Origin of the sequence: Legionella longbeachae (assembly GCF_004283175.1) — a bacterium.
Lineage (GTDB): Bacteria > Pseudomonadota > Gammaproteobacteria > Legionellales > Legionellaceae > Legionella > Legionella longbeachae.
In genome coordinates this window covers 115,343-173,013 of record NZ_RXNW01000007.1, presented here as the reverse complement: position 1 = coordinate 173,013, position 57,671 = coordinate 115,343, and the positions used below count along the sequence as shown (strand labels likewise).

The window sequence follows — 57,671 nt, the reverse complement described above, 5'->3', positions numbered from 1 at the left end:
GTAACATCCTTTGGGGAAAATTTCTTAAAAATTCTCGATAAAATCGAAGAGTTAAATGCCCAAATCAAACTGTAGTTTCAAAACTCAAACCATCGTTCAACTCAAAAGTGAATCTAATTGGGATCGTGTGGAATAACCACCAAAAATGTGGTTCTGTCGCGAAAATTTTTTGAACCTGATAGAGTTGGCGAATTTTTCAGGGCAGCTCAAATGGTCAGCTTCAAATGGAAACACTTTAAACAGGATATAATATTGATGCTGGTCAGATGGTATCTTGCCTACGCCCTAAGCTATCGAGATATTGAGAAACTGGCTCTAGAGAGAGGGCTGAAGGTCGATCACTCAACCATTAACCGCTCTCCCGAACTGGAAGAGGCCTTTCGCAGGCGTCACAAGCGTGCAACGGTGAGTTCTTTAAGGATGGATGAAACCTATATCAAAGTAAAAGGACAATGGATGTACCTGTATCGTGCCGTGGACAAAGAAGGCAATACGGTTGATTTCATGCTATCAGAAAAACGAGATGAGCCCGCTGCATGTGTCCTTTTCATCAAAGTCATTGGTTCAAACGGTGTACCAGAGAAGGTAGCCATGGTCAAAAGCGGCGCCAATAAAGCAGGTATTGATACCATCAACCGTACGCTGGCTCTCCTTTTCATGATGGGTGGCGTGTTCCTTCAGATTGATGTGAGGCAAATCAAATACCTCAATGATATCGTGGAGCAGGATCATCGGTTCATCAAGAAAATCACCAAACCCATGAAGGGATTTAAGGCCTTTCATTCAGCAGAATCTACACTGGCGGGCATTGAGCTTCACCATATGCTCCGAAAGGGACAGCATCTGCAGGCAGGTAGTCAGTCTATCTATCTTTGAACAGTTCTATGGACTTGCGGCATAATTTTATCCTGCGGTTCCCCCGTCCTGAATATGAAAAAAATTTCGCGACAGAACCAACAAAGCCATGCAATAAGTAAAACATTTTTCGGGTTAGCTATATCTATCTGATGCAACGATTGAATGTTTTAAAACTCGGTTGCTATAAAATCCTCATGAAAAATCCTGGGTTAGGAATCAATGCGGTTCTAAATTGCTTCACTTCATTCGCAATGACGGCAGTTTTTTTATACCATCCTTAAAATTTACATAATCACGTGAGCTATTACCATTTTTTTAATAAACTGAATCGCATGATTACCCAATTTCATCCTAAATAACCAGAATATCTAATCAACACTTTACCCAGTAAATCATAAGATTTTGCTAAGTACTTGCTTATCTGCTTGCAGATTCAGCACAGGTAATTTGCAGCAACGATGTAAAATGCTCTTAACTCAAACATTAATTGCAAATTAATGCAATGATGACTAAAATCGCGACACAAAAATAACTTATTTTACAATGAGGTACGAATTTGTATATTTCTTTTAAAGAACCCAAAACACCAAAATACATCCATATCAATCCGCAAACAAACATGGTCCATCTCTTAGTTCCAATTATTTATGAAGGTGACGAGACTAAGAATCTACACCAACCTGAACTCTGGGCTAATTTTTTCAAGAAGGATGCTCTGATTGCATTAGAAGCATATCGGGATGCTCTGCAAGCGGATATCAGCATACTAGAGGACCACAGTAAAGAGCATATCACCAAAAATGATCGCCTTGAGCAGATAAAAATGTACATAAAAACCGTAGAATTCATGGCAGAAGAAGATTATTTCAATGTGCTAGGCTTATTCCTAACCACGCCCTCTAATTTATATTCTGTTATACTATCGCCCTATTACTACCCCAAGGTTCGATTGCCGACGAACAATTTTGTCTTTTTTAGTCAACCAATAACCGGAGATAGAAATACACGCATCTCTACAAAATTAGAGAGGGAGGAACTGCTTCCTCCAGGTGTGGTTGCGCCTTCGAGCCAAGATTCTCTGCTTACTGCTTCTTTCTTGAATAGATCATGGTCATACCGCGAAAATGTGATTCTCATTTTTCTTGCCGTACTCAATATTTATTGCAAAGCCAACAACATAAGCACGCAAAACTTCGGCGATATTATCGGCAACCTAGATCCTACTTTAAGCCAGAGGTTAATGCATGAAGTGCTCCTACCAACACTCAATTATTTTGGATTTATGTTAGACGCTACGTTAAATGATAATTTAGCCGGTGCACTATCAATCGGATTAAGTGCTGGGAATTATGTTGAAGAAATTATTTTTGATTTTTTTAATACCCATCAAGATAAATTTGGACTCTCTCGCCCTTTGAATACTGTGGATCTAGCCGCAGTGCAAAAAAGATTTGAGCAGGCATATCACACCCTCTTCAAATCATCAGAATGTATTCATGACAATTTTATTATTTTAGACAAAGCAGCCTCAGGAGAAAAAGCAAAATACGTCATCCACCAAGGAGCCATTTGCGTAAACATTGCTGAAATCATGTCGTTATTTAAATTTATTGATAGTTATTATACTGACTTTTATGCTCGTATTCTTACTGATTTTAGAGAACATCCTATAGAAATACCTGATACAAACTCCTCCATTAATGATGGTTTCGTGATTGAGCCCGAAAAACGATATGAAGAGTGCTCTGTTGACGAATTTCTAGGCTTACCTAGTAAAGTCAAAGAGCTAATCCATGATCTTCCTCTGTGTAAATTATTACACCATGTGGTACAAGGAAGCCAAGATGAGGCAGAAGATTTATTATCTGCAAACACCAACCAGGCGCAAGTACTTCTACAAACTAAAGGTTTAGTCACCGATTATTCAGGTCGAACCTTCCGCTGCACCGCTTATGAATACGCCTATTGGGCTAAAGACATCTATATGTGCCGCATGTTAGAAACCTACATGGATAAGAACACATCCGCACTTATGCTAGCGCATATAGAAACTATGGAAACCAATGGGCTAGCTTATCAACAACAGGGGCAAACTTTTCAAACGTCTCATTTTGATATGGCGCCACTTATTACCGCACTTCAACAATATAATTCTATGGACAAAAATAGAAAAACGCCCAGTATGCTGCAGAACATCAGAAATGCTCAGCTGGGTGTACCCGCGCATGTAGCCAACGAGTATTGCAGGCTCGACAGATCATTTGTTCCCACTCCTGATTTTCGTGAGGCAACCCTACCGCGACGACTTGTTGTTGCTGCTGGGTGCTACTTACATATTCGTCCTGAAGTAATTGATGAAAATACCTATTGGCTTTCCAGACTCAAGGAGAAGTTTTATATAGAAAGTGATAGAAATATCTATTGGCTTTCCGAGCTCAATAATCTGTATTATACAAATTCGGATGGAAAGGATAAGCCAATAGAACAGGACAACTTTGCTCGATTTGCAGAGGCACTACAGTCTCTTGAAAAGGATAATGAAACTCACAGAGTATTCCTCAGTTCTTATTGGATAAAGAGGCATATAACATATAATGGAGGTAATCATCCTGATTTCAAAGCAGATAAAAATAATCTCTCTTTCTTCTTTGATTCTAAAGAGGTTCATTGTAACGAGGCTCCAATAATACGATCTTCTAGTGTAGATGGTCCTTGGCGAGATCCTTGGCCAGACGTTTCTCATGATTTGCAGGCACTCATCACTCTTGACGAAGTAAGAACCGCTGAAATTCAGCAATTGCGTGCCAATCTTGTCAATCAAGCACAAGAAGCTTGCTCTCCTAGTAAAGGGCTACCCATAACAACAGTGAATGCACCTGAAAAAGGATATGAAGAATGCACCATCGACGCGTTTGCATGCTGGCCAGATAAAATCAAAGACTTCTATCGCGATGTTCCTCTGTTTCAATTCTTACATCTTGTAGCGCAAGGCCATCAAGATGAGGCAGAAAAGTTATTAACCGCAAACCCAAGCCAGACGCAAGTACTTCTTCACGCTCGAGGTTTATTTACCGATTATTCGGGCCGAACCTTCAAGTGTAGTGCTTATGAATATGCCTATTGGGCCAAAGACATCTATATGTACCGTATGTTACAAAGCCACATGGATAAGAACACTGAAGCACTCAAGGGCATACGCATTAATCACTTGAAAAATAAAGGATTAATTTATCAACAACAGGGACAAACTTTTCAAACGTCTCATTTTGATATGACGCCACTTCTTACAGCACTTCGTGAATATGACACTTTAGTCAAAAATGGACAGACTTCCTTGGCATTAAAAAAGATCAGAAATGCCCAGCTGAATCTCCCCGCGCACGTGGCCAACGAATATTGCAGACACGATAGATCCTTTGCTCCCACCCCTAATTTTTGTGAGCAATACCTACCGCGAGAATTTACTGTTGATCACCTTGGGCGCCACCTTCATTTCTTGTCTAAATTCCCATCTTCGCAGCTTAAGGCGTATGAAAACAGCTACATCTTTGTCCAAAACGAGAAGGGTGAGAAGATGTATTTTATTCCCTACGGCTGCAATAAGTGGAATTGTTATGAAATAACGTTTGTAAATCTTGGTATCTTGCAAGATTGGCTACTCGCTCTTAAAAAGAAGAATGAAACTAAAGTATATCTTGATGTTTGTTCGCTGAAAAATATTCTCGGGGCTAACACGGATACTTGGCCTCATATAAGGTATCCTCAAAGTAAATCCTTTTTCTTCTACGATTCAGCATATCAAGGTCATTCATTGGCAATCATAGTAATCAGGGGGTCCAATGGTGCTCGCTTACTCCCCAATTGGGAGTCGTGGGATTATTCGAGGGCAATATCTTGCGACTTGGAAGCACTCACTGCGCTGGATAAAGTAAGAACTGCCGAATTTCAAAAATTGGATGATAATCTAGTTAATGAAGCTCATGAAAATGACCGGTCGGATGAGCAGTTAATAAAGCCACCTAAAGATAATTTAAGTTTTTTTCGTCCCATGAGTAACGATCGTAAACTCACCCCCACCATCAAGGAGCAAGTTCCTGAATACAATTAATCTGTTGCCAAATTAAATTTAGGATTCATGTGGGGTTCTTCCACAGGCCCCATATATGCGCGTTACTCCAGTCTAAAGAAGGCGCTGTTTGAGTATTATAAACTCTTAAAAAGCATTCATGTCCTGAATTTAATTGATAATATGGCTCTAAGAAAAGCTATAAGGACAGCAAGAAATCGAACAGAAGCCTATCATCAATTACAGGGACTCATTAGAAAAATATACCGTAGTGTTGAAAATAGTTGCTAATCGCATTAGTGCTCATGCTGTAAGGCTTGTTGCAAATTAGCATTATTTTGAACATGGTATACGAACAGATGCTTGCAGCTGGTGAAAGTCAAAATATTATTGATAAATTTGCAAGAATATCTCCCATTGCCTGGGCACACATTGCCTTTACTGGCAAATACAATTTTAAAAAGAGTAATGGTGAGATTGATATAAAATCTATGGTAAATGCCCTTGTAAAGCATTTAAAAGAATATTTTTGGAAGGAGGATTAATTCAAAATTAACATTTTTGGTGGTTATTCCAAACGACCCCTAATTAATCTCAAAAATTCAGGGCTCAATATGAATTAAATATACACACAGCACTCTACTATGACGTTCTGCTGCTTATCCATAAAGTCTAATAATAGCGGAAGTGTACAGAAATCCCGCGTACATGCCGCGGGACAAAGAAAGCAGTAAATAAATCAAGGTAATTGATTAATTTACAAATAATTAATGTTTTTGGATGTTCAAATCTTGCGTGCTGGTTTTTTCAGGAATAGCATTCACATTTGATATATTTTCACTGCCACTTGGTGTACTTTGAGTTGTTGATTCTTTGGCATGAACTGATGTTGGAGTAGATTTTTTAGCTTTCTTTTTTTCAGATTTTGTGTCATTTGCTTTGCTCACTTTAGCAGCCTTAGTATCTTTTTTGGCAGTAGCTGTTGTGGTGGTATCTGAAGCAACTTTTTTGGTGGATGGTGCTGATTTTTTTGCAGCGACAACTTTTTTAGTAGTGCTCTTAGATGCAGTAGCTGCCTTTTTAGTGCCTTTTTCTATGGTAGAAGATGCTTCTCTCATCATTTGTTGTTGATTTTGATCAAAATTACGGGAAATATTAAACCAATGATTTTCTAATATATTGAAAGTAGTTCTCATATAATCAAGTATCATTTGACTGTTTTGAGAAAATAGTTCGATTTGCTTTTCAAAATATTCCTCTGGTTTTTTTACACTTAATAAATCGAGAGGTTTCATATAAGATAAATTTTGCATCATTTTAACATTGAGTTCCATTAGCTTTTGAACTGGAGCATCAAAATTATTAAACATTTTTTGATCAAAAAATTGATTTTTCATAGCATCTCCGTATGTTGCATTGCACAATTCAAGATTAGTTATTCTCTTTATATTTGTCAAATAAAATTAATTTTTGTTTAAATCTGAATATCTTTATCTAAACCCTTTCTGCCTAGTGTGGAACAATTACCCCCCTATCTACATGTTGCGCTTTATACGTGTCATCCAGAGCTATAAGAATCTAATAGTACTTCACATAAATTCATACATTACATTCACACATAAAGTATGGAACGTTGGAAATCAGAAGGGATTGTTTACCAACAGAAGTGTTCCTATAATATATTCATTAGGCTGTGTTGACAATTGGCACCGAATGCTAAACTGAGAGAGCCTCACGCAACATCCATGAGATAGTTGCGTGAGGCTCTCTCAGGAACAAGTCGCGGCAAGTAGGCGGTGGGGAAGAATGGTCAACACGCCTTAATGCAAACACCTAGCGTGAGATGCTAGGTGTTTGCACATCGTTTAATAAGAAGGTCTCTACAAGATTTTTTAGTGAACCACGATATAATGCCAAAGTTTGCTTGTTTTTTCCTTGCTTTAGAAAAATAAACTGTTGTGAGTTAATCCAAAATGGGCTCCACGCTAGTGTTCCTTTAGGCGTTATTCTTGTGGTTTTGCCTGATTCAAGATCAAGTGTCCATAATGCTGGTGGCGGTCCTTCCCAGTTTCTTTCATGAACCTCCTCATCCATATCTACATCCATAAGGAGTGTTTTTCCATCAGGAGAAACCTGGATTCGAGATGCACTGCTCATGCTCCCGTGAGGAATAAGGGTATCTAGAGGCCATTTTTTTAGGAGCTTGCCTTCAAGGTTCATCCAATAAATTGTCTCAAGGTCATGAGTAAAAAAAGAATTTCCATCTTGAGCCCAGACAGGAGTATATTTATTTTGGGTATTATTTAACAGGAGATAACCACTGCTATCCTTATTGATGAGAGCCAGATACCAATTATTATTAATAAAGGTATTGAATATTAATTTTTTACTATCGGGAGACCACACAGGATTAAAGTTATTTTTAGAGGGTATATGTTGTAACTGTGCCACTTTACCTGATTTCAATTCTACTATTGCCAGGTAACGATTCGTTGATTGATGGTCAGCTGTATTATAGGCAATGTATTTTCCGTCAGGAGAAATTTCTGGCACATATCCTGCAGTTATTTTTCGCGCCTTACTACCATCTAGATTGGATGTCCAAATAAATCCCGATCGTTCAAAAGCGATCACAGGATTAGCTTGCACAAAAACACAATAAATTAAAGAAAACAAAATCACAAGAGTTTTCATAGTAAGTAAACTCATTCTATAATAATTTTTGGGTATCATATTTTCACCATAGGGTTATCTAGTAGCGTTAGTTGTCTCTGCTCTTTTTCTTCGGGATTGTTATCTGTAGGTTTTAATGGTAATGGTTTTGACCGCCAAAAGAGTGATCTAGAGGCAGCCGAAGTAATAGTATGACTTATACTATCTATTTCTCGTTCAATGAATTGATGCGGCCAATGTTTCGGATGATCATCATTGTAAAAAGTATGATACTGACTTAAATACTCATAGCCTTCTTGTAATGCCTCCATCATCATGACAACAAGTTCATGCTTATTGAGTAAATTTATTTCTTCATTACTTAAATCAATTATTTTTAAACTTTTTAAAATACTTAACTCAACCTCTACCTCATTGATAAATAAGGTCGGAATCAGATGCATCTTTGTCACTGCTCGCAATAATATTTGAGTTTCCATAGCATATGTGTTGCCAATGCGTAAATGTTTTCTGGGTAGCTTTTCAGGTATACCATCTACATAGATAGAAGTTGTATGCTCGTGCAAAAAAAAATAAAGCAGCTTCCACCTTATTTTTAAACAGCTCAACTCGCTTTTGCAGTGGAAAAGGTTTGGTCACTTCAGGTAAATCATATTTTGATTCCATAATAGTCTCTAAATATTTGGTAAATTTCAGAATGAGTTTGTCTCTTTAATTCAATGTAAGATTAATTTGATTGTCTCAAAATTACCAGTCTTGGTATATTTAACAGTTGTCAATCAGGTACGGAGTTTATCCTCAAGAGTGGAGTGAGCACGATTCATGCTCGAGCTGGTTAGGTCTTCTAAAAGTGAGTTGTCTATTTGATTAAATTGATTGAGTAACTGATTACAATAATTTAATGCATGCTCACTAGTACATCTTAAATGAGGCTCTGAATGCATCATTGACTGAACAAGATTTACAATTGCTTGTTCGTGAACGGTGAAGTGAGATTTATGAACTAAGATGTTTGCTTTTCCATTCTCAAATGAGACTGTATATATTTCGGGAAATAAATACATGCTCACAAGACCCATGGCATACAAATCTTTGCAGAAATGATCGCCAAAACAATGAGGGTCGCTATACGCTGCAGTCCATCCAAATGATTTAGTTGATGCTTTTTTATGAGAGGTTCCAAAATCAATAAGCTTCATCGATTCGTTGTTTAAATTTAAAATAAAATTTTGGCACTTAACATCTCCATGGATGCGATAGTGTTGGTGTAAGGTATTGAGATCAGTTAAGCCAGAACTTAAACAGCGCAATCTTTTTTCCATGGGTATTTGTAATAACTCATTGGCATGATAATGATCTAAACTGAGTTCACGTTGCCATTCAGAAACAATATGTGCTTTTCCTTTTTGGAAAAAATAAAATGCTTCTCTTCCTAATAAACGATGATATTTAACTTCACGAATTGCCGCTTTTTGGGCTTTGTCATGATCGGATTCGTTTAATTTTTTAACTCCATAAAGAGGCTCTCCGGAATCGACAAATGGGTAACCTTTTTTGACTTTGCCAAATCCACCACTTTCATAGGAATCACTATGTTCTGTAAAGAGGGAGTGTTTATTATCTAATAGAAACTCAGAGCGTGGTACATTTGTGATTTTCGTGCTTTTTTTGCTTACTACAGATTCAAAAACCAGGGGTAACCTCTCTGCGACTCTTTGCAATGCTTTTGCAAATGACTGATGATCTAACATCCCACTTGCGCTAAGCCTGGATAGTACTCCATAAAATCGACGCAAATTTGCATTCGATAAAGAAAAAAGAATACCTAATTCTTTTTGATTCACATCAAAATTGTTTTCTTCGAATAATGCAAAGAAATTAAAAACGATTGTATTCCTGTTTTCCTGCTTTATTGCCATTAATTTAAAGCATGAAGTCAAAGTATCTTGGTCTAACACATCTGCTTTTTTTAAATAACTAATGGCTTTATAGAATGGGTAACTATCAAGCTCCATATTGATAAGATTTTGAATTATTTCCTGATTATCCTTTAATAAGGATTTATCCGATAAAATTTCTAATATTTGTCCTAATGAAAAAACATCATGGATACAAACATACTCAAATGTCTGGTTGTCCAGCAGGTCATTTTTCAAGAGTAATTTTAAAACCGAATTTTTCGCTATAAAAAAAGTAAGATCTTGTTTTATGAGTAATATCACATGTTCCATTTTTAAATGGAGTTCTTTAGCGCCAAGTAAGATTGATAGAGTTTCAATGAGAAAATGAATCTGGTTATTAGCGCTAATTTGTTGAACTAACTCTTCATTGAGGGTAATTTTTGCATGATTCAATAATACAATTAGACTATCAATTGAATACAGGGACTCGCGGCGCAAAAAATGTTTTAAGCATTCATCGTTAAAAAATTCAGCTTTATCGAGCTCCTGAAATAAGTTGGCAACAGAGGCTAATTCATTAGCTTTGCTTGTAAGTAAGTTGAGTGCAGTGGATGTTAGGTGATTTTTACTCTCTAGGAATCTTAAAGAGCTCTCAATGAGTTTATAATAATGTGGTTTTTGTGAAGCGAGTATTAGTACTGAGGAAAGGATTTCTCGATTTAAACGAATTCGTTGTGATTGCAAGCCACAAAATAAGCGATGCAAAAGCGACCTGCCTTCAAATGAAAGATCGTAAATAATTGAAAAATTGTTTTCATGAATCATTCCTGCGCTATTTAAAACCACGTAAATATCAAATAAGTAATGCTCATCAAGTTTTATTCTTATGGACTGCATGAGTTTTAATTGACTATCTATAGCTGTAGTTTCTGGAATTTTTTGAAGTAGATTTAAAATATCCACTGAAGTTAATTCGTAATCATCTCGTTTCTTGGCAAATTGTTTTAAGTATTGTCTTAGTTTTTGGCCCCGTTTGTGATCACCATAAATTAATTTACGTGTATACCATGTTTGATCATATTCGTTTAATAGTTGCCGAAGGTCATATAACTTCATTCTGACTCCCTTTTAGAATGATTTTCAAAGACATAGTGTTCAAATAGTGTCACCTGGAATGAAAAACAGGAATAAGGTATTTTATGAAAGCTGATAAATAGAGTTTCTGAGCTTTTCAACTGTTTGATCTGATTTAGTTTGCGAAAATAAACCTAATCTGCCGGTGATTTTATAATTAATACCTAATGCAAATAAATATCCGATTCCTAACAAACTAATTGCAGTAATTATTTCAGCAACTATCCATCTTGAATCACGATGTTTTTGTAACATTTTTCTAGATGAGTCTATTTTTATTAAACATTTTGTTCGATAAAGTTTAAACAATGTGGGATCCGGATTTTTAGCAAGTGCTTCTGTGTATTCTTTCAATTTATTTGCTAAATATTCTGCTTTTTTACCTTCTTGGCCAAACCCTCTTTGGATTAACTCGTTACCTTTTTTAGAAAGTCTCGAGATCAATGTAACAATTGTTTGAATTTGTTTTTCTATTGATTTTTCATAATGTCTAAGCTCAATTTTAGATGCGTGTCGAATTTTCTTTATTTGATATTTTTGGAGGTTTACTTTTAAGAAAGACTGTTTCGCTTTTTCCACACTCCAGCGCTCTGTAATATCTTCTTTTAAAAGACCATTGAGACATTCTCTTATTTGATCTTCATCTTTTTTGAAAAGAGCTATCTGCGGATCTGAAAACAAATTATTATTTTGGGTTTTCTTTTTAATTTCAATCCAAGGAGACTTGTGATCTAAATAATAATTTTTATAATCATCACCCCATAAATAGCTTAAAATTCGCCCTACGGCGTAAGCATCTGATTTTTGAGTATAGCTTGGAGTACTCAAATAGAGCTCAGGAGGCCTATAAGCGGCGGTACCTACTCTTCGTCTTTCGATACGGTTGCCTATTATTGCATTTCCATAATCAATAATCGTTACTTTAGAGGGGGGATTAATGCTTGTATTTCCCTCCATATCAATAGAAATGGAAGACGATCTACTTAAATCAATTATCATATTACCTGGTTTTAAATCACGATGAATCAAATTCTTATCAATTACTTGTTCTTTCACTGCATCAAGAATCGCAAAAGTAATTTCCAGACGTTTTTCTACAGTGAGTATGGGGATAAAATCCGCATACTTCTTTCGTTTATTAGGATTAAGTATTGTTTCTAGAGGAATACCTTTTGCCAGCTTCATTACTAGCAAACTTTTTTTCCCGTTATTATGAACAAACACCGGTGGTTTAGGACCTAAATGTCCAACATGGACCAGATTATTATATTCTTGAAGCACTGAATGACTTCGATCATACTCATGGTGCTTTTCTATCTTGACTATTCGATTTTTACCCGTTTTTAAAATTGGATAATTGGCTTCAAACTTTATTGTTCCTAATATGGGATAAACTACAGCATACCCACCCTGACCTAAAGGCTCATTGCTTAAATCAAATATCTCGAACCGCTCTCCTTCCTTGAGCTTACTTCGTTTCCTTCTTAATAGTGATTTACTAAAACAAAAAATATATTCAATACCTTGAGTTGTAGTATATTGATACTCTTGGTTTTTAAGCCACATATTATCCAGATGTTTATTTTTTAGAAACTCTTGGAGGGCATTCCTTTCAGCTTCACCCAGATTCGTTCCATGTATTTGAGTGGGATCAAGATTGATTTTTATCGACATCTATTTTGAAAATATATTTAATCAATATGTTTTATTGTATATCAATATACATGAACCGTTAACTTGTTTAGTAAGAAATGTATTATTTTTCTTAAAAAAGAAATAGCATATTTCTCATCACTTCGGGTAGGATGAATGGGCTTTATTGATTATTTTTTTCAAGGAGAGTACTGTGGGCAAACTAACTGTTGAAGGAATGGCTGCTGTCGAAAAAAACAAAAGAGAACGTGCAGAGGCTTTAACACTCTTAACTTCAAAAAACTTTAACCCAAAAGATGAGGAACAACTAGCCTCGATCAGAAAATACATTAATAACTTTGAATACAATGCCAATCTAATATATCTTTATCAAGGAATGAGTACAGGGCTCACAGCATGGGGGGGGTCTTGGCTTTTAGGCCTTCTTTTACCTGTCCCTGAATTTGCGAAATATTTTCTAAGTATGTTTCTCTATTGTGGCGCAGCTGGTTATATTCTCCAAAATTTCAGTCTTGAAGATTTTCACAATCAGCTCGACGAAATGAAAACCATTTATAATTGGTGCTTAAAAAGCGGGCAACATAAATACGATGGTACGGACAATAGTCAAGCTCTCTCTAATCCCGATATTCAACGATTAATTAAATTAATTGCTCCTTTATGTACCACAGAATTTATGCTGGCATGGAAACCGGTATCAGAAGCCGAGCAACCTAAAAGCACCATTTGGAATAGCATTTCATCGGTATATTCATTTTTTACAGCACCCACACCTAGTGTAGATCAAAATCGTCTTCTAGATTTACAAGCCAGTGTAGAAAGAAGAGAACTGGATGTAGGTGTTTTTAAAGGTGTTGAAAGTGCAATTCGTTATTTTGCAACTGACCCTCATTTTAGAGAACTTCTAACATCTAAAGTGAAACAGCCAGTAGAACAAATTAAAGGAATGCTTCCTTCTGTCTTGACTTTGAATTACTCCAAATCTGACTGATAAATACATCATGAAGCGAAGGGTCATCTAACTTTCGCTTCATATGCAACATATTTTGTTCGCAACAAACATCCTAGTAGAGGTATTCGTCATATTCTTCAGACTTTGAGAGCCTTCCTGTTACGTTACAGTAGAGTCCTTTTTGCAAAAGACCAATTGATTTTGTACTGCCAGTAATTAATGGAATTTTATTCTTTAATTTTGCAATCACTATCAATCCCAGATTTATTTGTTTAAATAATACGATTAACTCACACTGGAATCATTGACTATTTTATTCAATTGAAGATATTTTGGATAATAGGCAGACCAGACGAACATTAAAAAAATGTATCATGCATCTTCTGATGCCTTTTATTTAAAGCCGTTTATCCTTATATTGCGTGTCCCAAATTAGATATCTCTCATAGTACTTTGCCTCACTCACATGAAACCCCAACAAAATATTAGGTTACTTCCAATAGATTATCGTTGGAAGTTGTCATTCGTTCTATTAGGAAATACAGACTGATTCCTATAATGATAGCCCCATCAATAACAAGAGCAACAGGACGCATCGAACCATCAAATAACAGCCCAGTTAAAGCCACTGCCCCTGATGAAACAAACAAACGCGTGGACATAATAAATGAAGAACATGTTCCTTTTAGATTGGGTAAGATTTCCAATGATTGAGCAAAAGTAACGCTCATTGGAAAAGCACAGCCTACTGCCATCCAACACATTGCAAATGTAATCAAATGAGGGGATTCTGGATAGTCGAAAGCAAAATAAGTGAAAAGTACAATGGATATTGTACAGCACACCATCCCAAAATTGACTGCTTTTCGACTTCCAATTCGTGCAATCACTTTTTCAGCATAAAAACTTGTAAGTGAAAATATCAATACAATCATTCCTTGCTGCATGGCGAACTGGAAATAGGATAACTTACATGTATTAATATAATAAAATGATGCACTACCTACAAATGTTAAATAAGCCGTAACTAACATATTTGGCATACTGGCATAAATTACAAATTTACCATGGGAGAAAACTGTCCAATAATCTTTAAATAGAGTCAAAATACTTAAAGGCTGCTTCTTGGTTTTAGTTTCCGGCAATTGCCAGATCAAAAAAAGCCAGGAAATCAAAGCAATCATCGCAACGAATGTAAAATTTGCTCTCCAAGTAAAATAATTGATAATAGCACTTCCTAAAATGGGTGCAGCAGCCATAAATATAGTAACGTAAGCGTTAATTTTACCAATGTAATTTGCAGCTACTTCGCCACTATACCGATCGGAGATCATAGCAAAGCCCATAACTAAAGTACTACTAGCACCCAAGCCTTGAATAAAACGCCAAAACATTAATTGGTATATAGAAAATGAAAATACACAACCAACTGCCCCAATCAAGAAGCAGGTTGCTCCAAAAAGCATTAAGCCCCTTCTACCCCAAGATTCTGATAATGGTCCATACAACAATCCAGATAGGCAAAATGCCAAAAAATTAAGGCTTAATGTGCTTTGAACTTGTGCTTCTGTGCTACCGAAATAACTCATAATACTAGGAAAACTGGGTAAGGAAATGTCGATTTCCATACAGCAACCTAATAATGAAATAACAATGAGTGGTACAAGGGGCAGCCGAAATAAACTGGATAACATGATGCTTCTTCTTAAGTGGAATAAATAAGTGATATTAGCTGAATGAAATGTTTACAGCTATGCAATTATATCGGCATTTGTACATTTTTAGAATAGCTATGATCTACTAATGCTTCATTATAATAAAATACATTAACTTAGTGTCTTGCCAACGATAGCCATTTGGAACTAATTTATAATCACCTTATACAATGTTTCAGTTTTAATTATAAGTAAATGACAGAAGCTTAAAGTCAATGGCTGCGCTACTCAGACGGAGCAGTTTTAAATACAAACTGGCTCTTCCTTCACTTGGGCTAATTTGACAAAATACTATCAGTGGCAACCACCTTGGCAGTAGCCACAGAGATCTAAGGGTATTTTTCTACAGAACGACCATTTGATTATTTAGAAAAATTGGGTTCATAATTATCTATCCCAACTCCGTTCAGATGAGTAGGAGTATTATTCTTTGCCTTCTCCATGAAGAAAGATGGTTTCGATTTCGGCTCATGGTTTATCTATTCCAATTCCGTTTAAGCAGAGATGTTCACTTTTTTTCTGTTTTGCAACGAACAATGTTGTAGGATTCAGTTCATCTATCCCAATGCTTACGCAAGCAGGATTGACTTCATTTTCTTCCTTTATAGCAAATGATTTTTTGAGATTAGATTCATGGTTATCTACCCCGATCCCGTTCATGAAGTTATGATTCTCACTTTTTTCATTCTTTATATGTAGTGTTGGATCTATCCCTACACTTTTTTAGATGGCGTTCAATATCCATTTCTTTATTTGTAGAAGAAAATCTAAATTGCATTTTTATATTATTTTTGAAAAAAGAACTTATTTCTTTCTCAATCCTATTGGTCACTATTTTTTGAAATGGTTTCATAGGAAGCTACTGAGTTTAATTAAATAACCCGTGATAATCACGGGAAAAATTGGTTCAAGTTAGGTATTTAAAATATTTTTTATTATTTTTTGTACGCAAATGGCTGTAGTTGTTTTAATAATTTATAAAATATATAAATTGCGATCACATTGAATTTTATTGTGGCGAAGTGTAGCAAAATATGTGCTATGGCTCAAACATAAATCATGTATTAGCAATTAGAGCGATGAATTGTTAACAGGCCTTCATAGCGATTAAATTTTATGATTTACATTCGATTCAGTTCAAGAAGCTCACTATTGATTTCATGAACTATTATTTTAAAAAAAGGCGATTTATGCCATGAGTCAGCTTATAAATTAATTTGGTGTGGATTGCCAAAGATTTTTTCGGTAAAACTGCTTCTTAGGTAAAATCCGCGTGGTAATGTTTTGATTTTATTGCCATGGCTATCAAATCCATAACATAGGGATCTTCCGTTTGCTGCTTTAGGTCTTACTTGTAAATAATCTCCTGATTTTGCATCAAGAACTTCAAGATTCCCAGTACTGATTTGCAATGTTAAATAATTCCAATCAGCTTCTAGAGCGCGTTCTTGTGCTTCGTTCGGAGACCATAAAAAGCCTTGACCAATCCTTCTTTGTGGATAAGGGATATCAGTATCCCCTTCTATAGGAATCCATAAAACCCTCTTGAGCTTAGAGTAACATTGGGACGTTTTCCATTGTTGTTGATGCACTGTTAGTAAAGGAATAGATGTAATAAAGGTTGATTCAGTAGGTCTTCCTGATTTACCAATAGGAAGAGTTTTAAGTTCTATACCTAAATTTTTAAAATCTGGTAATGATTTATTAGAGGCATTGGCGCCTAGGGCTAATTCAATGACTTGGCCAACCCACCCTTTTCGTCGATTAGAATCTATTGGGATCAATAAATTTAAGCTCAAGCTTAATTGAGCGAAACTAAGGCCAGCAATACTTGAGCAACGTTCAATTAACTCAGATTCAGTTTGTGGTGGTGGGATGTTTTTTAGCAGTGAAATCATTCTGCCCTTCTTTCTCTTTAATCTCAACCGCGATAGGTTCAATGGGTGGTTTTACATTTGCTGCTTTAAATTGAGCCATAATAGCAAACAATACTTTAGACCGTACTTCAAAGCGAGTATGAACTTGGACATTGATAAAATATCGTGCTTCAAACTCAAGCAGCGCCTCATCAATTTTCTTGAGAAAAACCTGAGCAGGTGGATCAGCAACAATTTCCGGGGTTGTTGCCAAAACATCCAGAATAATTTGTTGAATCATTACTGGATCATCTGAACGACTCACTTTTATAGGAAAAACTGTTCTGACAATACTGTCTTGATGTGTCCAGTTCGTAAAGGGTTTGTTAAAGGTTTCTGCATTTGGAATTAACACTTCCATATTATCCCATGAAGAAACCCGCATGGAACGAATACCGATATGAGCAACTCGCCCTTCATGCTCTCCTATAGTGACTAAATCCCCTTCTCTTACTGGTCTTTCAATAAGAAGCATAAGGCCACCTACAATATTGCTGGCAAAATCCCGTAAGCCAAAACCCATACCTACAGCTAACCCTCCAATTATCATTGACATACCGCTAAAATCAAATCCCAGCACATGGAGTGTTACAAAACCACCTAAAAGAACTACAGCATATTGGCTAAAGACAGAAAGGCTGTGACGTATGCCTGCATCTTTTGTATTTTTATAGACCCAGCGATAACAAAATTCCCGAGTCCACTTTGATGCCCACGCAAAAAAGGCAAGCAGCATAAAAAACTCGATTGTGCTGTATACAGTAATATGAATACCAGGAAAATTAACAATCGTATATTGAGCAAATTTCCCTAAATTTATCATTACTATAGAGTCAGAATGCCAACCAAATAATTGAAATAAAACTAAGATACTTATAATAAGCAATATAATTCGCATTATATTATCTATAGGCTTTAAAAAAACCTCGATCCATAGCCATCCATTTCGCAATGAGGAAATCATTAATTCAGAAAATAACTCAAGCGCATCGAATAACAATCCTCGAGCTAGAATGTATCCTACTAATACAATTAAAGCATAAGCCAAATATAAACTCATGCTCCAGGCTAAATTAGTAAAACCGAATAAACCAATTACGGCGGTAGAAAATACGGCGATTGGCATCAAAATAACCAACAGAGAAATAGCATTTCTGACATATCGCTTCTGGCTATTTAATAAAGGACGAAGTAGATAAGGAATTACATCCTTACTTTTCCAGGCAACCAAAGATACTGTTAAAATAAATAACATAAATAATCGGTTAAATATATCCTGGATCAGGATAGACAGAGGGAGTAAGTGACCAATAGTCATTAAAGCGGTTGTCCATCCTCCAAAAAGCAATAACCATTTTAAACGGTAATAGAGTTTAACATCCTTTCCTGAGGAGTCCGTTATTCGCTCTAATAACACTAAACGAGCAATTAAAATTAAAATCTTAAAGGTAAACCAAACTGCAATTAATTTAAATAATAATTGATAATTCGCGAAAGAAATATGCGTAATAGTGAGCAATAACCACAACATGGAAACAACACATAAATAAGGTATATTTCTTTGTACTAAAACCAGTACCCCATCATATAAGTACCCAGTTAAGCGTGAGCGTTCTTTATCCCTACCCAGAGATTTTAAGAAGCGACTTATTAAAAATGAAATAACCCCTATTATCACAAACCCACTCCATAATACAACCACGGATAATGGGCTTAACCATAAATAGCTATCATAAACTTTTAAACTTAATGTTTTTATATATTTGTAAAATAAACCAGGAATCGCAGCTATTTTATTAAGGATAATTGGCCAGCTATTAATGTTATAATCAGCAAGGGTTTGTCTTGAAGACATCAACTTTTTAAGTTGTGCTTGATAGTCTGTTAAACTCTTAAACAAAAGTTGTTTCTGCTTTTTGGATTCATTGATTTCTTGAGTCAAAGTTTTTTGTAATGAATTAATTGATTGTTTCAAATTAAGAGCTGTAACTAGTTTGATTTCGTGCTCAAGAAAAGTATTTATTTGTTGCAACGATTTTTCAATCTTGGAGTATTGATTTAATGCATCTTTATAAATATCAGTAATTAATTGTAAATTTTTTGTATCTGGATTTTTAAGATAAATCATGTCTCCTTTGACTAGTGTTCTTTGAATGTTTAAGGCGTTGATGCGATTTTGAACAACAGCAATATTTTGATTGTTAATCAATAATTTTGCTTCATAATCAGATGAAGATAAAGGGGGTTGTTTGGATCGCTTACTAGGCTGATTGTTAATATTTTCATAAAGATCAAGAAGTTGTCGATTAAGCTTTTCTTTTACAGTTTTTATTTGTACTAATTTTTGTTCAAGAACAAAATTTGAATGCCAAAACTCTAAATTCTTTATTTCTTCAGTAAGAGCAGATTGATAATCATTTGCCAGTTTTAAATTATCAGTAGTTAGCTGTATCGTTTGTTTGTTAATTATAAGTAAATTTTCTACCCTCGCAACCCGTTCAGGAACCGTTGTGTCTTCTTTAACAATAGGTAACTGTTGAAGGAGTTTTAAACGCTGATTCAAGTAATTTTGTTCTTTATTTTCATGTTCAAGAAAACCCTCCAGGCTTTTTATTTTAACATCTATCATTGTCAGTATTGATGACACTTGCTTCATTTTAGCAGCGTATTCTTTTTCATTTTTTAGGGTTATCGGTTGGGTTGTTTCTTGAATTGATGAAATCAAATGGGCTTTTTCTTGAGTTAAGTATTCAATGAACGTTGTAGGATTTTTTACAGGAGCTGATGTAGTTGCCGCATATAATGAACAACCAAAAAACAAAAAGAATAAAATAATGGCAATTTTTTGGCTTGTGGACATTATTTGCAAAACGAGTTGCTTAAAGAAAAAAAACACGTAGCGCATGGAGGAAGGATGTATGTTATTACTTCTCATTGCCAACAAACATCCTACCCCTAAAATTTTATTTAGTTTGCGTAGTTGGAGCAAGTCTTATTCCTAATTCTGTTAGTTGTGCACTTCCCGTAGGTGACGGTGCACTCGTTAAAGGACACGATGCCGTTTGAGTTTTAGGAAAAGCAATTACATCTCTGATAGATGTTGAGTCTGTTAATAACATAGCTAAACGATCGATGCCAAGGGCAATACCTCCATGTGGAGGAGCTCCATATTGTAAAGCATCTAATAAAAAGCCAAACTTTTCCTGAGCTTCTTGTTCATTAATTCCAAGTAACTCAAACACTGCTTTTTGTAACTCTGATTGATGAATTCGTATCGAACCACCACCAATTTCATAACCATTAATCACTATATCATAAGCTTTGGCTAACGTATGGGTTGGGTTGGTACGCAAGTTATTAGGATCTAAATTTTTGGGTGACGTAAAAGGATGATGCATAGGACTTAATTTTTTGCTCTCATAATCCAGTTCAAACATGGGCCAATCAATAATCCATAACAGTTCCCAACTTGCTTTGAGTAAATTTTTGTCATGTCCTAATTTAATTCGCAATGCCCCCATAGACTCATTGACTATATGACTTTTATCAGCACCGAAGAATATAACATCACCTGTTTTGGCTTCAGTACGATGTAAAATAGCGTTAATGGCATCTTCTGAAAGAAATTTCAAAATCGGCGATTGAAGACCGGTCATTCCCTCAGCAAGATTATTTACTTTAATATAAGCAAGTCCCTTGGCCCCATAAATAGAAACAAAACGTCCATAATCATCTAAATCTTTTCTGCTAAGATCGCAACCTCCGGGTAATCTTAGGGCAACAACCCTTGAGTCTATATCATTAGCGGCAACTGAAAATACCTTAAAATCAGATTCTTTTACTAAATCAGCTACATCGACAAGCTCTAAAGGGTTACGCAAGTCAGGTTTATCACTACCAAAGCGCCTCATTGCTTCAGCATAGGACATCCTTTTTAGTTTTTCAGGCAAGTCCACATTTAGGATTTGCTTGAATACCGTTTTCAGTAAACCTTCAATAAGATTTAAAATGCACTCTTCATCAATAAAGGCCATTTCAATGTCAAGCTGAGTAAATTCAGGTTGTCTATCAGCACGCAAATCTTCATCACGAAAACAACGAACAATCTGATAGTACTTGTCAAATCCTGAAATCATTAGTAGTTGTTTAAATAGTTGCGGCGATTGTGGAAGTGCATAAAACTGACCCGGGTGCACTCTTGATGGTACTAAATAATCGCGTGCACCTTCTGGTGTAGCTTTGGTTAACATAGGGGTTTCAATATCAAGAAAATTTTGCTCGTTAAGATAGGTACGGATACAACTATTTAACTGATGACGCACTGTAAGCTTATGTTTCATAGCAGGACGTCGCAAATCAATATAACGGTATTTATAGCGTAAGTCCTCATTAACTATCTGAAAATCATCAGGCAAGAATGGAGGTGTAGGTGATTGGTTTAGAATCTCCAGCAGCGTTCCAACTACTTCAACTTTTCCCGTTGCCATAGTTTCATTAATCATACCAGCTGGCCGTTGACGCACCACACCTGTCACTCGTACCACAAATTCTGAGCGAAGTTTTTCTGCATCTGAAAAAGCTTTTACATTTTCTGGTTCATATACGACTTGCAATAGACCTGAGCTATCGCGAATATCTAAAAATATCACTCCACCATGGTCACGACGGTTATGAACCCAGCCGCATACAATCACTTCTTTCCCTAAACTTAATTCATTAACCTCTAAACAATGGTGTGTACGCATATAAAAAACCGCCTATAAAATATTTATTAACTTGTTGCTAGTAATGCAGCACTTGGTGTGGGCGGCATTACTCCTAAAGAAATTATAAGTTTGAGTGCTTCATCAATACTCATATCCAGTTCCACAACATCTCGCTTGGGAATCATCATCAGAAAGCCCGAAGTTGGATTAGGAGTAGTAGGTATAAATACAGAAATAAGTGTATCTTTTAATTTATCATTAATTTGGCTATTTGATGTCCCCGTTTGGAATGCAATACTCCATAATCCTTTGCGCGGGTATTCAATGAGGACTACTTTACGAAAAGCTTCGCTGTTTGTTGATACTACCGCATTAATTACCTGTTTAACTGTTTTATAAATTGAACGAACCAAAGGGATTTTTGAAAGAATAGATTCTCCCCATGCAACGAGCCTTTGACCAAAATAATTGGTAGCGATTATCCCTGTAATCAGCAATATTAATAATGATAAGATAACTCCCAAACCAGGAATGTGATGTCCTATCAATTGCTCAGGTTGATAGACTTTAGGAATCAAAGCTAAAGTATTATCAAGTAAGTCAATAATAAATCGTAACACGCCAATGGTGATAAGTATGGGTAACCATACTACCAATCCAGCAAGTAAATAGCGTCTTAATGACAGCGTTCTCACTTGGTATCACCATCTTTTGTTGTATTAGATGCAGTCGTATCATTGGCCTGAATAGTGGAAGTAGATTCGTCATTCTTAGCCCCCTCTTCCTTTGATTTACTGCTTTTATTTTTAAAGTCAGTAGCATACCATCCAGTGCCTTTTAACTGAAAACCAGCCGCAGAAACCAACTTAACTACGGTATCCTTATAACAAACGGGACATTGTTTTATTGGATCGTCACTGATTTTTTGCATCAAATCAAAATGGTGATGACAACTTGTACATTGATATTCATAAATTGGCATCTAAAGCAACTCCATTAACTTCATATTACTTAGTTTAACCTAGCATTATAGCTAACTCATAACGAATGAACAATATGTAAACTTTGATAATAATGCATTCTGCCCCTCCTTTCATTGAAATAACTGCCAGTAAAGAACTTAGATTTTTATAAAGATTTTACGGCGATATAAAAATGCGGCTACTAAAAAATTTAACAAGAGAAATGTTAGTGAATAAAACAACCCCGCGTTTTTAGGGCTAAAATTACCAAACAAATATTCTGCAATTGCTACTCGCACTATATCTTGAGTCCCATCTGGCAATGGTAGTAAGAAAAAAGATTGGATTTTTAATAACATCACATGAAAAATAAAGATAAACAACGCATTCATTCCAAGAATTTTAAAAGGCAATGACCATTTGTTATATCCTTTTATGTCAATAATAAAATAACAGAAGCTAAAAATAATAAGTGAAAATCCGCTGCACCATAAAACAAAAGAGCTTGTCCATAAATTTTTATTTATTGGAAAGCTATAATTCCATAACCATGCTAATAGAAGAAAGACCAGGCCTGATGCAACCATTAGAATACACTTCTTTTGTTTTTGGATCTGAGCCAGCAATAAATTTCCTGCAATCAGACCAGACAGAGTTGTAGCAATAGAGGGGATCGTACTTAAAAGTCCTTCTGGATCAAAGTTTCTAAATAATAAATGTTTCGGTGAAAAGAGCAACTGATCGATATAGCCAACCCAATTTCGCGTTATAGTTAGTTGATTCATCCCTGAAACTGGCAAATGAAAACAGGCCAAAAAATACCAATATCCCAACAATATACCCAAAAAAATAAAAATTTGAGCTCTTATTGTTGTATGTAAATAAATAAAAGCACAAATTAAGTAGCAAAGAGCGATGCGTTGCAAAATACCGTAAATTCGTATTGAGGAAATGTCAACATTTTTAGGGAAAACATTGAGGAAAATTCCTAATAAAAACAATATGATTGTACGCTTAAATATGCTGTAATAAATTTCTGTTTTGCTTTCTTCTTTTATATGTCTTTTTAGACTAATAACCGTAGTCATCCCTACTATAAATAAAAAACTAGGGAATACCAAATCCGCCAAAGTACAGCCATTCCATTCTGAATGTAGTAAAATAGGATAAGAAATCCTCGTTCCCAAACTATTTACTAAGACCATAAGCGCCATTGTCAAACCACGAAACACATCTAAAGATAAGATTCGTTCGTTTTGCAACAAATGATTATCCATAAAATAACTTTCTTAAAAAGAAGGCATAATAGCAGGATACTAAATTGTCTTCAAACCTCGCACAGGCACATCCATATGATAAACATAATGCTTAATAATCTGTTCTGCTTGGTCACAAGTTAATGGTTTGCTAATTGCACCCTCCATAAAATAATGCTGACAATCATACTTCACTACATCGGCTTCAAAGCCCGTTAATGCGATAATAGGCACATGATGCTCTGTTTCTCTTTCCTTTTGTCGCAACTGCTTTGCAACTATATAACCAGAAGAATCCTCCAAACCTATATCCATCAATACCAAATCATATTTTCCTGGTTGGAACAATTTCACGGCACTATCTGCTGAATTTGCAATATCCACCTGACAATTTAGAGCAGTTAACAATGCCTTCTCAACATTCTGCGCGATAATATTATCTTCTACCATAAGAATTTTAGGCAAATAGTTTTCTGTTGAAGCATGTTCCATGTGTTGAACATTTTTTATATAATTTTTTGTATGTACTTCAATATCGTTGACAGGCGTTAAATTATTGAAAATTACAATCAAACCAATTAGGTCTTTATTACGGTTATGCATGGGTATGCGAGAGGATTGGAAATAATAATTCTTACCTGCTCCATCCGCAATGGGCTTTTCTTGTACATTATGTTGAGGAATACCTGAAAAAATTACTTTCATATCATCCAGTTTCAACTCCTGTACTCTATCTTTATCCCAATGGCCAAACTTCTCCATCTGTTGATAAGGAGTGCCATCCAAATCTTTAAGAGTATTTAATCCTAATAATTTTATAAAGTTATTATTACATCCTTTCAAATTGCAATCAGTATCTAACCAATAAACAATATTGGGCATTGAATTAATAATTTCCATGTAGTACTGATGAATGGACTCAACATCCTCTTGGGATTTATTTTTTGCGTAGGAAGACATGCAAATACTCCGATAAATTTAATTTGCATGTAAATTATAGTACAGATTAATTAACGTGAATTTGGCAAAAAAACATTTGCGTGCTTTTTAAACATCTTAAACGAAAAAATGCACACCTTTTGTATAAACTCAGACACTAAAATATTAGCTGCTCCCAAAAAAAGAACAATTTTTCTTATAGAGCTAGCCTAGATTATTTTAATTATAAATCATTTTCCAAAATAACCAAAATTCCGACCGCTAAATTACACAAAAATTCGAATGCTTATATGGAAACAAGATAATCATAGTGTCATAGGTCTATGTTTTTGATATGACAGTCACTAATATGGCAATTCAAAATGCTCAGTATGGTTTACGCATTAAAACACGTTGCTCTGGTGAGGATTCAGCAAAACGTTATCAAACCAAAACAGCGAGTATCTCTAATATATCTTATAAAAATGTAACCATGAGCGGCGTACATTACCTTATATATTTTGATCTTGATTACGGCACAACTGGGCATTTTAGTTATGTTAATTTAAGTAGTATTACTTATAACAATGTAGTGGCAACAAACTCAGTACATCCAGCGTCTTTAATTTGCTCTAAAAATAATGGTTGTACTAATCTGGTTTTCAACTCCATTAATTTAGATACTAATGGCAATTGCCAAGGTATTAATGGTGGCAGCTATGACAAGGTAGTCCCGTGCCCTTTTTATTGTGCACAACCCGGCTCTAAGCGTTCTTTACAAAAATGAAGCTCAATAAATTCCAGGCACTGAAGAATCGCAAGATGCTGCCTGCCTAGGATTAGAGCTTTAGAGACGGATGATCACTGCAAAATTTGAATAGATAATAGTTCATCATTTCGCTTTGCTGAAACTCAGAAATAAAGAACACCAGTGATGGTACGCATCACGAGAATGAATTATCATATTGTTCAAATTTCCTGCGTAGTAGGCGAAACGAATTGAATTGAAGCAAATTGAAAATTTGTCTGCACCTACAAAAACAGGAAGTCTACAAAAAATTTAGAATGATACCTTCCATTTTAAAATAGTTATCAATCAATAATCCACTCTATTTGCTTTTTCAAGTCAATTGGTATCTCTGAAAGTTCTTCAAGATCATAATCCATATAGGCATTTTCAGCCGAGCTATTAACTTGATGCTGCAAAATTTTCTTATCCCGTTCTTGGTGTAACCATAAAATTTGAGGAGTAAATATATGAAGAATTCCTTCTACCCACTTGTCAAGTATTTGCCAATATGGATCATTAATTAAAGTCATTTTATAGCGTTTTATCAAGCGAGCAGTATGCTCGGCACCATACCAAATTTCAGATGTTACCCATCGATTTACTGTAAATAGACGAATCGGTTGTCCAAATTGATTCATTCCAATCGCTACCAAATGCGTCATAGGATTATCGATGTATCTATCCCAATCTGTCAAAGGTGCGGGTTTAATGCTTTTAGGAATATGTTTATAACGAAGAAAACAATGAAAATGGCCATGTTCCGTACTTTCGTAATTTTCACGGTGACAATGGTAAAAGTATTGCGCTCCAGTTTTATGATCTATGCGATCACCTTGCGGATAATGACTCATTCGCTCAAAACGCCTTTTATTTTTTAAGGTATAATGAAGAATACTTTTCCCTTTAGTAGAAGTCATCCATTGTTGTGCTTCTAAAATTTGTTGCGCATAGCCTAAATAAGCCTTTTTATGCCATCTGCTAAGTTGAGGTAAATTGAATTCAGAGTGAATAATCATATTTTTACTACATAAGAGAAGACAAAATAACGAAGAGGTAGTAAAAACTACCTCTTTACAGGATAAACTACTGATTAGTCACCAGAGCAACCACCGCAGCCTTTGCAACCCTTACAACCAGTGCAACCTTTGCAACCGGTACAACCTTTACAACCATTGCAAGAGCTAGAAGTAGCTGGAGTAGAAGCATCTGCATAAGCAACAGAAACTACAGGAGCTGCTAATACAGTTAATAGTGCGGCTACCGCCATTGTTGATTTTTTCATGATTTTTACTTCCTTGATAGTTAATGATTTTTTAACCCAATTAGATATTAGCAAATAAATTAGAATTTTGCTTCTCTTTTTAATAAAAATTTTGAGTTATTAATTGAGTTTTTGTCAATTCACACTGCATCCTTAAATCATGTACTCTAAGCATTCAAGATCCAAGGTCTATTAAGAGCCACCCAGGATGAAAGTCTTGCAATTGGCATTACGAATTTGTAGCCACCTCGCTAAAGCGGAGACTCATTTCGATGGAGAGATGGATATAGATTGCCACTTTCACAAAAATGAAGCCATCCTTAAACCAATCCCAGTACTCTTCAGCGAGAACGAACTAGGCAAAGCATAGGTCAATTTCGCACTCTCAGTAATAAAGCGTGATGGTGGAGTGCGGAAATATTAAGGAGTGTTGTCAACTCGCCTTAGTAAACATCCACCCTATTTTACTTAAAAATTTCCTTGAATTAATAGAGTAGATTATAAAATGTGCATCAAGTTTTTATGATAATTCTTTTTTCGAAGTGAATAGAAGAATTTTATCAAGCATCTTGGTAGTCAGAATCCTTTTTAGAAAAATCAGTAAATAAGAAGGAAGAGTGACTGGGTATTTTGCTTTAGGTCTTTTAGATTCTATAGCATGATACAACTTTTTGATTACTGCATCAGGCTGCTTAGTAAAAATTGAAGCAGATTTTTGCTGTTTAAAATCCGCTAACATACGTTCATATTGCTTATTAAAATAACTATGTTGTTTATCTATGTAATTAAAAGAATTATCAACACAATTATCCCTGAAACGGCTCTCTATAGGCCCAGGTTCTATAGTAATGACATCAATCCCTGATGAGTGCAATTCTAATCTTAATGTGTCACTAACGCCTTCTACTGCATATTTTGAAGCATTGTATGAACCACGAAAAGGCATACTAATAATACCTAATATTGAGCTAATATTAATGATACGGCCAGTTCCCTGTTTACGCATAACGGGAATCGCCAGGTTTGTAAGTTCCAATAACCCGAAAACATTTGTTTCAAACTGGGCACGCAATACATCACGAGTAATATCCTCTAATGCCCCTGCTTGACCATAACCCGCATTATTAATCAAAACATCTATTCGCCCTTCAGTTTTGGCTAATACTGTTCCGAATGCGTTTTGAATTGACGATGAATCAGAAACATCCAACTGAACGGCTTCCAATCCAATGTTTAATAATTTTTCGACATCTTCTTTTTTTCTGCATGAGCCAATTACTCTATGTCCTCTTTTTTTTAAAGCAAAGGCCGCATCAAATCCAATTCCACTTGAACATCCAGTAATTAAAATTATTTTTTCCTTCATTTATTGATCCGAAATAGGTCAGAAAATAATTTATAATCGATAATTCTAAATGTAACAATAGGTTTAGTTGTAATTCATTTGTGAACTTTATTTTAAAATAATTAAATTGAAGTTAATAAATATTGCTTAAGTGTAAAACTTAAACAAGGAATCTATTTCTGTTTTAACTTCTAATGATAACCTGTGCCTACATTAAACACGGGGGAAATGACTATGCCTTTTTTTCAAAAAAACTCTCACGCAACTGCAGTGGAAAAAATTAATGCAGCAAAAAAATTGTTAGTGCAAAAGCAACTGGCAGAAGAGCAAACGGATTTCTTCCTTGACATGTTAAATGCTCGAATTAATGATTTTGAAACAGCATTAAAGGAAAAACATGAGTTTTATGAGCGAGAACAAATAATAGAGCAATATAATCGTTTCGCTAAAACCCTATTCAAGTGTTTATCCAAACCTGAGTCTACTCTTTTCTATACAGATAATTATCACAATTCCAAATACCATCCTGTTGGAATTAATGACGTAATAAAAAAAGAACCTATAAAAAACAATATATCAATTGCAACCGCTTTTTTAGGCGCTGCATTAATCCTGGCATCTTTACCTGCCTTTGCATTTAATCCACTTATTGGAGCAATTCTTTTACCTATCGGAATTACCTTATTAGCCCCCGCTTGCCTTTACTTATTAACACCAGAGTTGCTCGATACAACATCTAAAAAGCTTGAAGAGAAAATTATTTTCCAAACTGGCGCAAAATTAATCGATCCTTCTGTAAAATTTGATGAAATGCAAGATATAGATACCTCTGTGTATACTTTGGATACCCCCGTCTGCACCAAGGCAATGTAAAAAGCTCAAGTGAATTTTATAAGATCTCATGGAATTTTCTTAAATTTGAGCTATCATTCAATTTTTGATTTCAGGAGCTTTTTATGAAAGTAGGTCGTGACAGCTTGTCAACAAAATGCGTATTGCAAGTAGATGATAAAACTTATCATTATTTTAGTTTAAAAGAAGCTGAGCATAAACATTTTAAAGGGATTAATCGTCTCCCATACTCTTTAAAAGTTCTTCTGGAAAATCTTCTACGCTTTGAAGATGACAATACTGTTACTACTAAAGATATTAAAGCTATTGCGGAATGGTTACATAAGAAAACATCTCAGCATGAAATTGCATTTAGACCGGCACGTGTACTTATGCAGGATTTTACTGGGGTACCTGCTGTAGTTGACCTGGCTGCCATGCGTGATGCAATCGCGAAACTGGGGGGAAACCCAGATAAAATTTCCCCGCTTTCGCCTGTTGATTTGGTTATTGACCATTCAGTCATGGTAGATAAATTTGGTACCCGGGATGCATTAACTGTCAATACCGAAATTGAACTAAAGCGTAATAAAGAGCGATATGAATTTTTACGTTGGGGGCAAAAAGCTTTTGATAATTTTCAAGTTGTTCCACCCGGAACAGGGATCTGCCATCAAGTAAACCTTGAATACCTGGGCAAAACGGTATGGAGCAGTGATGATAATGGCAATCTATATGCTTATCCAGATACCCTCGTTGGAACCGATTCTCATACTACCATGATTAATGGTCTGGGTATTTTAGGTTGGGGTGTGGGCGGCATCGAAGCAGAAGCAGCAATGTTAGGACAACCTGTATCGATGCTCATACCCGAGGTGATCGGATTTAAGTTATCTGGAAAAATGAACGAAGGGATTACAGCAACTGATCTCGTACTTACTGTAACACAAATGCTTAGGAAAAAAGGTGTTGTTGGCAAGTTTGTTGAGTTTTATGGCCCAGGTTTGAGTGATTTACCACTCGCTGATCGCGCCACTATTTCTAATATGGCTCCTGAATATGGTGCAACATGCGGATTTTTCCCAATAGATAAGGAAACCATTCGTTATCTCGATTTAACAGGACGTGATAAACATACTATCGCTCTAGTTGAAGCTTATGCTAAAGCCCAAGGCATGTGGTATGACAAGGATAGTGAAGATCCCGTGTTTACTGATACTTTAGAATTAGATTTAAGTACTATTGTACCCTCATTAGCAGGCCCTAAAAGACCTCAGGATAAGGTAACTCTTAGCACATTACCCATTGAATTCTCTAAATTCCTTACAGAGGCAGGCAAAGAGAATGAGAAAGATACTTCATTTGCAGTTAAAAATCATGACTTTAAAATGAAACATGGAAATGTCGCCATTGCTGCAATCACCAGTTGTACGAACACATCCAATCCAAGTGTGCTTATGGCTGCTGGTTTAGTCGCTAAAAAAGCGGTTGAAAAAGGACTTACGCGTAAACCTTGGGTTAAATCGTCTTTAGCTCCAGGCTCCAAAGTAGTTACTGATTATCTCAAACAAGCTGGATTACAATCTTATTTGGATCAATTGGGTTTTAATTTAGTAGGCTATGGATGTACGACTTGCATCGGTAATTCAGGCCCGCTTCCTGACGCTATTTCTCATTGTATCAGCGATAATGATTTAGTTGTTTCTGCAGTCTTATCAGGAAATCGTAATTTTGAAGGACGAGTGCATCCTCAAGTTAGGGCAAACTGGTTAGCCTCTCCACCTTTAGTTGTCGTCTATGCATTATGTGGAACAACGACGATTGATCTCAGTAAAGAGCCAGTAGGCAAAGATAATCATGGCAATGATGTCTATTTGAAAGATATTTGGCCCTCAAATGCAGAAATTGCCGCTGAAGTATCAAAAGTTACAGGCAGTATGTTCCGCAAAGAATATGCAGAAGTCTTTCGTGGTGATGAGCATTGGCAAGCAATTAAAACCAGTAGTGGTAAGACTTATGAATGGGATGAGGACTCAACTTACATCCAACACCCACCATTTTTTGATAATTTAAAAACAAAGCCAGAGCCAATTAAACCTATTACAAAAGCTTATGTACTTGCTTTGTTTGGTGACTCAATTACTACTGATCATATCTCTCCCGCTGGTTCAATTAAAGCCAATTCTCCCGCAGGGTTATATTTAAAATCCAAAGGGGTCGAGGAAAAAGAATTTAATTCTTATGGTTCTCGGCGCGGTAACCATGAAGTAATGATGCGGGGTACTTTTGCAAATATTCGAATTCGTAACGAAATGACCCCAGGTCAAGAAGGAGGAATTACACGTTATATTCCATCCGGTGAAGTTATGCCAATTTATGATGCGGCTATGCTTTATCAGCAACACCATCATGATCTCGTTATCATCGCCGGTAAAGAATACGGTACAGGCTCATCAAGAGATTGGGCTGCGAAAGGCACTAACTTACTTGGTGTCAAGGCAGTAATCACCGAAAGTTTTGAACGCATCCATCGCTCTAATTTAATTGGGATGGGAGTTTTACCTTTACAATTTTGCAATGATATGACACGTAAAACTCTGAATCTAAAAGGAGATGAGCGTATTAGTATCGAGGTATCTGATTCATTAAAACCTGGTTCAATTATCCCGGTAACTATAGAGCGTGCGGATGGGCAAGTAGAACAAATTCAAACCTTATGCCGTATCGATACCGCTGATGAATTAGAGTACTATAAGAATGGAGGTATTTTGCAGTACGTCCTTAGAAATTTATGTGCTTGATATTAATTTAGGTTGGATTTTAGCTTAGCAGTAATCTGGTTTTTCTAAAAAGAAACTTTGATAGCGAAATACTCTATAAGTATACATCCCTCCTGTAGATATCCCGTGAGTTAAAAGCGGGATATCGAAAATTCTTAGATAGGCACTTGATTAAAAACCAACCGATAGTAACTCTACATCCAAGTTATTCGCGGTTTAACCTAAACCGCAATCATTAAGGACTAATCATGAATCACCCCAAAAAGGTTTTAAGCGTTTTCTCTTTGGTAATGATTAACGTCATCGCTGTTGATAGCCTGCGCACCCTACCCATCAGTGCAAAACTCGGCTTATCTTTAATATCCTATTACGTTGTTGCCGCATTCGCTTTTTTTATACCTGTTTCCCTTGTAGCAGCAGAATTAGCCACAGCATTTCCCAATACAGGTGGAATCTATGTGTGGGTTCGCGAAGCGTTCGGTAAACGAGCAGCGTTTATCACCATTTGGCTGCAATGGATATATAACGTAGTTTGGTACCCTACTATACTCGCATTTATAGCAGCTACATTATCTTATTTATTCGCTCCTGAATTAGGAAATAACAAACTTTATTTATTAAGCACTGTACTCGTATTATTTTGGTTATTCACCATCCTCAATTGTTTCGGGATGAAAATATCCAGCATCATGAGCACCATTGGAGCAACCGTTGGTACAATATTTCCGATGCTTTTCATTATTGTTCTTGCTGTATTTTGGGGAATGCAAGGCAAGCCAATAGCCGTAGGTTATTCTTCTAATTTGTTACCTAACTTTGAATCATTAGGTAATTTATCACTTTTTGCGGTTGTTCTATTTGGTTTACTCGGCATGGAAATGTCTGCAGTACATGCAGAAGAAGTTAAAAATCCTCAACATGATTACCCCAAAGCATTGTTTTATTCCACAATATTGGTTATTTCTACTCTTTCTTTAGGCTCCTTAGCTATTGTTATGGTCGTTCCTAATGAAAATTTAAGTGTAGTATCCGGACTTATTGATGCTTATGCGGTATTTTTTAAAGCCTATCATATGTCTTGGATGACCTCAGTAATCGCCGTGTTAATTATTTTAGGTGGACTTAGTGGTGTGTCCGCATGGATTATTGGGCCAACTAAAGGATTAATGGTCTCTGCACGTGATGGCTCCTTACCCGCAAGGTTTGCAAAAACAAACAAATATGGCGTTCCAACAAACATCCTCTTGGCTCAAGCCATTATTTTTACCATTTTAAGTACTGCTTTTATTTTGCTGGACTCTATCAATGCAGCCTATTGGATGCTCAGCGATTTATGTGCTCAAATGGCGTTATTAGTTTATATCTTTATGTTTGCAGCAGCTATTAAGCTAAGATACAGCAAACCAAATCAACATCGAGCCTATACTATTCCAGGGGGAAATAAAGTCATGTGGCTTGTATCTGGAATAGGTATTTTATGTTGTCTCGTTGCTATTTTAATTGGCTTTGTACCACCTACTCAAATTCCAGTAGGTAATGTAATCGTTTTTGAATCATTTCTAATTGGTGGATTAATTCTATTTGTATTAATTCCATGGTTTCTGGCTAAAAAGCATTAATGATTAAAATTCATACTCAATTGTTTTGATCTATAACCTGGGTAAATTATCCAGGTTTTAAATGGTGGCGAACGTTAATTTCATGACAAGCCAACTCCATGCTTTAGAATCCAAACGACTTTAATTTTCTGGACCTAGCGACTCCAAAGATATTACTCAAGATTGATAATATACTTAACTGGAGCAACGATATATGACCAAATCCGTGTGGCACTCTCAGGAACACCACAGCATATATGGTACGGATAAAATTTATTTGCGCAGAGCTAGACAGTTCGATTTAGTTTGAATAATTTGTCTCTAGATAAAATGATATCCATTTTTTAAATCTTGTTCCAAATAACATTGAAGACTCTCTTGCCATTTAGGATAAATGCTTAGAAAAGATATATTTTTATCTATCATTAAACATTTCATGATTGAAGATTGTTGCTCGAAAGACAACTTTTCAAAAAATGTAACTATTAATTGATATCTTAGTTGTTGGTATTCTTTTACCTAAAAAATGCTATCATTGCGTCGAAAAAACAGGATATTCTTTACAAGTTCACTAATAAATTGATCAGTAAGCCAGTTATGAATAATGGGGATTAGTTGAAGTAATCGTTTGAAACAATCTCTTTTTAAGAAACATACTATCATCACTTAGATTGGTATTAAACAATGTATAAAATTGATTGCCTAAATAAGTTCCGATATACCAATAATATTTATTTGGAATCCAATGACTGAGCTGTGATAAAATAATTAGTGATAATAAATTTTTTTTAAATCCGGCCCTTGTTCCAGAAAATTAAACCAATATATAACAAACATTGAGCATTTTTGCGATGAAAGCTCTCCTTGTTGGTGAGCGATGTAACAAAGCAAGTCTTTTAAAACAGAGCATTGAAAGCAATTGATTTTTTTCTTTTTGGGTGTTTTTTTGCAATTTTTGAACAATAGATTGGGCCTTGGCCCAACCTGAAAACTACATTGATCACTATTAATCTGGCAAAGACATTAAGCTTGCATTACCACCCGCAGCAGTAGTATCTACGGTATATGTTCGCTCATGGCAAAGCCGAATTAAATAATTAGGTCCACCTGCTTTGGGTCCGGTACCTGATAGTCCCTCTCCTCCAAAAGGTTGTAAGCCTACAACAGCACCTATCATATTACGGTTTACATAACAATTACCCGCATGGACTCTTTGCCTTATATATTCAACAGTTTCGTTAATTCGGCTATGAATTCCTAAAGTTAAACCATAACCGGTTGCATTAATTTGTTCAATAACATGATCCAAATCCTTTTTCTTGAATTGAATTACATGCAACACTGGACCAAATACCTCTTTCTCCAATTCATTTATATTATCTATTGCAATAGCAGTCGGCGGCATAAAATAGCCTGACTCAAGTGATTCATCCAATGGGCATTGATAAATTATTTCAAAGCGTTTTTTCATATTATCAACATGATTGCTTAATGTAGTTAAGGCTGTTTTATCAATAACAGGCCCCACATCAGTGACTAACCAACGCGGATCACCAACTACCAATTCAGCCATTGCGCCTTTTAATAGTGCTATTGTGCGTGGATAAACTTCCTCTTGGACAAACAATACACGCAATGCCGAACATCTTTGGCCCGCGCTACCAAAAGCAGAGTTTACTGCATCAACAACTACTTGTTCTAACAGGGCAGAAGAGTCAACAATCATCGCATTTTGCCCCCCTGTTTCAGCAATTAACGGGATAATTTCACCTCCGCGTGCGGCCAAGGAACGATTAATAAGATGTGCTGTTTCCGTTGAACCTGTAAAGAGAACCGCTTTTATTCTTTTATCTGCCACTAATGCAGCACCAATCGTTTCGCCAGAACCAGGAAGTAATTGTATTACCCCTTCAGGAATTCCCGCTTGAAGCATTAATTTAACGGTATATGCAGCAATTAATGGAGTTTGTTCTGCAGGTTTTGCTATGACACAATTTCCTGTAGCCAGCGCAGCAACAACTTGGCCTGTAAAAATAGCTAAGGGGAAATTCCATGGGCTAATACATAAGACTGTTCCGCGTGGATGAAGGCTTAACTCATTTAATTCACCCGTGTAGCCCGATAAACGTAACGGCTGGGTCAATATCTGTTGTGATTGTGTCGCATAATATCGACAAAAATCAATCGCCTCCCGCACCTCAGCAATGCAGTCATTCATTGTTTTACCTGCCTCAAGACAAGCTAAAGCCATAAGTTCTGTATCATTTTCTTGCAATAAATCAGCAAAACGATTCAGGCATGCAGCTCTATCTCGAGCAGAGGTATTTGACCAGACAGGAAAGGCTTTGGTAGCTTGTGATAAAGCTTGCTCTACATCTTCGAGTGTTGCGTTTTGAACAGCTCCAATGATATTTTCAATTTGCTGTGGTGACCCTATGTGTTGTTTTTCACCCTTAGAGAGGTAGTTTCCTGCCACAATAGGGCCTGAATCCCATTGTTGCAATTTAATTTTTGCCATTTTTTGTTGTAACAAAGTACGTTCGATGCGATCAGAAAAATCAAATCCTTTAGAATTTTTTCTGGAGGGTTGAAATATATCTTCGGGCAAGGGAATATTTTTATTCATTTTATGCAATAAAGACTGTGCTTTTTCAACCGGATCTTCAACTAATGAATTTATGGGTGCTTTATCATCAACAATACGATTTACAAATGAAGAATTAGCACCATTTTCTAATAGTCGCCTTACTAAATAGGGCAATAAATCTTCATGACTTCCTACAGGGGCATAAATACGGCATGGGATTCCATAACGCTCTGCGGGGACGATTTGTTGATACAACTCATTACCCATTCCATGTAAACATTGAAACTCAAAATCTCGATAATCTCCAGTGATATTCAGGATCATAGCAACAGAATAAGCATTATGTGTGGCAAACTGCGGGTAAATTGCATCAGTCATAGTTAGAATTTTTTTTGCGCACGCCTGGAAGGAAACATCGGTAAAAACTTTTCGGGTAAACACAGGGTACTCTGTCAATCCTTGCATTTGAGTCTTTTTAATTTCACTATCCCAATATGCACCTTTGATTAAACGTACCATAATACGTCGCTTCTTTCTTCTTGCGAGTGCAGCAACCCAGTCTAATACATAAAAAGCTCTTTTTTGATAGGATTGTACGGCCAACCCAAATCCATTCCACCCATCTAAACTTTCATCATTAAAAACTCGTTCGATTACATCAAGGGATAGCTCTAAACGTTCAGACTCCTCAGCATCAACTGTTAAAGCAATATCGTATTCCTTTGCTAAACAAGCCAATGCTAATAGCTTAGGTGATAATTCAGCTATAACCCGTTCGTGTTGGCTTTCATTATAACGTGGATGTAATGCAGACAGTTTGATAGAGATTCCTGGGCGTTTATATACATCAGAGTCTTTTGCAACCTGTTTACCTATAGCCTCAATTGCTTTTTTATAGGCTTCAAAATAACGCATCGCATCAGCAGAGGTAAGTGCCGCTTCACCTAACATATCGTAAGAATAACGATAACCTTGAGCCTCTTTCTTTTTAGCTCTTATGAGTGCTTCGTTGATGGTACGCCCCATCACAAATTGCTTGCTCATAATACGCATAGCTTTATCCACTGCTTTTCTGACTACAGCCTCACTACTGCGGTTAACAAGTTTCATTAGTGATTTTGTTAAAGTGGTTTGTGCTTTTTCAGGAGTAAGTATCTTTCCCGTTAACATTAATGCCCAGGTAGTTGCATTTACAAAAAATGAATCACTTTGACCCATGTGAGCTTTCCAGTCCCCGCCAGACAATTTATCTTTAATCAAATTATCAATTGTGGCGCTATCAGGCACCCGAAGTAATGCTTCAGCAAGACACATGAGAGCAATGCCTTCGTCACTTGATAAAGCATATTGGGTCAAAAATGAATCAATACCTGTGCTTTTTTTGCGCTCAGTTCGTACTAATTCAACTAATTTAGTTGCACTGTTTCTAATCGCAATCAATTGCTGTTCACCTAGTGTCGCTTTTTCACAAAGCTCTGTTATCAATGATAACTCGTCAACACGATAGGCCTGATTAATGGCAGCTCGTATTCCTTCGGGTAACTGCATGATCTGCTTTTCCAGCATAGTATTCTCCGAAATCAAACATAGAACTATTCTCTTGCCTCTTTACTCTCTAAAACTTAGAAGAGATAAGGAAAGGTTGGGGTTTGGATAGTTTTAAAAAGAAGAATGAAGTATAGTTTAGTGCCCTACAAAATGGAATGCAATTAAACTATTTTTGCTGTAAAAATTACCTTTTTCATCCTGAAATTAAGATGGAACACTCTAATTCCTGCATAAATATAGACATTTATTTGGACAATTCAATTTAAATTATTACATTTAGATTGAATTTCGACACCACAAAAAGACTTAAGTTTACACCATTAGGTTAATGTTTAATCTAATATGGCTTGTTGCTTTGAATTAACCCTATGAATTGAGTAATCTTTCGCCCTGATGAACAATTAAAGCCCTTCTAATTTTACAATTACATGATTTGTTAATATAATCACCATTTTTTTGAAGAACAGTAACGGTGAACAAGAAAAAGATAGGAGAAGTATGAATACTTTATTGACTCTAATCTCTAGTTTGATTTTAACCAGCAATATTACAACGAGCACTGCTTCGTTTGCTCAGTCTGAAACTGACATCAATACAAAAGTAGAACACTTAAGCCATAAGGCTCCCCAGTTAAATAAAAAAGTGTTAAAACTTGCTTTAACTGCTTATAAAAATGCAAGCAAAAAAGGTAATGTTAAAAAACCTGTATTGACTGTAATTGATTACTCTTTGCCCTCAAATAAGCAAAGGATGTGGATCTTTGATCTTCGTAGAGAACGCCTTCTTTATAATACCTATGTTGCACATGGCAGAAATTCTGGTGTAAATAAAGCAAGTCATTTTTCTAATGTCCCTTCCAGTAAACAATCGAGTTTAGGAACTTACATTACAAAAGATACTTATATTGGTAGCAAAGGATATTCCCTAAATTTACAAGGCTTAGAGAAAGGCATAAACGATAACGCTTTAAGTCGACGAGTAGTGATACATGGTGCATGGTATGTAGAGCCAGACTTTATAAAAAAAGCTGGCCGTGCAGGATTGTCCTGGGGTTGCCCTGCAGTCGCACAAACTCTAGCAAAACCAGTGATTAATACCATCAAAAATGGCTCTGTAATTTTTGCTTATTTTCCTGACAGGAAGTTTTTATCGCGTTCTGGCTACTTGGTAGGATAAATAAAAAAGCCAGGGTTCCCACCCTGGCTTCTGCAGTCATCCGTATAAGAACTAAAAGTTCTTACTGTCATCCTGACAAAACCACATCCGTATGATTACAATTCCTTTTGTTTGACTTACATCCGTATAAGCCATGTATTAAATGTAGCAACTGAAAATAATAAGCGCAAGGCAGTCAAAAGTGAAAATGTCTTATGAGTCAGTTTAAGAAAATAGATTAAATTTAAAAAAATTTTTTTAAAACAATCGGTTAGTTTTATCTTCATCAATCCTCATTTAAAATAACAGCAATTGTCTTTATTTAAATTGAGAAATTTCTTACAAGGAATCAAGTAAAACCCCCAAGCTAATTCTGTAAAAAATAACCTACAAACCTATTTTAAAGAGAAATAATCAACGATATACATGACTAATGCTTGATTCTCTCGGAAGATATGCTAGTTTATTCAGCATCTCGATTTCGCTTTAGAGAAAAATGATGGATAAACAATCGTTAACAACAGTAAAAAAAGACAAGCTCCAAATAATTGACTGGCTTATTGAACATTTTCCTAATGCTTTTTTTAAAAAAAGCAGCCAAATAAAACCCCTAAAGATTGGTATATTTGATGATATCATTGATTTCTATGAGCGGTTGGATTCGCCTCCATTTAGTAAAAAATCGCTTCGTGATGCCTTAAGTTATTACAGCGCCTCCCCTGCTTATTTAAATTGTCAAAAAGAAAATGTTGCACGAGTTGACATTTACGGTAATGAAGTTGACGTGGTAACTCAGGAGCAGGCTAAATATGCCTTCCAACGCTACCAGGAACGGTATAGCAAAAAGAATAATCCAGAAAAATAAGAATAAAGTATAACATCTGATCATCTTAAGTCGAGGGGCGGGGTTTGCATTAGATAAACACCGCTGCCTATCTCAAACCTAAAACAGGATAAATACTGATACTGTCCAATAAGTGTGTTCGATTGGAGTTTTACCGGATTCCTTTTATGATGCACAATTGCCAACAAACCTGATTTTTAATCTAAAATTATAACAAATGAATGCTTAAACAAAGGGATGAATCATGCGTATTAAACGGGCACTTTTTCTTGTTTGGTTTTTCTCTTATGCTTATGCTACTGATCAGACAAACATTGGAGATTGGACGCAAAATTTATTAATAGAAACATTGTCAGCGAGTTATAAAGACACTCCTTCGGAAATTAACGCTGTACAAAAAAATTATCTTCCCTATGCATGGGGCCCAATGCATCAATTTTTACTTGACAAGCGCATTGAAATCAATGAAAAAATGCTAACCTTGCATCCAAAGGCTTTAACTACCCCCCAAATAATGAAAAATAATGATTGTGAAATAGCTCCTTGTTGGCAAGTAATTCAATCGTTTAATATTCCGGAATTATCCCTTAATATTGATTTGTCACTTCAGGTGATTCCGGGAAATATTGTTAAAGACTCTGACTCCCCTTTTCTTGTTCAAAGTCTCTCAATGAGTATACGATATTATTAATCAACAAATAATTACAAAATTTGCAGCACACTATCCTTGTAATGCTAATAAATAATTCACTTTCAAATCAGTGCCCAGTGAAGCTTTTCTTAATAAAGGGTTATAATCCATTCCTTTCATATCAACTAATTTAAATCCAAGCGAGCGGGTTATAGCAAGTAATTCGCTGGGCTTTATAAATTTGTCATAATCATGTGTTTGTTTAGGTAATAAATTTAATAAGTATTCTGCAGCTACAATTGCAGTTAGATAGGCTTTAACAGTTCTACTAATCGTCGATAGAAATAAAAAGCCCTTTGGTTTAAGCAAACGTCTGCAATGTTGCAAAACCAGCTTAGGATTCTGCACATGCTCTAGCATTTCCATGCAAGTAATTACATCAAAGCAAGGATTTTTATATGCTTCAATTGAAGTACAAAAATAGTCAACATTTAAATGGCTGCCTTTTGCATGCTCTTGCGCAACAAGGATTGTATCAATTTCAGCATCAATCCCAGTAACATTCGCTCCTGCATTCGCCATAGTTTCACAAAGAATCCCACCACCACATCCTACATCTAAAACATTTAAATGGGATAGTTGGACATGTTGCTGGATAAAATCAAGGCGTATTCCATTAATATCATGTAAAGTTCTTAACGGGCCTTCAGTATCCCACCATAACTTTGCATGCTGAGCAAACTTATGAATTTCTTCGGGATTCACAGTTGTTTCTCTATTACTCATGGTCTAATAAGTCCAAAGATTTAAAAAAATGAATCACTTGGGGATTCGTAATAAAGCTGACATTATAGGGGTGTTCCGCAATAAGGCCTATAGGTAATTTATCAAGAGCGGCAGTTTTTGCGATTTTACCTAACAAAATCAATTGAATATCCGGTTTAATTAACGCAAGTTCAGCAAATACACTTTGTATAAAAGGAATCCATTTGCGTGCATGATATGGAACTTTCCCTTCACTATAAACTAAGCAGGCATTAAGTAATAAAATACCTTTTTGCATCATTCTACCAAACAATTCATTAGCTGTTTGCACCAACGGGCTTTTGTCGATGAGAGCGATCGTTGCTTGCGACGTATCCTCATCGAGATCCCCGCGGGCCTTTAATAACATTTTGATTATATTACGTAAAGAGGTAGCTTTATTAACCGTTTTACTGAGCCCATTTAAGCTCCATAAACTTCCTACCGAATTGTCCCAAAAAGCATAACCATTTGCCGATTCCTTACGCGGATATGGCGACTCACCAAGTAAAATATATTGAGTTTTTGTAAGAGGCAAACTGAATGCTGCTAATAATCGTTCTTTTCCTGGCAACCAATCTTCGGAATTCATAAGCTGGTGTAGATAGTCTTGATCCATCGATTCTAAAGCATTAACTAAAATCCCTTTCCATTCAGAATGACAACGATTTATAAAAAATTGATATTTCACCTTATTATCCTGTAGCGAGGAATCAAAAATCGCTTCCATAATGCCCCCCTTTTAATTACAATGATGATTTATTAAACACCCTCTATGGAAGTCATGAGTACTACAGCAAAACTACAATGCTCTTTCACTAGTGATGCCATCCATAATCGTAACTGTTACGCCTATTTTCTTCAATTAAAACCACTCCTAAATAACAAAACTGGTGCTTTAGTGCCTGTTTTTGCTAAATTACAATCCTTAATGAGGCAAGAATATAATGACAACTATCCTTACGGCGATTTATATTCATCATGTATATCTTCCCTGGAAGAGTTTATCGATAATAACCCCATTGAAAAGATAAAAATTTTTGATGATTTAGTTCAAGCCATCTACCATAATAACAATCATATTCTTGAAAAACCCTCTGAATGGATAAATGACATAGGCGCAAAAACCCGCCCTCAAATGCCTGCCGTTAATAAAATTAAACAAAAAATAAAAGATACACATAATACTATTAATCAGCGCACACCAAACAACGTTGGCGGTCTTTTTAGCCGTTTGTATTCCTTATTTTCGAAAGATTTTAAACCTCAGTATGAAACTAATCTGCCGACAATTAAAAATTACTCTTATAAGAATGTCCTGGATCCTGTTGAGCATCGTTTTAGTACCCAGGCTCAACGCCATAATGGCAAAACTAGAGTTAGTCCTCTTTTTAAACGCTGGTTACAAATCAATGCTGAAAAATGCAGCCCTACACAGCAGATATGCCATATCTATTTTAATAATCTTGCATTAGATCGAAGTGATCTGAATATAGCTGGTTCTAAAGAAAGAGAGTTAACTCTTGAACTTCACAAACTTGAAAGAAATCCAGGTCTTAAAATTTTGGTGATTACTCTCCCAGCCCATGAAGGTTTAATGGATTCAAACCATTATAAGATAAATAATGATCGACTACCTATTCTTTCTGTATTTGATGAATTTCTTGATGTAGCAAAAGGGAAACACCACAAAAGTGGAATTTCCGATTTTAGAATTAGTAACGAAGCACGAAAACAATTGTTCGGTACTGGTAAAAATGAAGAGATGATTCTTAAGCGTCTTCTTAAAAAAAGCTTTAAAGCACAAGGCTTGGAAAAAAATCATTTTATATCTACTGCTCAAAAACAAGCTATTTGGTTGCATTTTATCAAATATGAGCTAACAAATTATATTATTAACACAATTCAACCTAATAGTTTTAATTTTTCATGTAAAGACGCCATCGACCGCGGAGCCCTCTCTTCATCTTATTATAATTTGATTCGATCTTTTGAATTAAATAAGCCTATAACTCGAGAAGAGTTTGAACGCTCTATAGATGCTGCAGCTGCTAGTATCAAAGGCCGAGGAATGAATTTTCATAGGAAAATTATTTGGAATGCATTAAATGTGTATGTTAATGCAAACTATGCACAGCTACTCGCTAATCGTGAAAAATCATGGTTGATTTACTGGCGTGATATGAATTGTCCTCATAGCCAGGCTGAAGAACTACTTAAAATCAGACTTGATCAAACCAGGGAACAATTTAAGCAACTACCAGAAGGTGAAAAAAATAAGGATACCAAGAGACTAGGCTTGAAATTATTATCCACAACTCTTGAGTTAAATGAACAAAAAGTTAGTGGTAAGCGTCTTTTACTCGAAGCAGTCTCGCGAACCTCGGAATTAGTGCATTTATCATCCAAAAAATCAATGACCGATTACCAAAACTTAGCAAATGAGCTCAAGATAAAACATTCAGCTTTGTATGTACTCGGCGGTATCATGGCATTATTACTAGGTGTAATTTTTTATCTTCCTTCTTTAGGATATTCGCAAAAGATAATTGATCATGGGCTAGCTACTGCAAATACTGGCTTTTTTGCATATAATCGCTCAAAATTAAGCGATCAAATACTCGAGTTTTCCTTAATTGAAGCTCATAATCCTAATGTCGTTTAACTCCAGTTAAGATGCTGAAAATTAGCCTCCGGGTTTTGTATTAAATAATTCCAAAAAAACAAATTTTTTACTTGCTTATTCATTCCTTGTGGTTAAAAATAGAATCTACAGGGAGATTATTAAACACAGGGAGTGGGCATGGCTAGTAATGAAGTAGAACTTCAAGAAAATTTAAAAAACGAATCAAATCTGTCTGATAAAAATAGAGTCCTTGTTGAAAAAACATTAGAGCAAATGAATTTTTCACCTGCAGCTAAACAGTTATTATTGGATCCAAATTGCCCTACAACAGACATAGATAGCTTGCAAAGTATTGCCTTAACCCAAGAGCACTTGACACAAGTTAAAAAAAGCCTGGGGGCGATAGTAGATAGTTTGCAAGATAATCCCAGCCTAATTTCACGTGCTGCTAAATTTTGGGGAGAGATCCCCTTATGGCAAAGAATCCTGGGTGGCGTTGCTATCTCTGGTCCCACGTTTCTAGTAGGTGCTGCTGCACATATTGGTTTTTTAGTAACTATCAGTGGTATAAGTGCCATAGCCTATACTACCAGTGGTATTATTCTTGATGATCATCATTATCACAGTAAAAGCATTGCTCAAAAATTAAAAGAAGGAATTTTTGGTGTGGCCGAAGTGCTTGAATTAACTATTGGCGCATTAGACTCCATTCGCAAAAAACTTGCTATTGAAGTTGAGCGATTTAAAATTGAGAATGATAGGCTTGCCAAAGAAATTACCCACCTGCATGATGAAGTTGAAACATTGAGTATGCAGGTAGAATGCTTTCACAAAACTGAAGCGTTGTTACGAAAGCAAAAAACAGATCTTGAAAATATAGCAATAACATTGAAGCAAGATTTAGAAAAAAATAGCAAGCTCTTTGAAGCGAATCAACTAGAACTTGCTAAAGTGAAAGGATGGCATGAAAAAAGTTTGGAACAACTGTCTGAAAAAGCTTCTGAGTTATCAGAAGTAAGAAAAACTATGGGAACTGAAGTAGAAAAGGCAAAAAAAATCGCATTAACCTTAGAATCAACTGTAAAATTCTTGACCAATACAGGAATTAATGACACCAAGCAACGACAAGTATTTCAAGATAAGCTGGATAAATTTTTATCAGAACAAACTAATAGTTTTGATGAAATTACAGAACGAATGAGCAATGCTGAAAAAGAACTTTCGGAAGTTAAATCTGAATTAAAAGCCAGCAATGAACGATATAAAATATTATTAGATCTCCAAGAAAGACTAATTTATCGTCTGGAACTGCTGGATCGATGTGTAGACTCAAGTATCAATCCGGAGCTACCCCCTCAAACTATACAAACCCCAACTCAAAATCAAGAGCAAGTAAAAACGGGAGGGCTGCTGAGTGTTCTAGGATTTATGGCTAAACCTCTATGGCCAAGTAGCGTACCTAAAATCGACCCGAATAGCGAAAAGAAAGAACCTAATGAAGGAATAAAACTAGCTCAGTCGCTCTAAAATTTAAGGTTTGTTGGCATCTAGCTTTCATCGATTTAATATTGCTTTTTATAGTTAGATTTAAATCAACAAAATAAATTTATAACTCAGAACGGGGACAAATGCCCCGTCGATAAGGTTTTAGCCTAAATCTGATCAAAGACAGGCAACACCTTCCACTTCCGCGATTCCTTCGAACTCGGGATACAAGATAGAAAATTGATACGAGTACGAGTTACTCTCTTATAAAGATATCAAACACATTGTTAACCATCGTAATTTAAGTTATTGTGTATTCTTTAGTTTTAAATCTAAAAGTCATGAAAAGTGCCTATAAAAAGCTCATAACTGGAATAACAAATAGCCAGGAAACAATGGTAGAACAACTCCATCAGTTTTGTGAGATAAATTCCAGCACATCCAATCTACCTGGATTGGCACAAATGAGGGATGCATTGCATACTGCATATAAACCAATTGCAGATACAATCCAAATACATAAATTTTCCCCTATCCCTGTTATTGATATGTCTGGTGATACCCAAGTACAAATCAGCGGTGATGCATTATTTATTAGCAAAAGACCTCATTTAAAGAGGCGTGTATTACTCAGTGGACATATGGATACAGTTTATTCTCCAGAAAGCCAATTCCAGAAATTAACTTATATAAATGATAATTGCATAAATGGGCCTGGTGTAACTGACATGAAAGGAGGACTTATTGTCATGTTGCATGCCTTATCTGCTTTTGAGCAAGATGAGAGTGCAATGAAGCTAGGATGGGATGTAGTCATCAATGCGGACGAAGAGATTGGATCTCCTGCATCAAGTGTACTTTTTGATGAGTTAGCTGCCCACTACCAGGCAGCGTTAGTTTATGAACCAGCAATGACTGAAAAAGGGACTTTGGCTAAAAATCGCAAAGGAAGCGGCAAGATAACTCTTATTGCTACTGGAAAGTCAGCGCATGCAGGCCGAGATTTTTCGGAAGGGCGAAATGCAATTTGTTATTTGTCTGAAGCGGTATGTGCCATTAATGAACTTAATAGAAAACGAGATGGAGTAACCATTAATGTTGGTAAAATTGCAGGCGGCCAAGCCCTTAATGTTGTTCCTGATAAAGCTGTAGCACAACTTGATATCCGCATAAATCATCCAGAAGATGAGTTTTGGATACGAACTGAGTTCGATAAAATCATTCAAAAACTCAAGCGGCCAGATTACTCATTGAGTCTACACGGTGGTTTTGGTAGACCAGTTAAACATATAAATTCTGGCACAAAACGTTTATTCTATCGCATTCAACATATTGGAAAAGAATTAGGCATTTCTATAGATTGGAAAGATAGCGGCGGCTGTTGTGATGGCAACAATCTAGCAAAACACGGAATCCCTGTTTTGGACTCGCTTGGAGTTAGAGGAAGCAAGATACATAGTGAAGAAGAATATATATTATTAGACAGCTTGCCAGAACGTACTGCATTAACTACGTTACTATTACTGGATTTAGCTCAAGGTGGTTTAGAGGATCTAACAAAATGATACTATTTCGAAGCGCTTGTGATAAAGATTTGGATGGAATTCACCATTTGGCTGAAGAAAGCGGAGTTGGAATTACTACGCTTTCTAAAGAAAAGGAAATTTTACACAAACGTTTGCGTTGGGCTACGGACTCTTTCAAAAAAGAGATTCAAGAACCGAATAATGAATATTATTTATTTGTATTGGAAAATGAGAGTGGAGAAATAGTAGGTGTCTCGGGAATTGAATCGCATACTGGACATGATACACCTTTTTATTCCTATAAAATTTCAAAACGTACTCGTGTATGTCGTTCATTGAACATAAGAAGTGATTATGAAGTTTTGAGTCTAGTTAATGATAATCAAGGAAGAAGTGAAATTTGTACTTTATTCTTAGAGCAAAATTACAGAAAGAAACATTATGGCTTATTACTTTCTAAAGCTCGTTTTCTATTTATGGCTCAGCATACCAAGCGCTTTGCTTCTACAGTGATTGCTGACATGCGTGGCATTTCTGATAAAAATGGTATCTCACCTTTTTGGGAAAACGTAGGTAGACATTTTTTTCATATGTCCTATGCTGATGCGGATCGCCTCACTATAGCCACAGACAAACAATTTATAGCAGATTTAATGCCGCGAAATCCTATTTATATAAAATTGCTCTCACCAGAAGCTCAGTCAGTCATTGGTCAACCCCATCCGTCCACTGCAGCGGCAATGAATATATTGCTAAAGGAAGGATTTAGATATAACAAGTACATTGATATTTTTGATGGCGGCCCCACTCTAGAGGTACCCATCTCAGAAATAAAAACTATAGAATTAAGCCGCATTGTAACGATTAAAAATATAAGCGATGAAGTGAGCAGTGCTGATTATTTACTGTCTAATATTCAATTAGATTTTCGTGCAACTATAAATAATGCCCTAGTCAACAACGAAAATAATACTTGTATCATTAGTAAAAAAACTGCTGAATTATTAAAGGTAACATGTGGAAATCAATTGCGCATAGCCCCTTTACAATTTGATTATGAGGAATAGGATGTCTAAAACGCCAATGATGCAAGGCAAAGGTCAATACATCAATGGACAATGGATAAGAGGCAGTGGGACTCGTTTAGACTCTATCAATCCAAGTTATGGAGCTTTGTTTTGGCAAGGAATGAGCGCTACTGAGCAGGAAATTTCCGCTGCTTCTCATGCAGCACACCAAGCATTAATTTCATGGTCTTCCCTTGATTTTGATCAACGGGCAAATTATACCCAAAAATTTGCGCAGCAAGTAGAAAAAAATCGCGATCAATTGGCTTACTTAATTGCCTTGGAAACAGGCAAACCAATATGGGAAGCTCAAACTGAAGTTTCTGCAGTCATAGGAAAAATTAATTTATCAATTCATGCCTATCATGAAAGAACTGGTGAAAAAATAAGCAAAACTCCAGAGGCAACTGCCTGTCTTCGTTTTAAACCCCATGGCGTTGTGGTGGTTTTAGGCGCGTTTAACTTCCCTGCCCATCTTAGTAACGGACATATAATTCCTGCTCTGCTGGCCGGAAATACCATTCTTTATAAACCAAGTGAACTCACACCTGCAGTTGCTGAGTTTATCATGCAATGCTGGCATAATACCGGACTACCTCCTGGCGTCATTAACTGTTTGCAAGGGGATGCGGCATGTGGAAATGCATTACTAACCCAAGACATTCAAGGAGTTTATTTTACAGGAAGTTATCAAACTGGTTTACGGATACATCAACAATTTAGCAATAAACCCGAGGTTATTTTAGCACTTGAAATGGGAGGAAATAATCCTTTAGTGATTGATAAAGTAAATGATTTAACTGCCGCCATCTACCATACTATCTTATCTACATTGATTACTTCCGGACAACGATGTACTTGTGCACGCCGAGTCATTATACCTGATTCAATCCAAGGCGATGAATTTTTAAAGCAGTTTATTCAAACATGCCGTGCGATCAAAATTGGGCCTTTTGATCAACATCCAGAGCCATTTATGGGCTCAATAATTGGGTATAAACAAGCACAGAAATACCTACAAACGCAACAAAAGCTTATTGAATCAGGAGCTAAAGCCTTATTGTCTATGTCATTACTTGCTGAAAATACTGGTTTACTTTCACCTGGTATTATTGATATGACTCATTACCCCAATCCCCCTGATGAGGAATTTTTCGCACCTTTAGTACAAGTCTATCGTTACAGTCATTTTGAACATGCAATAGAACTTGCCAATCAAACACGTTATGGACTAGCAGCAGGATTATTAAGTGATGATGAACATCATTATCAGCAATTTTATCAACAAATTCGAGCGGGATTAATTAATTGGAATAGGCCTACTACAGGAGCACCAAGCAGCCTCCCTTTTGGTGGGGTTGGTTTAAGTGGAAATCATCGCCCCAGTGCTTATTTTGCAGCTGACTATTGCTCTTATCCCATAGCAAGTATGGAACAAACCCATTTAACAAAGCCAGCCCAGATTTTACCTGGCATTGTATTAGAATAAAATTATTGGTTCTCTTCACTTCCTTCATATAGAGAAGAAAAAAAGAACACAGGAAATTAAAAATGAATGCTTATGAATTAAACTTGGACGGCTTGGTTGGCCCTACTCACAATTATGCCGGTCTTTCAATAGGGAATGTCGCTTCTACTTCAAATGCGTTAAGTGTATCCAATCCTCGTGCTGCAGCACTTCAGGGACTACAAAAAATGCGCTTGCTCCACGAAATGGGTTTAAAACAAGGTTTACTGCCACCTCATCAACGCCCAAATCTTGAATTACTTCATCAATTAGGTTTTAGTGGAACGCCAAGTGAACAAATTAATAAGGCGTATAAAGCAGCCCCGGAACTTTTAAGTGCATGTTATTCCGCTTCCAGCATGTGGACAGCTAATGCAGCTACAGTTTCACCAAGCATAGATACCCAAGATAACAAGATTCATTTTACAGTAGCAAACCTTATTGGTAATTTACACCGCCATCATGAAGCTGATTTTTCAAAAAAGATTTTTGAGATTATTTTCTCCGACGCTCACTATTTTCATCATCATCCGATTTTACCACGTTCGTTGATCACTGGAGATGAAGGTGCGGCGAACCACAGTCGTCTTTGCCAAAGCTATGGGAAACCAGGAACTCATCTCTTTGTCTATGGAAAAAAAGCTTTGGGAGTAAATAATATAGGACCAGCAAAATATCCTGCACGACAAACTAAAGAAGCGTCTGAAGCTATAGCGCGCCAGCATCAACTCATGCCACATCAAGTTATCTTTGCTCACCAGAATCCAGATGCAATTGATCTTGGGGTATTTCACAATGATGTGATCTCAGTAGCGAATGAATCAGTTTTTCTTGTCCATGAACAAGCTTTTGTTGAACAACATTCAGTTTTAAATGAATTACGTGAAAAAGCCCTTTATCCAATAACGATTGTTGAAGTTTCACATGATGAACTTAGCATTCGTGATGCCGTTGAAACTTATTTATTTAACTCACAATTAATTAGTTTAGGTGGGCAAAACTCTATGGTGCTCATTGCCCCCTCTGAATGTCAAACAAATCTTCGCGCCCATGCCTGTATTGAAAGAATTCTCTCTGAGAGCAATAACCCCATTAACTCTGTTCATTTTCTTGATCTCAAGCAAAGTATGAGAAATGGCGGAGGCCCAGCTTGTCTTCGATTACGTATTCCTATAAATCAGGAAGAACTTCTAGCCATGCATCAAGGAATTTTAATGAATCATGAACTTTTAAATATTCTTGAAAAATGGGTGATAAAGCACTATCGCACTGAATTATCAGCAAACGATTTAGCTGATCCTAATCTGGTCAATGAGGTCTTTTATGCTTTAGATGAATTAACACAAATCCTACAATTGGGTTCAATCTACCCCTTTCAATTAGAGAAGATACGCTAAAATGTGGCAAACAAAGATGGGGACTTGCATTTATACCTCTCCTTCTGGTTATAAAGTATATCAAAATTTATTTTATCGATGGTTAACTTTAGGTAGTAATGCATTACAAACGGTGATCAACAGACGTGATCCTCATAAACCTGTTTTATATTACCTGCCTGCCCTAACCTTGATGGCCCGCACTTATCCTGGAAGTATCTGTCTTTTGGGACTTGGAGGTGCTGGAATTCCATTGATGTTACACGATAAGCCTTTGGTTGCTGTAGATAATAGTGAAGAAGTTATTGAAATTGCAAAACAGTTTTTTATAGCAGATCACTTAAAACACTTAACTATCGTCCATGAAAATGCTATAGACTACGTACAAAATTGTAAAACAGCTTTTTCGCATTTAATTGTTGATCTGTACAATGCGGATCATTTTCCTTCCGAATGTGCTCATGAAGCATTTTTTAGTTCTTGCAAAAAAATAATTACCGAAAATGGTTTTTTTGCGATTAATTTAGCTAATTTAAATGAGCAATATCCACTTTTTCAGCTGCTTAAAAAACAGTTTAAAAACACCTTAATTATACCCATAAAAAATAGTGCCAATATGGTCATTTATGCAGTTAAAAATGACAGCATGGAATCGTTTATCAATAAAATAGAAAAAACAGCCGCATTTAAACGTATTATTTGGGTCGACTCCTGGGGCTATGTAGGAGATTATAAATAATGTGAATTCGACAGAAAAAATATTTCTTTGTTGGAATAAGCTCAATATAAATTTTTTGCATCGAATTCACATTAAATAATAACATTACCTCATGTTGGGACTGCTAATATTAAGACAATCCTCTACAGTCTTTAATTGCGCTTCTCTTACCTCTTTTACAGCGCTTTTGTAGCGAGAGGCAATAATAACTGCTGGGATAATACCAATAATAGTTGCAGCAAGAGCTGCACAAGCAATTTTAGTTGCAGTTGATAAACAGGGTTGATTTTGTACCTCTTCACGGTAATTTTCATACAACTTTCGTTTTTCATTAACTGGGGAACTTTCTGCTGTTACAATAAATGCTCTGGTTTTCTCCAAGAACATAGCAGGATTATTAAGTAACTTATCAGCTAAAATTGTCTTTCTCAATTCTACAAGTTGTTCAGATTTTTCATGACATCCGTCTTTTTTATAACGATCTATCAATCCTTGAAAATTACTTTTCGCCACCTCCAATGTGTCAAGCTGATGTACAACAGACTTACTTAATATAGCGGGAGCAAAACTTGCATTTCCAATTTGGCCGTTAAACATGACACAGCAATCCGCGCAAGGATCGGCATGATAAATTCGTTGAATCTTATTTTGATTTGTAATACCACTATTATTTAAGTAATCTACAATTTTTTTGTCTGAATAATTCTCAGGTTTAAATGAAAGACCAGGATTATGCACTAATTCCAGGTTATCATTAAAACCCTTATTTCGGCAATGTGCAATAAATTTCTCTATGTTATCCTCTGATAGTCCACCCCAAAAATGATGCATCGCAATCTTTGTGATCGCTCCATTATCATCTCTTTCGATCATTGTAAGTGCCTGACAGTCCGTCAAACCCTTTGTGTATAATCCTGAAATCCCATCATCCTTATTTATAATTACACACGTACAATCAAATTTGGGATCTACATCCATAGACATAGGCACCGACTTAAGACTAAAATCATCTTCCATATTTAAAACCGGATTTTCCGTATTACAAAATGTCAAACCAGGTAATCGTGTTCCATCTTTTTCTTTAATAAACATTGGCATCGCACTCTCCACTTATTATCTTTAATAAAATAAATATCTCATGTGGAGATGATGAGAAGATTAGGGTATCTCATCACAATTTGTATAGCCTTTACGCATATCATTTTATTAACTTATTTTTTCAATTTATTGTTGCGAAAATTAAATAAATAGCACATTCAGCAGACACAAAATTAGCAGCAAACAGAAAAAAACAATCGTTTAGTGATTGATTGATAAAGTTAACGATTTGTCTGCTGCCGTCTACCCTGTTTATTTTATTTCTTCAGGTCAAAAACAACTTTTACTTTTAATTTGTGACAGGTAAATTTTGAATTACGAAAATAGTTGTTAAACATAACATAACAATCCGCACAAGTAGCGGAACGATGAGCTCTTTGATTATTTTCTCCTTCAAATCCTTTTTGGTTATCATGTTCCAGGAAGTTGAACTATCATTTTTAAATCCATCTTGTTGATTAAAAAAAATACGCATAGCACTCTCCACTTATCATCTTATATAAAATAAATATCTCATATAGAAATGATTGCTAGATTAGGTGGACGCATCAAAATTTGTATAACCTTTACGGATATTTTTTTTGCAAGCTAAGTTTTCATGATTTATCGTTAAGAAACTGAAACAAATTACGCACATAAAGAGACGAATTTAAATAGAAACAAATTACAAACACTTGTTTAAAATGAATCAATGTGGCAAACAATTTCCAATGCAGATCTTGACAGGCTCATTGTGAATCATAATAATATTTATTGATTTTTAAGTAATCAATATACTGCAAGGATTGCCGACCCTAGCTGGAAAAATTATGAATAATAAAATAGTTACGTTGGCTCTAATCTCTTCTTCTATTATCTTTTCGTATAACACTAATGCAGCTGATTATCGTATTAACGGCTTATCAGCCAGTACTTCTTTGGGGGTTTTATCAGGTAAAGCTCAGGAATATGTTTATTACCCAAATACAGATAGAAAGTTAAGCCAACTCGATTGGCGTATAAAAAATGCACCAATAATTAATGGAGAAATAAATTATAATTTTGTAGATTGGCTTAGTCTTGTTGGACGAGGGTGGGTTACTCTAGCAAAAAATACTGCATCCATGGATGACTATGACTGGCTTAATCCATATCAAAAAAACTGGACGCATTGGTCACATCATGAAAATACACATCTTAATTATGCTAACGAGTTCGATCTGAGTTTAAGAGCATGGATACTCCAAAAGCAAAATTATAAATTAGGTGTAGCAGCCGGGTATCAAAGGAATTCTTTTAGCTGGCAAGCAAATGGAGGATGTTACCAATATGATAATGGTAAAGATGTTGGTTGTTTTCCGAGTAATGAACCTGGAATTGGATACCAGCAAAAATTTAGTACGCCTTATGTGGGTCTAACTGGCAAATATTCTATCGGTAGTTTTGAATTTAATACATTTTTAAAATTTAGTAATTGGGTTTCCGCCCGGGATCATGATGAGCATTATGCCCGTAATTTAACATTCAATGAATATGGAAATAATCCTAAATATTATGCAGCGATAATTAATTCGGGTTATTTTTTAACAAAAAATACCAAAATTTTTGTTGAAGCATCCTACGCTCAGTATACTAATACGCGAGCTGATACTGAAATCATAGATAATGATACTGGCCAGCATATTTATGACAATGATTCATCTGGTTTATCTAATAAAAACTATACTGTCGCCCTTGGTCTTCAGTATCTTTTTTAAAAGCAAACGTTAGTTGGACTAAAAATTAGCCTGTATTGCCTCAATATGTTTAGCGCTTATCAATGATTTTCGACTCTATAGGCAATTATTTTAAAATAAAGAAAACCTGCTTCCCGACTATTTATCTATATTTTATATCGTTAAACTGGTGGTATGTTTTGGTTGCGAGCAGAAACTTTTTTAGCATAGTTTCTGCTCGCTTCTTAATTTGTTTTTGTTGAATGATACTTAAGCAAAATTTGGAATAAGCTTTTGCACAGCGGACTTAGCTAATAAATATCTAATGCTTAGAATAGATTGTTTGCGTTCCTTAGAGGTTGGCACTGTAGCCATCTCTGAATGCCTGGAAAGATAATCATGTTGTTTAAAGACATGGAAAGAACTATCTGATGCTTCAGAAAGTTCGCAGATAATCTCTTGCATTTCCTCATCAGTTACATGAAGCATATCAACTGGTTTTCTTCCTTTATAATCGAGTGCATCACAATCAGCGCCACGCTTTATCAATGCCTTAATCAACTCTGGGCAGTCACCTCTTAAGCACGCGATATGCAATGGAGTCATTCCATTTCTTAAATGAATGCAATTTACTTCAAGAGCTTTTTTATCAAGCAATGCTTCAATAATTGGTTTTTGCGCCAAGAAATGTTTTCTGGAATCAACATGATTCCACCCTTTACATAAGGCAAGCAAAATGGGGGTATAACCAAACTCCATACTGTAATCGTTGATATAATCACCATCTTCTATATAGTGGAGTGCGGTGTTAGTTCGTGAATTTGCTATATAATATAAAAGCTCTGTTTGCGAACTCATAAGGCCAGCATCAACATTGTCATGTTTAAAGCAACGTCTAGGTATCATTAACGACGAAGTACGCATTAGCGGTGGATGTACTATGACATGTTCATTATAAATCTCACATTCTGGTTGATTGCTATCCACAAGGCCGTGAAGCCTTATTTTCTTGAAATTTGAATCATAAGTGGTGTGGACAATATTTACTTTTTTATTCTTCAATAAATCACAGAAATATAGATAATGTTGATAATCTCTTTTGATCGCCAGATTCAACTTATTCAATGTGGTTTTTGGGATCAAATATTCATTAATCTGGTGCATATAAGGAATTACTTTTTTTATTCGAAGAGTAAACTCCTTTTCACTAAGCGTTTTGGAAAATACATCTAACAATTCAACAGAATGTTGCTCTGTTCTTTCGTTGTATCTATACTGATGTAACTCGCTTTTTATTTCCATTTTATTCACCTTAGTAAACATTAATCTGGTTTCAAATATTTTCGAACTCTTTGATGTGTGATATTATGCTCATCATGAGCCAATTTTATCCAATTCATTATTTTTATATATCATATTAAACATTCAAATACTTCATAATTTTCAATAAGTTAATGAATTATTTGCGCCTTACTCAATGCTCAAATTAAAGATGCTTTGATGCAAATTTGTCATAACTTCATAATGTATTTTCAAGTTCTTAATTACAATTTTAGCGAATGAATCTTAAGAAAAGTTGTTTATAGCGCTCGGATTACGCATGGGATATTCAACTTTGGAATAGCTAATTATCTTGTCAGTAAATCAATCATTCGTTGGTATGGAAAAATTAACACAGTGCACGCTTGACAAAAAATGTGTGGAAACCAGCAGAATCAAAAGCGATAAAAAGCCTGACAACAATCCTGCTAGCTGAGGACAAACACAATCAATACTAAACTAAAGTAATTATAAACGGATTTCACGATTCCAGGATGATACTTCGGTAGTAAATTCATTAAGCGCTTTCATTTCTTTAGATGCCTTAAATAAACCTAATGCAGTGACACCACCCGCTGCAGCACCAACAGTTAAGCTTGACGCAGTAACAGCCAGTACAGCACTATAATCCCCGATAAACTTTGCTAATAAAACCCCGAGGCCCATCCAGCCTCCAAAGAAAAAACTCAAGCCAAACCCAATAAAAGCGGCCACAATAGTTACCACAGCAGCAACGGCAACTGAAGTTACAGCTTTAAGTACATTAGGATGGTTTCCCTCCAAAATAACTTTACAATTATTTGAAAAATCTTCAATCGCATCATTCTTGGGTTGTGAAGCAGCACCAGGCTGATCTCCTTTAGCCAATATTACTTTTGCTAATTTTTCTAGTTCGACTTTTATTAATTGTTCCTTATTCGGTGGCAATTCCTTTAAGCTAGCTAATAAATTGTGAACTGCTCTATTCCATAATGATTCATTGAAACTTTGACAATATTTTGCAAGCTCGACATAAAGCTCATCTATTCCAATATATTCCTTTGCGGAGGTAATTATACAAGTGGTGAATAATTCATTTAGCGTGTTTTTTTTAAATGCTTCAATATCAGCATCAGGAGAGTCTGATTTTGTTCCTATTAAAATGATAGGGGAATATGGGCAGACATCACGAAATAAGCGCACTTCGTTCATGATTTGCTCTTTGTCTTGTTCCTTAGTTAAATCAATACAAAGCAAACCAATAACCGCTCCCATATAATACGATTGATATAACTTTTTAAAAATTTCACTGCCCGAGATATCCCAAAAATGGAGGTCATTGTTCTCATCAATTTTCCGAGTTCTAAACTCTATACCCACAGTCGAGAAAGTATTTTCTTCATATTGTTCTCTTAAGGCAACCCGATGGCTTAGTTGTGTTTTACCACTACCTTGTTTACCAAAAAGCACTATTTTAAATTTTGCCATAATAATCCTCGTATTTAGGTTGCATTTTAAAATAACTAACAAAGCATGAAAAAGACAGTCGTCATTTTCTACTTTAATTCTAATTTATATCTTAAATGTACGAGGAATAAAATAAGGGCTTAGGCAGGAGAAAGAACCGCTGGGTTTAGCTGCACTAGACCCAGCACAAGAATAGGATAAAAAATTTCCAGAATATAAAAAATACTTACAATCAAAAAATATAAAACTCAATTTGATCATTTAAAATAAATTTTATAATTTAAACTTCCATCAAATCTTTTTCTTTTTCAGCTAATAATGCATCAACTTCAAGTATATACTTATCAGTTAACTTTTGAATCGCTTCTGCTGCACGACGCTCATCATCTTCTGAAATAGATTTGTCTTTAACCAAGTCTTTTAATTGATTATTTGCGTCCCGTCTAATATTACGAATAGAAACTTTGCCTTGCTCTGCTTCGTTACGAACTACTTTAATCAATTCTTTTCTTCGTTCCTCTGTCAATGGAGGCATTGGAACACGAATTGCATTACCTGTTGTGGCAGGATTTAGACCTAGATCAGAGGTTAAAATAGCTTTTTCAATTGCTGAAACCATAGATTTTTCCCATGGAGTCACTAATATAGTTCTCGAATCACTCGCAGTAACATTAGCAACCTGACTCAAAGGGGTTAAATTTCCATAGTAATCAACTTGTACGTGGTCAAGCAATCCTACATTTGCCCTTCCCGTCCTAATTTTTGACATATCAATCCGTAAGGCTTCAATGGTTTTCTTCATTCGCCTTTCAGAATCTTGCTTAATCTCATTAATCATGATTAGCTCCGACTATAGTTCCTACACGCTCTCCCAATACAATTCTTTTTAAAGCATTAGGTGCAGTCATATCAAAAACTTGCAAA

General features: G+C 35.8%; 47 protein-coding genes (2 of these 47 running past the window's edge). 21 read left to right on the top strand and 26 right to left on the bottom strand.

The window, feature by feature from the left end; genetic code table 11:
* The 5 genes from EKG34_RS08935 to EKG34_RS08915 all read left to right on the top strand — a co-directional run.
* On the top strand, nt 1–75 hold the 3' portion of the coding sequence (locus tag EKG34_RS08935) for a winged helix-turn-helix transcriptional regulator (RefSeq protein WP_003637122.1). It extends 258 nt beyond the left edge of the window; only the last 75 of its 333 coding nucleotides appear in the window; its start codon lies off the left edge, out of view; its stop codon occupies nt 73–75.
* 135 nt (nt 76–210) lie between these two features.
* Nucleotides 211–901 (top strand): IS6 family transposase gene (locus tag EKG34_RS08930; protein ID WP_263283333.1). Its coding sequence is split into 2 segments (ribosomal slippage): nt 211–860 and nt 859–901, totalling 693 coding nucleotides; the frame shifts between segments, so codons are not numbered across the junction.
* A 513-nt stretch (nt 902–1,414) separates the two neighbouring features.
* Complete coding sequence (locus tag EKG34_RS08925) at nt 1,415–4,966, top strand: hypothetical protein (protein ID WP_003637118.1); 3,552 nt, start codon at nt 1,415–1,417, stop codon at nt 4,964–4,966.
* A gap of 27 nt (nt 4,967–4,993) precedes the next feature.
* Nucleotides 4,994–5,215, top strand: coding sequence for a Tn3 family transposase (locus EKG34_RS08920; RefSeq protein ID WP_223800018.1), 222 nt, complete (start codon nt 4,994–4,996; stop codon nt 5,213–5,215).
* Between the two features lie 68 nt (nt 5,216–5,283).
* The gene (locus EKG34_RS08915) at nt 5,284–5,469 is read left to right on the top strand and encodes a hypothetical protein (RefSeq protein WP_035905146.1); all 186 of its coding nucleotides are present in this window, start codon (nt 5,284–5,286) and stop codon (nt 5,467–5,469) included.
* Nucleotides 5,470–5,691: 222 nt separating this feature from the next.
* Here EKG34_RS08915 and EKG34_RS08910 read toward each other — a convergent pair whose 3' ends face one another.
* The 5 genes from EKG34_RS08910 to legK1 form a co-directional block, all read right to left on the bottom strand.
* Nucleotides 5,692–6,321 carry a hypothetical protein gene (locus EKG34_RS08910; protein ID WP_003637117.1) on the bottom strand — a complete coding sequence of 210 codons (630 nt, stop codon included), beginning with the start codon at nt 6,319–6,321 and terminating at the stop codon, nt 5,692–5,694.
* A 436-nt stretch (nt 6,322–6,757) separates the two neighbouring features.
* Nucleotides 6,758–7,618 (bottom strand): TolB family protein, encoded by an 861-nt coding sequence (locus EKG34_RS08905; RefSeq protein ID WP_003637116.1) that lies wholly within the window; start codon nt 7,616–7,618, stop codon nt 6,758–6,760.
* Nucleotides 7,619–7,653: 35 nt separating this feature from the next.
* Entirely contained in the window at nt 7,654–8,076 is a 423-nt protein-coding gene (locus tag EKG34_RS08900; RefSeq protein WP_231852886.1) for a hypothetical protein, read from the bottom strand.
* Nucleotides 8,077–8,376: 300 nt separating this feature from the next.
* Nucleotides 8,377–10,614, bottom strand: coding sequence for a protein kinase domain-containing protein (locus EKG34_RS08895; protein WP_003637113.1), 2,238 nt, complete (start codon nt 10,612–10,614; stop codon nt 8,377–8,379).
* A gap of 81 nt (nt 10,615–10,695) precedes the next feature.
* Nucleotides 10,696–12,306: a Dot/Icm T4SS effector kinase LegK1 gene (gene legK1, locus EKG34_RS08890; protein ID WP_003637112.1), complete on the bottom strand. Its 1,611-nt coding sequence runs from the start codon at nt 12,304–12,306 to the stop codon at nt 10,696–10,698.
* A 172-nt stretch (nt 12,307–12,478) separates the two neighbouring features.
* Between legK1 and EKG34_RS08885 the strand changes: the two genes are divergently transcribed.
* Nucleotides 12,479–13,276, top strand: coding sequence for a hypothetical protein (locus tag EKG34_RS08885; protein ID WP_003637111.1), 798 nt, complete (start codon nt 12,479–12,481; stop codon nt 13,274–13,276).
* Nucleotides 13,277–13,722: 446 nt separating this feature from the next.
* Here EKG34_RS08885 and EKG34_RS08880 read toward each other — a convergent pair whose 3' ends face one another.
* The 9 genes from EKG34_RS08880 to EKG34_RS08840 form a co-directional block, all read right to left on the bottom strand.
* Nucleotides 13,723–14,931 carry a multidrug effflux MFS transporter gene (locus EKG34_RS08880; RefSeq protein WP_012979115.1) on the bottom strand — a complete coding sequence of 403 codons (1,209 nt, stop codon included), beginning with the start codon at nt 14,929–14,931 and terminating at the stop codon, nt 13,723–13,725.
* Nucleotides 14,932–15,420: 489 nt separating this feature from the next.
* Nucleotides 15,421–15,612, bottom strand: a complete 192-nt coding sequence (locus EKG34_RS08875; RefSeq protein WP_003637108.1) for a hypothetical protein — start codon at nt 15,610–15,612, stop codon at nt 15,421–15,423.
* Nucleotides 15,613–16,157: 545 nt separating this feature from the next.
* Nucleotides 16,158–16,850 (bottom strand): DNA mismatch repair endonuclease MutH, encoded by a 693-nt coding sequence (mutH, locus tag EKG34_RS08870; RefSeq protein WP_003637106.1) that lies wholly within the window; start codon nt 16,848–16,850, stop codon nt 16,158–16,160.
* Complete coding sequence (locus EKG34_RS08865; protein ID WP_003637105.1) at nt 16,810–19,728, bottom strand: mechanosensitive ion channel domain-containing protein; 2,919 nt, start codon at nt 19,726–19,728, stop codon at nt 16,810–16,812. Before EKG34_RS08865 ends, mutH begins: the two co-directional genes overlap by 41 nt.
* 103 nt (nt 19,729–19,831) lie before the next feature.
* Complete coding sequence (gene aspS, locus EKG34_RS08860) at nt 19,832–21,613, bottom strand: aspartate--tRNA ligase (RefSeq protein WP_003637103.1); 1,782 nt, start codon at nt 21,611–21,613, stop codon at nt 19,832–19,834.
* Between the two features lie 26 nt (nt 21,614–21,639).
* Complete coding sequence (locus EKG34_RS08855; protein WP_003637102.1) at nt 21,640–22,269, bottom strand: DUF502 domain-containing protein; 630 nt, start codon at nt 22,267–22,269, stop codon at nt 21,640–21,642.
* Nucleotides 22,266–22,556, bottom strand: coding sequence for an FmdB family zinc ribbon protein (locus EKG34_RS08850; RefSeq protein ID WP_003637100.1), 291 nt, complete (start codon nt 22,554–22,556; stop codon nt 22,266–22,268). The genes EKG34_RS08855 and EKG34_RS08850 overlap by 4 nt, the downstream gene beginning before the upstream one ends.
* Nucleotides 22,557–22,694: 138 nt before the next feature.
* Nucleotides 22,695–23,813: an acyltransferase family protein gene (locus EKG34_RS08845; RefSeq protein ID WP_003637099.1), complete on the bottom strand. Its 1,119-nt coding sequence runs from the start codon at nt 23,811–23,813 to the stop codon at nt 22,695–22,697.
* Nucleotides 23,814–23,852: 39 nt separating this feature from the next.
* Nucleotides 23,853–24,752, bottom strand: coding sequence for a response regulator (locus EKG34_RS08840; protein ID WP_012979117.1), 900 nt, complete (start codon nt 24,750–24,752; stop codon nt 23,853–23,855).
* 313 nt (nt 24,753–25,065) lie between these two features.
* Between EKG34_RS08840 and EKG34_RS08835 the strand changes: the two genes are divergently transcribed.
* On the top strand, nt 25,066–25,497 hold the full coding sequence (locus tag EKG34_RS08835) for a glycosyl hydrolase family 28 protein (RefSeq protein ID WP_003637097.1): 432 nt from the start codon (nt 25,066–25,068) through the stop codon (nt 25,495–25,497).
* Between the two features lie 305 nt (nt 25,498–25,802).
* Here EKG34_RS08835 and EKG34_RS08830 read toward each other — a convergent pair whose 3' ends face one another.
* The 3 genes from EKG34_RS08830 to EKG34_RS08820 form a co-directional block, all read right to left on the bottom strand.
* The gene (locus tag EKG34_RS08830; RefSeq protein WP_003637095.1) at nt 25,803–26,516 is read right to left on the bottom strand and encodes a DUF6969 family protein; all 714 of its coding nucleotides are present in this window, start codon (nt 26,514–26,516) and stop codon (nt 25,803–25,805) included.
* A 74-nt stretch (nt 26,517–26,590) separates the two neighbouring features.
* Nucleotides 26,591–26,782 (bottom strand): hypothetical protein, encoded by a 192-nt coding sequence (locus tag EKG34_RS08825; RefSeq protein WP_003637094.1) that lies wholly within the window; start codon nt 26,780–26,782, stop codon nt 26,591–26,593.
* A gap of 499 nt (nt 26,783–27,281) precedes the next feature.
* Nucleotides 27,282–28,127 (bottom strand): SDR family NAD(P)-dependent oxidoreductase, encoded by an 846-nt coding sequence (locus EKG34_RS08820; RefSeq protein WP_003637092.1) that lies wholly within the window; start codon nt 28,125–28,127, stop codon nt 27,282–27,284.
* A gap of 213 nt (nt 28,128–28,340) precedes the next feature.
* On the opposite strand from EKG34_RS08820, the gene EKG34_RS08815 reads away from it, so the two are divergent.
* The 3 genes from EKG34_RS08815 (at nt 28,341) to EKG34_RS08805 (ending at nt 33,336) form a co-directional block, all read left to right on the top strand.
* Nucleotides 28,341–28,979 carry a lpg1689 family Dot/Icm T4SS effector gene (locus EKG34_RS08815; RefSeq protein ID WP_003637091.1) on the top strand — a complete coding sequence of 213 codons (639 nt, stop codon included), beginning with the start codon at nt 28,341–28,343 and terminating at the stop codon, nt 28,977–28,979.
* 83 nt (nt 28,980–29,062) lie between these two features.
* Nucleotides 29,063–31,738 (top strand): aconitate hydratase AcnA, encoded by a 2,676-nt coding sequence (gene acnA / locus EKG34_RS08810; RefSeq protein WP_003637090.1) that lies wholly within the window; start codon nt 29,063–29,065, stop codon nt 31,736–31,738.
* Nucleotides 31,739–31,965: 227 nt separating this feature from the next.
* Nucleotides 31,966–33,336 carry an APC family permease gene (locus tag EKG34_RS08805; protein ID WP_003637089.1) on the top strand — a complete coding sequence of 457 codons (1,371 nt, stop codon included), beginning with the start codon at nt 31,966–31,968 and terminating at the stop codon, nt 33,334–33,336.
* A 985-nt stretch (nt 33,337–34,321) separates the two neighbouring features.
* Here the strand turns inward: EKG34_RS08805 and putA are convergent.
* Nucleotides 34,322–37,468 (bottom strand): bifunctional proline dehydrogenase/L-glutamate gamma-semialdehyde dehydrogenase PutA, encoded by a 3,147-nt coding sequence (putA, locus tag EKG34_RS08800; RefSeq protein ID WP_003637086.1) that lies wholly within the window; start codon nt 37,466–37,468, stop codon nt 34,322–34,324.
* Nucleotides 37,469–37,948: 480 nt separating this feature from the next.
* On the opposite strand from putA, the gene EKG34_RS08795 reads away from it, so the two are divergent.
* From EKG34_RS08795 to EKG34_RS08785, 3 genes are all read left to right on the top strand, one after another.
* A complete protein-coding gene (locus EKG34_RS08795; protein ID WP_003637084.1) occupies nt 37,949–38,626 on the top strand; it encodes a murein L,D-transpeptidase catalytic domain family protein in 678 nt (225 codons plus the stop codon).
* 478 nt (nt 38,627–39,104) lie between these two features.
* Nucleotides 39,105–39,470 carry a ProQ/FINO family protein gene (locus EKG34_RS08790; RefSeq protein WP_003637083.1) on the top strand — a complete coding sequence of 122 codons (366 nt, stop codon included), beginning with the start codon at nt 39,105–39,107 and terminating at the stop codon, nt 39,468–39,470.
* Between the two features lie 223 nt (nt 39,471–39,693).
* Nucleotides 39,694–40,140, top strand: coding sequence for a hypothetical protein (locus EKG34_RS08785; RefSeq protein ID WP_003637082.1), 447 nt, complete (start codon nt 39,694–39,696; stop codon nt 40,138–40,140).
* A 30-nt stretch (nt 40,141–40,170) separates the two neighbouring features.
* Here the strand turns inward: EKG34_RS08785 and ubiG are convergent, their stop codons facing one another.
* Together ubiG and EKG34_RS08775 are read right to left on the bottom strand one after the other, a co-directional pair.
* A complete protein-coding gene (gene ubiG, locus EKG34_RS08780) occupies nt 40,171–40,866 on the bottom strand; it encodes a bifunctional 2-polyprenyl-6-hydroxyphenol methylase/3-demethylubiquinol 3-O-methyltransferase UbiG (protein WP_003637081.1) in 696 nt (231 codons plus the stop codon).
* Nucleotides 40,859–41,614 (bottom strand): uracil-DNA glycosylase family protein, encoded by a 756-nt coding sequence (locus EKG34_RS08775; protein WP_003637080.1) that lies wholly within the window; start codon nt 41,612–41,614, stop codon nt 40,859–40,861. The genes ubiG and EKG34_RS08775 overlap by 8 nt, the downstream gene beginning before the upstream one ends.
* Before the next feature lie 54 nt (nt 41,615–41,668).
* Between EKG34_RS08775 and EKG34_RS08770 the strand changes: the two genes are divergently transcribed.
* The 7 genes from EKG34_RS08770 to EKG34_RS08740 all read left to right on the top strand — a co-directional run bounded on the left by EKG34_RS08770 (nt 41,669) and on the right by EKG34_RS08740 (nt 51,210).
* Complete coding sequence (locus tag EKG34_RS08770; RefSeq protein ID WP_003637079.1) at nt 41,669–43,549, top strand: hypothetical protein; 1,881 nt, start codon at nt 41,669–41,671, stop codon at nt 43,547–43,549.
* 138 nt (nt 43,550–43,687) lie between these two features.
* Entirely contained in the window at nt 43,688–45,037 is a 1,350-nt protein-coding gene (locus EKG34_RS08765) for a LegC2/C7 family Dot/Icm T4SS effector (protein WP_003637078.1), read from the top strand.
* 299 nt (nt 45,038–45,336) lie between these two features.
* Complete coding sequence (locus EKG34_RS08760) at nt 45,337–46,560, top strand: hydrolase (RefSeq protein ID WP_012979123.1); 1,224 nt, start codon at nt 45,337–45,339, stop codon at nt 46,558–46,560.
* The gene (locus tag EKG34_RS08755; RefSeq protein WP_003637076.1) at nt 46,557–47,588 is read left to right on the top strand and encodes an arginine N-succinyltransferase; all 1,032 of its coding nucleotides are present in this window, start codon (nt 46,557–46,559) and stop codon (nt 47,586–47,588) included. The genes EKG34_RS08760 and EKG34_RS08755 overlap by 4 nt, the downstream gene beginning before the upstream one ends.
* A 1-nt stretch (nt 47,589) precedes the next feature.
* Nucleotides 47,590–49,077: a succinylglutamate-semialdehyde dehydrogenase gene (astD, locus tag EKG34_RS08750; RefSeq protein WP_003637075.1), complete on the top strand. Its 1,488-nt coding sequence runs from the start codon at nt 47,590–47,592 to the stop codon at nt 49,075–49,077.
* Between the two features lie 62 nt (nt 49,078–49,139).
* The gene (gene astB / locus EKG34_RS08745; protein WP_003637074.1) at nt 49,140–50,492 is read left to right on the top strand and encodes an N-succinylarginine dihydrolase; all 1,353 of its coding nucleotides are present in this window, start codon (nt 49,140–49,142) and stop codon (nt 50,490–50,492) included.
* Between the two features lies 1 nt (nt 50,493).
* Nucleotides 50,494–51,210 carry a spermidine synthase gene (locus EKG34_RS08740; RefSeq protein ID WP_003637073.1) on the top strand — a complete coding sequence of 239 codons (717 nt, stop codon included), beginning with the start codon at nt 50,494–50,496 and terminating at the stop codon, nt 51,208–51,210.
* A gap of 84 nt (nt 51,211–51,294) precedes the next feature.
* Here EKG34_RS08740 and EKG34_RS08735 read toward each other — a convergent pair whose 3' ends face one another.
* Both EKG34_RS08735 and EKG34_RS08730 read right to left on the bottom strand, forming a co-directional pair.
* Nucleotides 51,295–52,287 carry a hypothetical protein gene (locus tag EKG34_RS08735; protein ID WP_080619788.1) on the bottom strand — a complete coding sequence of 331 codons (993 nt, stop codon included), beginning with the start codon at nt 52,285–52,287 and terminating at the stop codon, nt 51,295–51,297.
* A gap of 289 nt (nt 52,288–52,576) precedes the next feature.
* Nucleotides 52,577–52,762, bottom strand: a complete 186-nt coding sequence (locus EKG34_RS08730; protein WP_003637071.1) for a hypothetical protein — start codon at nt 52,760–52,762, stop codon at nt 52,577–52,579.
* A 334-nt stretch (nt 52,763–53,096) separates the two neighbouring features.
* Here EKG34_RS08730 and EKG34_RS08725 point away from each other — a divergent pair, with 334 nt between their 5' ends.
* Nucleotides 53,097–54,023, top strand: coding sequence for an omptin family outer membrane protease (locus EKG34_RS08725; RefSeq protein WP_003637070.1), 927 nt, complete (start codon nt 53,097–53,099; stop codon nt 54,021–54,023).
* A gap of 228 nt (nt 54,024–54,251) precedes the next feature.
* Here the strand turns inward: EKG34_RS08725 and EKG34_RS08720 are convergent, their stop codons facing one another.
* From EKG34_RS08720 to pyrH, 4 genes are all read right to left on the bottom strand, one after another.
* On the bottom strand, nt 54,252–55,283 hold the full coding sequence (locus EKG34_RS08720) for an ankyrin repeat domain-containing protein (RefSeq protein ID WP_105166026.1): 1,032 nt from the start codon (nt 55,281–55,283) through the stop codon (nt 54,252–54,254).
* A gap of 486 nt (nt 55,284–55,769) precedes the next feature.
* A complete protein-coding gene (locus EKG34_RS08715; protein WP_003637068.1) occupies nt 55,770–56,768 on the bottom strand; it encodes a Rab family GTPase in 999 nt (332 codons plus the stop codon).
* A 259-nt stretch (nt 56,769–57,027) separates the two neighbouring features.
* Complete coding sequence (gene frr / locus EKG34_RS08710; protein ID WP_003637067.1) at nt 57,028–57,585, bottom strand: ribosome recycling factor; 558 nt, start codon at nt 57,583–57,585, stop codon at nt 57,028–57,030.
* Nucleotides 57,578–57,671 carry the final stretch of a UMP kinase gene (pyrH, locus tag EKG34_RS08705; RefSeq protein WP_012979124.1) on the bottom strand. The gene runs 647 nt beyond the window's last position, so 94 of the gene's 741 nt are visible here — the last part of the coding sequence; the start codon falls outside the window, past its right edge; it ends in the stop codon at nt 57,578–57,580. Before pyrH ends, frr begins: the two co-directional genes overlap by 8 nt.

What these genes read in the sequence shown, in the direction of transcription:
- EKG34_RS08720 (WP_105166026.1), bottom strand. Translation starts at nt 55,283, where the DNA reads ATGGAAATAAAAAGCGAGTTACATCAGTATAGATACAACGAAAGAACA.
- EKG34_RS08735 (WP_080619788.1), bottom strand. Translation starts at nt 52,287, where the DNA reads ATGCCAATGTTTATTAAAGAAAAAGATGGAACACGATTACCTGGTTTG.
- ubiG (WP_003637081.1), bottom strand. Translation starts at nt 40,866, where the DNA reads ATGAGTAATAGAGAAACAACTGTGAATCCCGAAGAAATTCATAAGTTT.
- EKG34_RS08755 (WP_003637076.1), top strand. Translation starts at nt 46,557, where the DNA reads ATGATACTATTTCGAAGCGCTTGTGATAAAGATTTGGATGGAATTCAC.
- EKG34_RS08900 (WP_231852886.1), bottom strand. Translation starts at nt 8,076, where the DNA reads ATGGAAACTCAAATATTATTGCGAGCAGTGACAAAGATGCATCTGATT.
- EKG34_RS08845 (WP_003637099.1), bottom strand. Translation starts at nt 23,813, where the DNA reads ATGGATAATCATTTGTTGCAAAACGAACGAATCTTATCTTTAGATGTG.
- EKG34_RS08910 (WP_003637117.1), bottom strand. Translation starts at nt 6,321, where the DNA reads ATGAAAAATCAATTTTTTGATCAAAAAATGTTTAATAATTTTGATGCT.
- EKG34_RS08715 (WP_003637068.1), bottom strand. Translation starts at nt 56,768, where the DNA reads ATGGCAAAATTTAAAATAGTGCTTTTTGGTAAACAAGGTAGTGGTAAA.
- EKG34_RS08920 (WP_223800018.1), top strand. Translation starts at nt 4,994, where the DNA reads ATGTGGGGTTCTTCCACAGGCCCCATATATGCGCGTTACTCCAGTCTA.
- aspS (WP_003637103.1), bottom strand. Translation starts at nt 21,613, where the DNA reads ATGCGTACACACCATTGTTTAGAGGTTAATGAATTAAGTTTAGGGAAA.
- EKG34_RS08790 (WP_003637083.1), top strand. Translation starts at nt 39,105, where the DNA reads ATGGATAAACAATCGTTAACAACAGTAAAAAAAGACAAGCTCCAAATA.
- EKG34_RS08730 (WP_003637071.1), bottom strand. Translation starts at nt 52,762, where the DNA reads ATGCGTATTTTTTTTAATCAACAAGATGGATTTAAAAATGATAGTTCA.
- EKG34_RS08850 (WP_003637100.1), bottom strand. Translation starts at nt 22,556, where the DNA reads ATGCCAATTTATGAATATCAATGTACAAGTTGTCATCACCATTTTGAT.
- EKG34_RS08725 (WP_003637070.1), top strand. Translation starts at nt 53,097, where the DNA reads ATGAATAATAAAATAGTTACGTTGGCTCTAATCTCTTCTTCTATTATC.
- EKG34_RS08835 (WP_003637097.1), top strand. Translation starts at nt 25,066, where the DNA reads ATGACAGTCACTAATATGGCAATTCAAAATGCTCAGTATGGTTTACGC.
- EKG34_RS08765 (WP_003637078.1), top strand. Translation starts at nt 43,688, where the DNA reads ATGGCTAGTAATGAAGTAGAACTTCAAGAAAATTTAAAAAACGAATCA.
- EKG34_RS08815 (WP_003637091.1), top strand. Translation starts at nt 28,341, where the DNA reads ATGCCTTTTTTTCAAAAAAACTCTCACGCAACTGCAGTGGAAAAAATT.
- EKG34_RS08805 (WP_003637089.1), top strand. Translation starts at nt 31,966, where the DNA reads ATGAATCACCCCAAAAAGGTTTTAAGCGTTTTCTCTTTGGTAATGATT.
- EKG34_RS08825 (WP_003637094.1), bottom strand. Translation starts at nt 26,782, where the DNA reads ATGAAAAAATCAACAATGGCGGTAGCCGCACTATTAACTGTATTAGCA.
- EKG34_RS08775 (WP_003637080.1), bottom strand. Translation starts at nt 41,614, where the DNA reads ATGGAAGCGATTTTTGATTCCTCGCTACAGGATAATAAGGTGAAATAT.
- astD (WP_003637075.1), top strand. Translation starts at nt 47,590, where the DNA reads ATGTCTAAAACGCCAATGATGCAAGGCAAAGGTCAATACATCAATGGA.
- putA (WP_003637086.1), bottom strand. Translation starts at nt 37,468, where the DNA reads ATGCTGGAAAAGCAGATCATGCAGTTACCCGAAGGAATACGAGCTGCC.
- EKG34_RS08880 (WP_012979115.1), bottom strand. Translation starts at nt 14,931, where the DNA reads ATGTTATCCAGTTTATTTCGGCTGCCCCTTGTACCACTCATTGTTATT.
- mutH (WP_003637106.1), bottom strand. Translation starts at nt 16,850, where the DNA reads ATGATTTCACTGCTAAAAAACATCCCACCACCACAAACTGAATCTGAG.
- EKG34_RS08865 (WP_003637105.1), bottom strand. Translation starts at nt 19,728, where the DNA reads ATGTCCACAAGCCAAAAAATTGCCATTATTTTATTCTTTTTGTTTTTT.
- astB (WP_003637074.1), top strand. Translation starts at nt 49,140, where the DNA reads ATGAATGCTTATGAATTAAACTTGGACGGCTTGGTTGGCCCTACTCAC.
- acnA (WP_003637090.1), top strand. Translation starts at nt 29,063, where the DNA reads ATGAAAGTAGGTCGTGACAGCTTGTCAACAAAATGCGTATTGCAAGTA.
- EKG34_RS08875 (WP_003637108.1), bottom strand. Translation starts at nt 15,612, where the DNA reads ATGAACGGGATCGGGGTAGATAACCATGAATCTAATCTCAAAAAATCA.
- EKG34_RS08895 (WP_003637113.1), bottom strand. Translation starts at nt 10,614, where the DNA reads ATGAAGTTATATGACCTTCGGCAACTATTAAACGAATATGATCAAACA.
- EKG34_RS08760 (WP_012979123.1), top strand. Translation starts at nt 45,337, where the DNA reads ATGAAAAGTGCCTATAAAAAGCTCATAACTGGAATAACAAATAGCCAG.
- EKG34_RS08740 (WP_003637073.1), top strand. Translation starts at nt 50,494, where the DNA reads ATGTGGCAAACAAAGATGGGGACTTGCATTTATACCTCTCCTTCTGGT.
- EKG34_RS08830 (WP_003637095.1), bottom strand. Translation starts at nt 26,516, where the DNA reads ATGATTATTCACTCTGAATTCAATTTACCTCAACTTAGCAGATGGCAT.
- frr (WP_003637067.1), bottom strand. Translation starts at nt 57,585, where the DNA reads ATGATTAATGAGATTAAGCAAGATTCTGAAAGGCGAATGAAGAAAACC.
- EKG34_RS08840 (WP_012979117.1), bottom strand. Translation starts at nt 24,752, where the DNA reads ATGTCTTCCTACGCAAAAAATAAATCCCAAGAGGATGTTGAGTCCATT.
- EKG34_RS08795 (WP_003637084.1), top strand. Translation starts at nt 37,949, where the DNA reads ATGAATACTTTATTGACTCTAATCTCTAGTTTGATTTTAACCAGCAAT.
- EKG34_RS08820 (WP_003637092.1), bottom strand. Translation starts at nt 28,127, where the DNA reads ATGAAGGAAAAAATAATTTTAATTACTGGATGTTCAAGTGGAATTGGA.
- EKG34_RS08905 (WP_003637116.1), bottom strand. Translation starts at nt 7,618, where the DNA reads ATGAAAACTCTTGTGATTTTGTTTTCTTTAATTTATTGTGTTTTTGTG.
- EKG34_RS08915 (WP_035905146.1), top strand. Translation starts at nt 5,284, where the DNA reads ATGCTTGCAGCTGGTGAAAGTCAAAATATTATTGATAAATTTGCAAGA.
- EKG34_RS08785 (WP_003637082.1), top strand. Translation starts at nt 39,694, where the DNA reads ATGCGTATTAAACGGGCACTTTTTCTTGTTTGGTTTTTCTCTTATGCT.
- EKG34_RS08770 (WP_003637079.1), top strand. Translation starts at nt 41,669, where the DNA reads ATGAGTACTACAGCAAAACTACAATGCTCTTTCACTAGTGATGCCATC.
- legK1 (WP_003637112.1), bottom strand. Translation starts at nt 12,306, where the DNA reads ATGTCGATAAAAATCAATCTTGATCCCACTCAAATACATGGAACGAAT.